The following is a 56,624-nucleotide window of genomic DNA, read 5'->3' as shown; positions in this document are numbered from 1 at the left end:
CGGGTGATGCGGATCGAAGGGTGAGCCTGGACCGGTGCGTCGGCGGGGGCGCGGGTGGCACGCTCCTTGGCGCGGGAGTCACGGTAGATCACGTAGTCGCGGGCCACTTTCTGCTCGCCGGCACGCATCAGGGCCAGTTCGACCTGGTCCTGGATTTCTTCGATGTGGATGGTGCCGCCCGAAGGCATGCGGCGCTTGAAGGTCGCGGTGACCTGTTCGGTCAGGCGGGCCACGGTGTCGTGGATTCGCGACGAAGCGGCTGCGGTGCCGCCTTCAACTGCGAGGAACGCTTTGGTGATGGCGACGGTGATCTTGTCATCGGTGTAAGGAACGACAGTGCCGTTACGCTTGATCACGCGCAGTTGGCCCGGGGCGGTGGCGGACAGATCCGGGGTCGAATCAGCGGCCAGCGGCACGGTGCCCTGCGGGTTCTCGCGAGTTGTGTCGGTGTGCATGGGTGTCTCCACGTTCTCTATGTTTGTTTGGGCACCTTCACGGTGCCCACCGTTCCGTCCTGAAGCACTACAACCGACTGGCGCCGGGTATAACAACTTCGGGACAGTAGGAAGCAGCCGTTCAGGGCCGCTTCCATCCGAAGTTCTCAGGTTGCGAGCGGCGCTCGAAACCGGGTTGCCAGGGTGGCAGCAATCGACTGCAACACCCGTACCGTTTCGGTCGTTTTCGACCTTGAAACAGTTGCCATCCGCAGGGGCGGTCTGGGCTTGGGGGAAATGCGATGTTTCAGCAGGACAGAAGCAAGAAAAGCGCTTGAATTCTCTGTCCGACTTGTGTTTGGTTTTTGGCAAAAAACCCTACATGTAGGGTTTTTTGCGCGACGGGCTACAAGATAATGCGTTTTGGGGGATGAATGCAACGTACTACCTGTGGATAAGCCTGTGCGTAATTTGTGTGCGAAATAGGGAACTGCGCTGTAGGCCGCGACCTTGCTGAATCGCGCCTTTTTTCGACTTTTTCGACGAGTCGAAAACAGCCCGGTGGTTTTTGCGGGCGCGGACATTACCACAGAAATCTCCTCCCGACCGTATGCATTTGTCCGCTTGTTTTCTGTGCGGGCCACGTTTATACAATCGGCGCGTGCAGGGGGTGTTTATCCTCCTTCAACATGACAAAAAGACCGGTGAAGTCATCGAATATCTGAAGTGAACACCTCTGTGGCTGGCCACAGGGTTTTGTGTCGATCCTTCCTTTTATATTCACAGCAAGACGAGGCCCTGAGTGGAACAAGAAGCCTGGCAGGTATTGATCGTCGAAGATGACCAGCGTCTGGCCGAGCTGACCCGTGAATACCTCGAAAGCAACGGCTTGCGTGTTGCCATCGAGGGCAATGGGGCCGTGGCGGCGGCGCGGATCATTGCCGAGCGGCCGGACCTGGTGATCCTCGATTTGATGTTGCCCGGCGAAGATGGCCTGAGCATTTGCCGCAAGGTGCGTGAGCAGTATGAGGGGCCGATCCTGATGCTCACCGCGCGTACTGATGACACCGACCAGATCCAGGGCCTGGACCTGGGGGCCGACGACTACGTCTGCAAGCCAGTGCGTCCGCGCTTGCTGTTGGCGCGCATCAAGGCCCTGTTGCGGCGCAGCGAACCGGAGCCGTTCGTACCGCACAGGCCACGGCGCCTGCAATTCGGTCCGTTGCTGGTCGACGATGCCTTGCGCGAGGCTTGGTTGCAGGGCAACGGCATCGAGTTGACCAGCGCCGAATTCGACCTGCTCTGGCTGCTGGTGTCCAATGCCGGGCGCATCCTGTCCCGGGAAGAGATCTTCACCGCCCTGCGCGGCATCGGTTATGACGGCCAGGACCGCTCCATCGACGTACGCATCTCGCGTATCCGCCCCAAGATCGGTGATGACCCGGAGCACCCACGGCTGATCAAGACCATCCGCAGCAAAGGCTACCTGTTCGTCCCCGAAGCTTGCGTAGACCTGGCGCCGTGAATTCGATCTTCCTGCGTATCTATGGCGGCATGTGCGCGGCGCTGGTGCTGGTGGCGGTCCTCGGCGTACTGGCCCTGCACCAGCTCAACCAGACGCGCAGCGAGCAGTACCGCGAGCGACTGGCCCACGGCACGTTCTCGTTGATGGCCGACAACCTGCGTCCGATGAGCGAGACCGAGCGGCAGCGGGCGCTGTTGCTCTGGGGGCGCCTGCTGGGCATTCCCCTGTCGTTGCAGAGCTTCGCCCAGACCCACCTCGACCTTGGCCAGCGCACCCGGGTGCTGCGCGGCCAGGCGCTGGTCGAGCAGACCGGGCCCCATGCGGCGAAGGTCTATCGGCTGGTCAGCGATGGCGAACAATTGATGTTGGTGGGCGAGGTCCAGCAAATCAGCGAGCAACTGGCCCGGGCGACTATTTACCTGCTGGCCGACGAACTGGTGCGCTACCCGGTCGACGAACAGCCCGAACGGCTGGCGCAACTCAAGCAGGAGAAAGGCTTTGGTTTCGACTTGCGCCTGACGGGCGTCGCGCAGGTGGACATGGACGAAGACCAGCGTCGACGCGTATCCGAGGGCGATACGGTAATGGCATTGGGCAAGGACGGTGACTCGATCCGGGTGTTCGCCGGCATGGTCGGCACGCCGTGGGTGCTGGAGATCGGGCCGCTGTACCAGATGAATCCGTATCCACCCGAATGGCTGGTGCTCATCGCGGCCTTGGGCTTGAGCCTCATCGGGTTGATCGTCTACCTGTTGGTGCGCCAGTTGGAGCGGCGCTTGCGTGGCCTGGAGGCCGCCGCCACCCAGATCGCCCAAGGCAGCCTGGACACCCGCGTGCCGGCCGGCGGCGCCGACTCGGTCGGGCGCCTGGCCGCCGCGTTCAATGGCATGGCCGAGCATTTGCAGCAACTGTTGGCGATCCAGCGTGAATTGGTACGGGCGGTGTCCCACGAATTGCGCACCCCGGTGGCGCGCCTGCGCTTCGGCCTGGAAATGCTCGGCAGCGCCAGCACCGACCAGGCCCGGGAAAAATACCTGGCGGGCATGGACCACGACATCGAGGACCTGGACCGGTTGGTGGACGAAATGCTGACCTACGCACGCTTGGAGCAGGGTTCGCCGGCCCTGAATTTCCAGCGGGTGGACCTGGATGCGCTGGTCAAGCAGGTGATCGAGGAATTGGGACCGTTACGGCCGGGGGTGACGGTCGAGCGCGGACTTTACCTGTCGGCGGCCGACGGTGACGGCACATGGGTCGAGGCCGAGCCGCGGTTTTTGCATCGCGCCCTGCAGAACCTGGTGAGCAATGCCATGCGCCACGCCAGGTCGCAGGTGACGGTCAGTTACCAAGTCGGTCAGTTACGCTGTCGGGTGGATGTGGAGGATGACGGCCCCGGTGTGCCGGAGGCGGCGTGGGAGCGGGTCTTCAAGCCCTTCCTGCGCCTGGATGATAGCCGCGCCCGGGCCTCGGGCGGCCATGGGCTGGGGCTGTCGATCGTACGCCGGATCATCCACTGGCATGACGGCCGGGCGTTGATCGACAAGAGCAAAAGCCTCGGCGGGGCGTGTTTCAGCTTGAGCTGGCCGAGGCATCAGGACAGGTCTTGATCCCCACCAGACTCAACAACTGCCCATCCTTCACCCCGAACTGCGCCTCTAATTCACGGCCATGGCACCATTCGGCCGACAGGTCCGTCAGCAAACGCAGCCGCACGTCCCCGCCATGGGACCATTCCAGCACCTCGGCGTGTTCGAAATAAAAGCGCTGCCCGACAATCGGGTACAACGCCTTGAACAGGCTTTCCTTCACCGAAAAGGTCAGGGTCACCAGCAGCGCCCGGTCATCTGGCGCGGTAGTGGCCATGCGCAGCAGCTCGGGCGGTGTGAGGATTTCACTGGCCAGGCGTTCGGCGCGCTCGGGGGCGAGCAGGGTTTCCACGTCCATGCCCAGCCCTTGCCAGTGCTGTTTTCGGGCGACGATGGCGGCGGCCCGGCCAGTGCCGTGGGTGATCGAGCCACTGACATGGGCCGGCCACACCGGGGCGCGGTCTTCGCCAATGGTCGGCACGCTGGCCCATCCATCAAGCCGCTGCAAAGCGGCCCGGGCACAGATCCGCCCGGCCAGGAACTCGGCCTGACGCTTGGCCACCGAACGCTGGATGCTCGCCGGCGGTTCGATGGCGCTGGTGTGGAAATCATCACTGGCCAGCAGTAACGGATCGAAGCGGGTGCTCAGTAACACCGTGCCGGGCAGGGTCTCGGACAACAGCCAGTGTTCATCCAGGGGCGAGCAGCAGGCGGGTAGGGGGGGGAGTGTATTCATGCCGGGCATTTTGCCGGGTTGGCTGGAGGCTGGGTAGTGGTGTGGCGGTTGTGGGGAGAGGATAAATCTCCTCCCCACAATGGACCCGTTCCATACAGGCTATGCGTCAGCCAAAGATCTTTTTGAAGAACTTCTGCATATCCGCCCACGATTTCTCATCGGCTTGCTTGTTATAGCCAATGTCCGGCCCACCATGCTCACCGTGACTCAGGCGGTCGGCGTCGGGGTTGCTGAAGCCGTGCTTGGCGCCTTCGAGGCTGACGAATTTATAGTCGGCACCGGCCTTGTCCATCTCACCCTTGAAAGCGCTGACGTTGTCCGGGGTGACCATGCTGTCCAGGGCGCCGTGCTCGACCAGCACCTTGGCCTTGACGCTACCCGGTGTGGCTGGGGTGTTGGTCACCAGGGCGCCGTGGAAGCTCACCACGCCGGCCAGGGGCACACCCTGGCGCGCGGCATCGAGCACCACCTTGCCGCCGAAGCAGTAACCGATGGCGGCGAGTTTGTCCGGATCGGTCTGGGGTTGTTTCTTCAAGAGGTCCAGTCCGGCCTGGAAGCGGGCACTGGCGGCCGCGCCGTCCTTGAGCGCTGCCTGCATGAAGGCCATCGCATCGTTAGGGTGCTCGGTGTTCTTGCCGTCGCCGTACATGTCGATGGCCAGGGCGCTGTAGCCCAGGCCCGCGAGGTCACGGGCGCGGCGCTTGGCGTAGTCGTTCAGGCCCCACCATTCATGTACCACCACCACGCCCGGGCGCGGGCCTTTCACCGCGTCGTCATAGGCGTAATAGCCCATCAGCCGGGTGCCGTCCGCGCTGGTGTAGGGGATCTCCTGAGTCTGGATGGCGGCGTGGCTCACACCGCTCAAGGCCAGAAGTACAACAGCAAGCAACCTGCGCATGACCAATCTCCTTATAAAAATGGTCCGCACAGATTAGCCGATTCATTCAGCGCCGGTTCAGAGAACGTTCAAGGGGTGTTCAGGGACCGCTGGTTAAGGTGACTGCGACTTCACGAACCTCCCACGCTTCATAGGAGCTTGACCATGACCCAGATGAAAAAACTGCTGCTGGCCTTCACCGTGCTGGGCGCCAGCGCCCTGGCCCACGCCGATGACAATTTCGCCAGCCTGACCCTCGGCCAGACCAGCGACAAGGTGAAGAAATCCAACGCCTTGGACAGCGCCCTGAATAACCCGAACGCCGATGGCGTCATCGGCAAGGACACCACGTATGGCCTGCGACTGGGCAAGCAAAACGACCAGGGCCGTTACTACGCCACCTACGACAACGTCTCGGGCACCCACAACGGCATCAAGCTGCGCCAGGAAAACCTGCTGGGCAGCTACGATCTGTTCTATCCCGTCACCGGCAGCACCAAGCTGTTCGGTGGTGGCACGGCGGGCCTGACCAAGCTGACCCAGGATTCTCCCGGCTTCAGTCGCGACAGCGACATCGGCTACGCCGTCGGCTTGCAGGGCGGCGTACTGCAACAAATTTCGCAGAACACCTCGGTGGAACTGGGTTACCGTTACCTGCGCAGCAACGCCAGCACCGAGATGAGCCCGCACGGCGGTGCCAAGGTCGGCTCGCTGGACCTGACCAGCAGCGCCCAGACGTACTTGTCCGCCAACTACACGTTCTAAGCGGCCACGGGTGAGCGCGTATCCCGCCGGGTCGGCCCACATCGATCCGGCGCCTTTGCTTGGGATGCGCCGCGCCGGATTATCTGATTTGCCTGGGGAGAGGCCTAATGAAATTACTGGTCGTCGAAGACGAAGCACTGCTGCGGCATCACCTGCAAACCCGTCTTACCGACAGTGGCCATGTGGTGCAGGCAGTGGCCAATGCCGAAGAGGCCTTGTACCAGATCCGCGAGTTCAACCATGACCTGGCGGTGATCGACCTGGGTCTGCCGGGTATCAGCGGGTTGGAGCTGATCCGCCGGCTGCGTTCCCAGGACAAGACTTTCCCGATCCTGATCCTCACCGCCCGCGGGAATTGGCAGGACAAGGTCGAAGGCCTGGCCGCCGGGGCCGATGACTATGTGGTCAAGCCGTTCCAGTTCGAAGAGCTGGAAGCCCGGCTCAATGCCTTGTTGCGTCGCTCCAGTGGTTTCACCCAGTCGACGATCGTGGCCGGGCCCCTGTCGCTGGACCTCAACCGCAAGCAAGCGTCCCTCGACGAGCAACCGTTGGCGTTGACCGCCTACGAATACCGGATCCTGGAATACCTGATGCGTCATCACCAGCAGGTGGTGGCCAAGGACCGCCTGATGGAACAGCTTTACCCTGATGACGGCGAGCGCGATCCGAATGTCATCGAGGTATTGGTCGGGCGCCTGCGCCGCAAGCTGGAAGCCCCGGCCGGCTTCCGGCCGATCGACACGGTGCGGGGCCTGGGCTATCTGTTCAATGAGCGCTGCCAGTGATTCGTTCGCTACGGCTGCGGTTGATGCTGGCCGCCATGACCCTGGCGGCGCTGTTCTTGCTGGCGCTGTTGCCGGCCATGCAAGGCGCGTTCAGCCTGGCATTGCAGGAGTCCATCGAGCAACGCCTGGCCTCGGACGTCACCACGCTGATTTCTGCCGCCCGGGTGGAAAACAACCGCTTGAAGATGCCGGCGCAGTTGCCCGATGAACGCTTCAACCTCGCCGACGCGCGTTTGCTGGGCTACATCTATGACCGTGAGGGGCGGTTGGTCTGGCGATCGAAGGCCACCCAGGAAGAAAGCATCAACTACATGCCCCGCTATGATGGCCAGGGCAATCAGTTCGCGCGCATCCGTGAGAACGACGGCCAGGAGTTCTTCGTCTATGACGTCGAGGTGAAGCTGCTGGGCGGCCAGAGCGCCGCGTTCAGCATCGTCACCTTGCAGCCGGTGCGCGACTACGAGTCGACTCTGCAGGGGTTGCGGGAAAAACTCTACCTGGGCTTTGGTGCTGCGCTGGTGGTGTTGCTGGCCCTGCTGTGGATCGGCTTGACCTGGGGCCTGCGGGCTTTGCGACGCCTGAGCCAGGAGCTGGACGAAATCGAAAGCGGCGCCCGGGAAAGTCTCAGTGGCGAGCATCCCCGGGAACTGTTGCGCCTGACCGGCTCGCTCAACCGTTTGCTATACAGCGAACGGGAGCAGCGCAGCCGCTATCGCGACTCCCTCGACGACCTGGCCCACAGCCTGAAGACCCCATTGGCGGTGTTGCAGGGCGTGAGCGAGGACTTGGCCCGACGGCCCCAGGAGCGTGGGCAGGCGTGGGTCCTGCAAGCCCAGATCGAGCGCATGAGCCAGCAGATCGGCTACCAGTTGCAACGCGCCAGCCTGCGCAAGAGCGGACTGGTGCGCCATCAGGTGCGCTTGCGCCCGGTGCTGCAAAGCCTGTGCGACACCCTCGACAAGGTCTATCGCGACAAACGGGTCAACGTTCATTTCGATTTACCGGAGCATTGCCAGGTACCGATCGAGCAAGGCGCCTTGCTGGAGATGCTCGGTAACCTGTTGGAAAACGCCTATCGGCTGTGCCTGGGGGAGGTGCGCATCAGCGTCCACCAGACCCTGGCCGGAATGGAGTTGTGCGTCGAAGACGATGGGCCAGGCGTGCCGCCAGACCAACGCGCGCGGATTCTGCAGCGTGGCGAGCGGCTGGACCGCCAGCACCCGGGCCAGGGCATCGGCCTGGCGGTGGTCAAGGACATCATCGACAGCTACGACGCCAGGTTGACCCTGGGGGATTCGGAGCTGGGCGGGGCGGCGTTCCGGATACTTTTTCCGGTGGTTTGACGGAATATTTCGGCAGGCACACCTTGGATGGACCCTCTCAGTTCCCCTGCTCCCGATAAGCCCCCGGTGTCAGCCCCGTCCACTTCTTGAACGCCCGGTGAAACGCCGAAGGTTCCGAAAAACCCAACTGTTCGGCGATCTGCTGCAACGACAGGTCCGCGCGGCTCAGATGATAAATGGCGATATCCCGCCGCAACTGATCCTTGAGTTCCTGGAAGTGGGTGCCTTCCTCGCGCAAGTGCCGGCGCAACGTCTGTGGGCTGACGTGCAAATGGGCCGCGACGCTTTCCAGGTCGGACCAGCGGGCCGTCTCGCGGCTGAGCAGGTGGCGCAACTGGCTGCTCAGGCTGTGGCCATCGTCGGGGCGCGACAGCAGGTCGGCGGGCGAGCGTTCGAGGAAGTGCTTGAGGGTCCGTTCATCTTGCAGCAGCGGCATGTCCAGGTAGCGGCTGTGGAACGACAGGCTGCTGCGAGGTGCCTCGAACACCTGTGGGCAGGGGAACAGCAAGTCGTACTCGGCCCCATGGGCGGGCCTGGGGTAGCCGAAGGTCGCCTGTTCCAGGGCGATGCGCCGGCCGATCAGCCAACTGGCGAGGCGATGCCAGGTCACCAGCAGGCTTTCGCTCAGGAAATGCTCGGGGTCCCGCAGCGTGGATTCGTCCAGCACCAGCCGCACGGTCTCGTCTTCGGTCTCCAGTGTCAGGCGCGGGGCTCCGGGAAACAGGCCGTAAAACAGCAAGCCGCGTTGAAGGGCCTTGTCCAGGGTCTGACAGTGAATCAACGTGTGGCACATCATGGCAAACGTCCCGGGTTTACTCACGGCCCGGCCGAATCCCAGGTATTCGTCCCCCAATGCCTGCCACAGCGCCTGCAACAGGCGGGCGAATTGCTCTGGCGCGATCCGTGCGCGCGGCTCATCCAGGAGCTCGGGGCTGATGCCCAGCTGTTGCAGCAAGGGGAAATAGTCGAAGCCCTGCCGACGCGCTCCACCCAGGGCTGCGCGGGCGAAGTGGCTGGCGATCGTGCGTTGGCGCATGACAAGAAATCCGTCCGTTAAGCGGAGGATGGTAGCAGGGGAGGGACGTCGGACAAGGCGGATATCCGCCAAATTCCGGGACGCAGAACGGCCTATGGGCGGAAATCCGCCACCGTATAAGGGCGTTTAACACGCTGTGGAATTCATTAACCCGTCTGCTATACCGAATGTAGGGCGTTTCGTAAAAATGGCATGCGCGTTGCAATACGTTATGTAGGTCTGCAGCGTGCAGCCGACAAAAACAAATCCCTCCAGTCAGGAGGGTTCGCAAAAATTGAGGTGCCGCGGACGACAGGTGGAAGTCGTCAAGCGGGACTCTTGAGGAAGGTTTGCCATGACGACTCGTCAGCCCCTGTACAAATCCTTGTATTTCCAGGTGATCGTAGCCATTGCCATCGGCATTTTGCTCGGCCACTTCTATCCGCAGACCGGTGTGGCCCTCAAGCCGTTCGGTGACGGCTTCATCAAACTGATCAAAATGGTCATCGCCCCGATCATCTTCTGTACGGTGGTCAGCGGTATCGGTGGCATGCAGAACATGAAGTCGGTCGGCAAGACCGGTGGTTACGCGCTGCTGTATTTTGAAATCGTTTCCACCATCGCCCTGTTGATTGGCCTGGTCGTGGTCAACGTCGTGCAACCGGGTAACGGCATGCACATCGACGTGGCGACCCTGGACGCCAGCAAGATCGCCGGTTTCGTCTCGGCCGGTAAAGACCAGAGCGTCATCGCCTTCATCCTCAACGTGATTCCCGCCACCATCGTCGGCGCGTTCGCCAACGGCGACATCCTGCAAGTGCTGATGTTCTCGGTACTCTTCGGTTTCGCCCTGCATCGCCTGGGTGCCTACGGCAAGCCGGTGCTGGACTTCATCGATCGTTTCGCCCACGTGATGTTCATCATCATCAACATGATCATGAAGCTGGCCCCCCTCGGTGCGTTCGGTGCCATGGCGTTCACCATCGGCGCCTACGGTGTCGGTTCGCTGGTGCAACTGGGCCAGCTGATGATCTGCTTCTACATCACTTGCGTCGTGTTCGTGCTGGTGGTGCTGGGCGCCATTTGCCGCGCCCACGGTTTCAGCGTGCTCAAGCTGGTGCGCTACATCCGTGAAGAACTGTTGATCGTGCTGGGTACTTCCTCGTCCGAATCGGCCCTGCCACGCATGCTGGTCAAGATGGAGCGCCTGGGTGCCAAGAAGTCGGTCGTCGGCCTGGTTATCCCGACTGGCTACTCGTTCAACCTCGACGGTACCTCGATCTACCTGACCATGGCTGCGGTGTTCATCGCCCAGGCCACCGACACCCCAATGGACCTGACTCACCAGATCACCCTGTTGCTGGTGCTGCTGCTGTCGTCCAAAGGTGCTGCTGGTGTGACCGGTAGCGGCTTCATCGTACTGGCAGCGACCCTGTCGGCGGTGGGCACCCTGCCAGTGGCAGGCCTGGCCCTGATCCTGGGCATCGACCGCTTCATGTCCGAAGCTCGCGCCCTGACCAACCTGGTGGGTAACGCGGTTGCCACCATCGTGGTTGCCAAGTGGGTCAAGGAACTGAACGAAGACCAACTGCACACCGAACTGGCTTCCGGTGGTCGCGGCATCTCCGATGTCCGTGAAGATGACGAACAGATCGCGGCGGCGCAGATTGCAGCGGCTGAGTCTGCTGCGCCAGGCACCATGAAGTAATCTTCAGGTTGCAATGAAAAAACCCGCTTCGGCGGGTTTTTTCATGGATTTTGTCAAAGGGCTGTCACTGCTGCTGTGGCGAGGGCGCTGCAGTGGGAGCAAGGCTTGCCCGCGATGAAGGCGATGCGGTGTCCGAGGCTGGCACAGGCACCGCAAGCGCTCATTCCACCCGCGTCTCCCCGCTGAACACCAGGGTCTGCCGACAACTGCGGCACAAATACCGTCGGCCTTGGCGCACCAGGCGGTGGCGCTGGGCGGAGAAGGGGAAGTCGCTGCCGTCGCACGGGCATTTATAGATGTAGCGGGTCACGCTGCGGCGTTTGATTTCGTAGGTGTGGCAGCGGTTGGGCGGCAGTTCGTACACCCCGCGCATGATCAATTGCCACTCTTCGCCATGGGGCTGGATGCGCTCGCCAAACAGTTGATGGGCGATCAGGTGCGCGACTTCGTGGGCGACGGTCTGTTTGAGGAAGTCTTCGGCATTTTCCCGGTACAACTGGGGATTGAAGCGCAGCAGGTTTTCATGCAGGTGCGCGACACCGGCCTTCTGGCCGCGCAATTTCAGGCTGACCACAGGGCGTTTGAAAGGACGTTTGAAAAAGGATTCGGCTTGTTGATAGCACTCTTCGACGCGGGTATTGAGGGGTTCGAGCATGCTTTACGGGTCTCCAGAAACGCGAGTATGCCGCAAGCGTGGGCCGTTGCGAACGTCCGGGCGCCCAGTGGCAGACAAGAAGGCCGCCTTGCGGCGGCCTGTGCGGTAGAGCCTGTTGCCCTGGTGCAAGTCAGCGAGTGCGTCTCAACGGGTCAATTGGTATAGACCGGACCCACGCCCAACCCCCAGACAATCACCGTGAACGCCATGATGGCCACCAGCACCACCAGGCCGACGGCGAGTACCGAACTGGAAAACAGGAAGCCTTCGTCCTGGGGAATGTTCATGAAGGTTGGCAAGCCTACATACAGCAGGTAGACCGTGTAGCAGATCGCCGCGGTACCGACGATCATGCCCAGCCACATGTGCGGGTAGAGTGCTGCCAGGCCTCCAACGAACAACGGTGTCGCGGTGTAGGTGGCGAACGCCACGCAACGGGCCAGGCTCGGGTTGGCATCGTAGGTGCGGGCCATCCAGTGAATGAAGGCACCCATCACCGCCACCCCGCCCAGCATGGCGAGGTACGACATGATGGTCATCCAGAGCGCGCTTTCCAGGGTGAGCATCACCGGTGGACGATTGCCGATGACCCATCCCACCTGCGTGGTGCCGATGAACGCCGAGACTGCGGGAATCGCCGCCAGGATCAGCGTATGGGTGAGGTACATGTGGCTGATGCTTTCCTCCTGATCGCCACGGATTTCTTTCCATTCTTGATCAGGGTGGGTAAAGAGCCCCACGACATGATGGATCATAGTCAGTCACTCCTATGTTAGTGCCATCGCCCCCCAACGGAGCGCCTACGGGCCAAGCGGCCAAGTAAGTGAAGGTCTGTAAATGTGTGCGACCTTATGTCGCAGTATAGGAAGGAGTTACCCCGAGGGGGATGGGGGGCTTAGAGCAAATCGCGCTGTAGGGGGTAGTGCTAATCGCCGATGGGTCTGTGCACAACCCTTGGTGAAGAATCTCACCCTGTGACTGGGCCATTTGGTAAAGAATTCATCCTGTAGCGGGGCCATTGTGGGAGCAAGGCTTGCCCGCGATGGAAGCGATGCGATCTTTCAGGGACCGAGGTGTCTGTTTCGCGAGCAAGCTTTGCTCCCACAATCTTCTGGCCACAGGGGCGGTGCCACATCCGGGATTTTTTGCGTAAAATGCCGCCCCTTCGTCACACCTCACGGATTTCGCGTCATGGGCACTCTTACGGTCAACCAGAACAAACTGCAAAAGCGCCTGCGCCGCCAGGCCGGTGAGGCGGTCGCCGATTTCAACATGATCGAGGACGGCGACAAGGTCATGGTCTGCCTGTCCGGCGGCAAGGACAGCTACACCTTGCTCGATGTGCTGATGCATCTGCAGAAGGTTGCGCCGATCAAGTTCGACATCGTCGCGGTGAACATGGACCAGAAGCAGCCGGGGTTCCCCGAGGATGTGCTGCCGGCCTACCTCGAGTCGTTGGGTGTGGAATATCACATCGTCGAGAAGGACACCTATTCGGTGGTCAAGGAACTGATTCCCGAAGGCAAGACCACCTGTTCGCTGTGCTCGCGCCTGCGCCGTGGCACGCTCTACACCTTTGCCGACCAGATCGGTGCGACCAAGATGGCCCTCGGGCATCATCGCGACGACATCGTCGAGACCTTCTTCCTGAACATGTTCTACAACGGCACGCTCAAGGCCATGCCACCCAAGCTGCGGGCCGATGACGGGCGCAACGTGGTGATCCGCCCGCTGGCCTACTGCAGCGAAAAAGACATCCAGGCCTATTCGGACTTCAAGCAATTCCCGATCATTCCCTGCAACCTGTGCGGCTCCCAGGAAAACCTGCAACGCCAGGTGGTCAAGGAAATGCTCCAGGAATGGGAACGCAAGACCCCGGGCCGTACCGAGAGCATCTTCCGTGGTCTGCAGAACGTCGTCCCGTCACAACTGGCCGACCGCAACCTGTTCGACTTCACCAACCTTCGCATCGATGAAAGCGCCACGCCGCGCTTCGTCAACGTGGTGAACCTCTGAGTTTGGTAACGTCTCGTATTCACGGCGCTCGCGGGCGCCGTTTTCATTTCCCATCCCAGGAGAAGGCATGCGCGATTACAAGTGGTTGCACGAGTATTGTCTGAACCGCTTCGGTTCGGCGGCTGAACTGGAAGCCCATCTGCCTGTTCCCAAGACCCCGGCGCAATTGCGCCAGATCGGCGATGACCGCTACCTCTCGACCCTGGCGCTGCGGGTATTTCGCGCCGGTCTCAAGCACAGCCTGGTGGACGCCAAATGGCCGGCCTTCGAAGAGGTGTTCTTCAACTTCGATCCGGAAAAGGTCGTGCTGATGAGCGCCGAGCATCTGGAGCGGCTGATGCAGGACACGCGCATCATCCGTCACCTGGGCAAGCTCAAGAGCGTGCCGCGCAACGCGCAACTGGTACTGGACGTGGCCCATGAAAAAGGCAGCTTCGGTGCACTGCTCGCCGACTGGCCGGTGACCGACATCGTGGGCCTGTGGACCTACCTGAAAAAGCACGGCCATCAACTGGGTGGCCACTCGGCGCCGCGCTTCCTGCGGATGGTGGGCAAGGACACCTTCACGGCCAGCTATGACGTGGTGGCCGCGCTCAATGCCCAAGGCATCATCGACAAAGTGCCGACCAGCCAACGGGACCTGGCGACGATGCAAGCGGCCTTCAACCAGTGGCATCAGGAGAGTGGTGGAAGGCCGATGTCGCAGATTTCGATGATGCTGGCGTATACCGTCAATCATTGAGACCGCGATAGCGGCGTATCAGGCCACGGCGGGTTCGCCTTCCCCCGCCAGCCGCCGGTTCAACTGAAACCGCCACCGCACATACAGCAACGCCGAGCAGAACACCGCCAGGCTCGCCGCCATCTCCAGGAAGCCGAACAACTGCCGGTTCGGATCGTAGGCGGCCAGCGCCCCCTTGATGAAATACAGATTCACCACGAAACACATCCAGGAATGCCCCCGGGGGCTGCCGCTGATCATCCCGGGTGCCAGGATCAGCAGCGGTATCAGTTCGATCAGCAGAATGACCCATGGGCGTGCGCCATGCAGGTCGGCGATCAGCAGGTAGTACGCACTCAGCAACCCCGCCAGGCCGAAAAAGCACAGCAGGCTGAGGGCGCGGGCGATGCGCACACGGGGTTCCAGCCACTGGATCGGCGGCAGGATTTTCGGCTTCTTAGCCACGGCCGTTCTCCAGCAATTGCGCGGTTTTCGCCAGGCGTGCGCCCAAGGCGCGGCACAGGGCGATTTCATGTTCGTTCAGGCCGCTTTTACCATCGGCCCCGGCGTGATGGCTCGGGCCGTAGGGTGTGCCGCCGCCCTGGGTGTCGATCAGTGCCGATTCGCTGTAGGGCAGGCCGGTGATCAACATGCCGTGGTGCAACAACGGCAGCATCATCGACAGCAGGGTGGTTTCCTGGCCGCCGTGCAGGCTGGCGGTGGAGGTGAATACCCCCGCCGGTTTGCCCACCAAAGCACCGGTCAGCCACAGGTTGCTGGTGCCGTCGAGAAAGTACTTGAGTGGCGCGGCCATGTTGCCGAACCGCGTCGGGCTGCCCAGGGCCAGGCCGGCGCAGTTCTTCAGGTCATCGAGGGTGGCGTACAGCGGGCCTTGGGCGGGAATCTCCGGCGACACCGCCTCGCATTCGGCGGAAATCGCCGGCACCGTGCGCAACCTGGCTTCCAGCCCGGCCTGTTCGATACCGCGGGCAATCTGTCGGGCCATTTCGTTGGTCGAGCCACTGCGGCTGTAATACAACACCAGGATGTACGGTGTGCTCACGGCAAGATCTCCAGGATCTTCTCCGTCGGGCGACCGATCACGGCTTTTTCCGCTGTTTCAAGAATGGGCCGTTCCATGAGCTTGGGATGGGCGGCGATGGCGGCGATCAATTGGGCCTGGCTCAGGCTTTCATCGGCCAGGTTCAGATCCTTGTATTCGTCTTCACCGGTGCGCAGCAACTGCCGGGCGGTGATGCCGAGCTTGCCCAGCAGGCGCTCGAGCTGTGGAGCGTCGAGGGGGGTTTCCAGGTAGCGGACCACGGTGGGCGTCAGGCCACGGGCCTCCAACAGTTCCAGAGCGCCGCGGGATTTCGAGCAGCGCGGGTTGTGATAAAGCGTTAGATCGGTCATGAGCAGGTCGCATCTTGCGTAAGGTGGCGGCTATTCTACTGTGCCGCGAGGCGCCCGGCATCTTGAGAGAGGCAATGGGTCGCGGCAGCGTTCACATTCAGACAAGGATAGGCACATGGCAAGGCGATTGATGGTGGTACTGACACTCATGGGCATGGTGTTGCTCGCCGGTTGCGGGAATGACTACGGGGTGGACCAGAACGGCCAGGCCATCGCTTCGCAGCGGCTGGACAAACAATGGCTGGTGCTCAACTACTGGGCCGAATGGTGCACACCGTGTCGCACCGAGATCCCCCAGCTCAATGCCCTGGCCGAACAGCTCAAAGGGCGCAATGTCGGCGTGTTCGGGGTCAATTTCGACCAGGTCCAGGGCGAAGAGCTCAAGAGTGCCAGTGACAAGATGGGGATTGCTTTCACGGTACTGGCCCGTGATCCGGCCGAGATCTTCGACCTGCCTCGCAGCGAAGGGCTGCCGGTGACCTACATCATCGACAACCAAGGCAAGGTGCGTGAACAGTTGCTGGGGGAGCAGACAGCGGCGGGGGTGATGGCGAAGCTTGAGGCGTTGAAAGCACTTGAATAGCGAGGGAGACATGTGGGTGCAAGGCTTGCCCGCGATGCAGTCGATGCGGTTTCTCGACTATCGAGGTGCCTGTTCGCGAGCAAGCCTTGCTCCCACATAGTCCCTGTCACAGCTCATGCCAGGCTCAGCCTTCTTCCAACCACCAACGCAGTGGCTTGCCCTGGGCTGGCCAGAAACGCATTTGCTCGATGGGCGAGACGTCCCAGCGCTCGACCTTTTCCAGGGCCTGCAAAAAGCGCCTTTCCTGCTCCATCACCGCCGGCCCGCAGAGTTTGCGGGTGCTGCCGATCTTGCCGAAGCTCAGCCGGTGGTCTTCCAGGGTGTAGGGGGCGAACCAGTGGTTGCAGCCGGCATTGCCATAGGCCCGGCCGTCATTGCCCAGGGTGATGGTCAGGTGGCTGTAGTCCATCAAGGGACGTTCACCGATCCATTCCAGGATGTAGCTGCGCTCGTGCTGCAATTGCACCGGCTCGGCGGCGCACCCCACCAGGCCGGCGCCGATCAGCGTGCACAGGGCCAGGCGCGTCATCAAGCGGCAGCCTGGCAATTTGGGCACAGGTGTTTTTCACCTTCGGTGGCCCAGCCCAACTCGGCGATGCGCGCGCTGGCGGCCGGTTTCTGGGCCTTGACGCCAAGCTTGGCATCCACGGCGAACTCGAAGCTCAGCGTTTTGGCACAGCGGTCGCAGTTGACCTCCCAGGTATGGATCGCCAATTCGCCGAACACCGGGCCGCTGGTCATCGCAGTCCACTGGCCCATGGGCTTGAGCAGGTGGCGGACGGTGTCCACGGTCAGGCGCATGGACAGGTCCTTGCTGCCCTTGAGGGTGACGAGCAGCACATCGTTGGCCTGGATCGAACCGCCGTTGCCGGTCACCTGGTAACGACCCGGCGCCAGGGCGCGGACTTCGGTCAGGGTGTGCTGAGGGTTCATCAGGGTGTAGCGAAAATCGTGTTCGGCCATGGGTCCTCCAAATAGGCGCGATATGCTAGCACGGGGCGTGGCTTGGCATGGTCTCGATGGCGGGCAGGCGACGAAATCCACTGTGGGGCGAGCAGGCTCACCCCCAGCAGGTGTGCTGGCTCAGGTTCAGCTTTCTACCAGGTTTTGAGGCGCGCCAGCGGCCCAGGCGGCAATGTTGTCCAGGGTGGTCATGGCAATCGCCGCCAACGCTTCATGGGTCAGGAACGCCTGGTGGGCGGTGACGATCACGTTGGGGAAGGTCAACAGCCGCGCGAGTACGTCGTCCTGCAACGGCTGGTCGGAGCGGTCCTTGAAAAACAACTGGGCCTCTTCCTCATAAACGTCCAGTCCCAGGTAGCCCAACTGACCGCTTTTCAGGGCCTCGATCAGGGCCGGTGTGTCCACCAGCCCGCCGCGTCCGGTATTGATCAGCATGGCGCCGCGCTGCATGGTCGCCAGCGAGTCGGCGTCGATCAAGTGCCGGGTCTGCTCCGTGAGCGGGCAATGCAGGCTGATGATCTGCGCTTGGGCCAGCAGGTCGGCCAGGGGCAGATAGCGGGCGCCCAAGGCTTCGACCTGTGGGTTGGGATACGGGTCGTAGGCCAGCAACTGGCAACCGAAGCCGGTCATGATCCGCGCGAACGTGGCGCCGATCTGCCCGGTGCCGATCACGCCGACAGTCTTGCCCACCAGGTCGAAACCGGTCAGGCCATGCAGGCTGAAATTGCCGTCGCGGGTGCGGTTGTAGGCGCGGTGCAGGCAGCGGTTGAGGGCCATGATCAACGCCACGGCGTGTTCGGCGACCGCATGGGGCGAGTAGGCCGGGACCCGCACGATGCTCAGCCCCAGGCGCTTGGCGGAGAGCAGGTCGACATGGTTATAACCGGCCGAGCGCAGGGCGATCAGCCGCGTGCCGCCTTCGGCCAGCCGCTCCAGCACCGGGGCGCTCAGGTCGTCGTTGATGAACGCGCAGACCACTTCGTGGCGTTCGGCCAGGGCTACGGTGTCCAGGTTCAGGCGGGCGGGTTGGAACTGCAATTCCAGGCCGGCGGGTATCGGGGCATTGCTGAAACTGTCGCGGTCGTAGGTCTGGCTGCTGAATAGAATGACGCGCATGGCGGCCTCTTGAGACGGGAGTGGAGCTAGGCTTTGTACGAAAAGTCGCCGAGCGGCGATCAGGCAAGGCGAAAACAGGCGAGCAAGCGCAGTTGACTGGCTGTCAATGAGCATTGCGAGCCTGTTTTCAACGCAGCATGATCGTCGCGCAGGCACTTTTCGTACAAAGCCCAGCTTAGCCGCTATGGGGGCCTTGCCTATTGCCGTGGATCAGGCACTGATGCGCGCTTCACTGGCCAGACGGTCGATGGCGCGCTCGAGGTCTTCCAGGGCCGAGGCGGCCTTGGGGTCCTGTTGCTTGAGCAGGGTCTCGCTGCGCTGGCAGGCGGCACGCAACTGAGGCACGCCGCAGTAGCGTGTGGCGCCGTGGAGGCGGTGGACCCGCTCGATCAGGGCATTCTGATCACCGGCCTCGCTGGCCTGGCGGATCGCTTCGCGGTCGGCCTCAAGCGACGCCAGCAGCATGGCCAGCATGTCCGCCGCCAGATCGGCCTTGCCGGCGGCCAGGCGAAGGCCTTCTTCATGATCGAGCACCAACAACTCGCTGGCGCCCTGGGCTTCGGCGTTGCGCTCGGGGGACTGATTGCGCAGCGCCAGGCCGGTCCATTTGAGCACCACCTGGGCCAGTTGCCGTTCGCTGATGGGCTTGGTCAGGTAGTCATCCATGCCGCTTTGCAGCAGGGCACGTTTTTCGTTGGCCATGGCATGGGCGGTGAGGGCGACGATCGGCAGCGGCGTGCAGTGCCGTTCACTTTCCCACTGCCGAATCGCTTCGGTGCTCTGGCGACCATCCATGCCTGGCATCTGCACGTCCATCAGGACCAGGTCGAAGGTTTCCTTTTGCACCGCCTTGACGGCGGCGTAGCCGCTTTCCACCGCCAGTACCTTGGCACCCATGTCTTCGAGCAAGGTTTGCACCAGCAGCAGGTTGGCCGGGTTGTCGTCCACGCACAGCACCTTGGGCGCACGGCTGATTACCGGTTCGTTGGGTTCGCTGCGCGGTGGACGCGGGTTGACCAGGTCGGACAGCGAGCGGCGCAGCTTGCGCGTGCACGCCGGTTTGGCCTGCAATTGACTGTGGGGGTTCGGCACCGAGAGGTGGTACAGGGTCTGTTCGGTAGTGGGGCACAGCACCAGGACCCTGCAGCCCAGGTGCTCGAGGTCCCAGATGTGCTGGTTGAGGCGCTCGGGCAGCATGTCGTTGCTGGTGATGCCCAGCACCGCCAGGTCGATTGCCTGATCGGTCTGGTGGGCGATGGTGACGCCGTTGGTCAGGTTTTCCAGGGTGTTGAACGGTGTCACTTGCAGGCCGCAATCTTCGAGCTGGTGCTGCAAGGCCTGGCGGGCCAGTTCGTGGCTTTCCAGTACGGCCACCCGGCGTCCCAGCAACGGCGGGCCAGGCAGGTCCTCGGCGTCGTCGCGGGTCTTGGGCAGGCGCAGGCTGATCCAGAACTCCGAACCTTCGCCCGGAGTACTGTCGACGCCGATCTCACCGCCCATCTGTTCCACCAGGCGCTTGGAAATCACCAGGCCCAGGCCGGTGCCGCCCGGTTGCCGGGACAGCGAGTTGTCGGCCTGGCTGAATGCCTGGAACAACGCCCGCACGTCCTGGCTGGACAGGCCGATGCCGGTGTCCTGGATGCTGATGCGCAACTGCACGCTGTCTTCGTGCTCGTCTTCGAGCATGGCCCGGGCAACGATGGTGCCTTCGCGGGTGAACTTGATCGCGTTGCTCACCAGGTTGGTGAGGATCTGCTTGAGGCGCAGCGGATCGCCCACCAGCGACAGCGGCGTGTCACGGTAGACCAGGCTCACCAGCTCCAATTGCTTGGCATGGGCGGCGGGGGCGAGGATGGTCAGGGTGTCCTGCAACAGGTCGCGCAGGTTGAACGGAATGCTGTCGAGCACCAGCTTGCCGGCCTCGATCTTCGAAAAATCGAGGATCTCGTTGATGATCCCCAGCAGGCTGTCGGCCGATTTTTCAATGGTGCCCAGGTAGTCGAGCTGGCGCGGGGTCAGCTCGCTTTTCTGCAACAAGTGGGTAAAGCCGAGGATGCCATTGAGCGGCGTGCGGATCTCGTGGCTCATGTTCGCCAGGAACTCGGACTTGATTCGGCTCGCTTCCAGGGCTTCCTTGCGTGCCAGGTCCAGTTCGATGTTCTGGATCTCGATGGTCTCCAGGTTCTGGCGCACGTCTTCGGTGGCCTGGTCGATGCTGTGCTGCAACTCTTCCTGGGCATTCTGCAAGGTGCCGGCCATGCGATTGATGCCTGATGCCAGTTCATCGAGTTCCTGGCTGCCCAGCGGCGGCAGGCGGGTTTCCAGGTGGCCCTCCTTGAGTTGCGCCACGGCTTGCTTGATCTGGCTCAGTGGCCGATTGATCGTACGGCCCATGCGCAGGGCCAGCAGCGCGGTAAAGCCCAGGCCCGCGGCAATCAGCAGCAGGCTGGCGAACAGGCTGCGGTAACCGCGCAGCAACATGTTGCTGTGGGACAACTCCAGTTCGACCCAACCCAGCAGGCGGTCGGCTTCTTCAGGAATCAGCTCGCCGGCCAGGTTGCGGTGCCGGCCGAAGACTGGCAACAGATAGCGCGTGGCGTCGTTGCCGGTGCGTTGCAACAACTGCACGCTGTTGCCCTCGGGCACGCGGTTGAGCATGGTCGGGCCGGCGTGGGCCAGCGGCGAGCGGTCGGGAGCAAGGAAGGTGACGGCGCGTACATCCGCCTGCTCAAGGGACTGGGTGGCGATGCGTTCCAGCAGTTCGGTGTCCTGGCGGCTCAAGGCCGGGGCGACCAGCGGGGCAAGCTGCTCGGCGATCATCTCGCCACGTTGCAACAGCTGGGCATGCAGGTCCGATTGCTGCATCCAGGTGAAATAGCCGCCCAGGACCAGCGCCATCAGGCTGGTCGGCAACAGGGTCAGCAACAGCACGCGGCCTTTGATTCCCAGTTTCTTGAGCACACTTGTCTCCTGCATCCAGCGGTCTGATTGACGTTGCGCGCATCCGGCACGCAATACCTGCGCAGTGTAGCGATTTGCAGGCGGGCAATCTTCGTAAAATTCGTGTCGCCACAATGAGCGTGTTCGGCCGGTGGCTTTCGCCTTGCTTATTCCCATAAGCCATAACCACCATACTTTGCGTGATATGGCCCGGCAGGGTTTGCCGGTATGATAGGCACCCCCGCAGTCCGGATTGCGAATACGCCATGACTCTGCAGTACCCAACCATCGCCGATTGCGTCGGCAACACCCCGCTGGTTCGTTTGCAACGCCTGCCTGGCGACACCAGCAATACGCTTTTGCTCAAGCTCGAAGGGAATAACCCGGCGGGTTCGGTCAAGGACCGGCCGGCGCTGTCGATGATCACCCGTGGCGAGTTGCGCGGGCAGATCCAGCCCGGCGATACGCTGATCGAAGCGACCTCCGGCAATACCGGTATCGCCCTGGCGATGGCGGCCGCGATCAAGGGCTACAAGATGATCCTGATCATGCCCGACAATTCCAGCGCCGAGCGCAAGGCGGCCATGACGGCCTACGGTGCCGAGCTGATCTTGGTGACCCAGGAAGAAGGCATGGAAGGCGCCCGTGACCTGGCCGAGCGGATGCAGGCCGAGGGGCGTGGCAAGGTGCTGGACCAGTTCGCCAACGGCGACAATCCCGAGGCCCACTACACCACCACCGGCCCGGAGATCTGGCGCCAGACCCACGGCACCATCACCCATTTCGTCAGCTCGATGGGCACCACCGGCACCATCATGGGCACTTCGCGCTATTTGAAAGAACAGAACCCGAACGTGCAGATCATCGGCTTGCAACCGATGGAAGGCGCGGCTATCCCGGGCATCCGCCGCTGGCCCGAGGAGTACCTGCCGAAGATCTACCAGGCCGAGCGCGTGGACCGCATCATCGATATGGCCCAGGCCGAAGCCGAGGACGTGACCCGTCGCCTGGCGCGTGAGGAAGGCATCTTCTGCGGCGTGTCCTCGGGCGGTGCCGTGGCGGGCATGCTGCGCCTGTCCAAGGAAGTCGAGAATGCGGTGATCGTCGCGATCATCTGCGACCGCGGCGACCGCTACCTGTCGACCGGCATTTTTGACGCACCCAACTGATGGCCAAGCATGAACGAGGCCTGCGCTTCCAGCCCAGCGGCGGAAGCCGGGCGCCACAAGTGCCCACAGGCAAGAAACAGCGCTTGACCATCGAACGCCTGGCCAATGACGGTCGCGGCATTGCCTTTGTCGAGGGCCGAACCTGGTTTGTCATCGGCGCCCTGGCCGGCGAAGAGGTCGAGGCCCGGGTGCTTGGCGCCCACGGCAAAGTGGTCGAGGCGCGTACCGAGCGGGTGTTGGTGCCCAGTGAATTGCGTCGCCCGGCACCGTGCGTCCACGCCGGTCGTTGCGGCGGTTGCAGCGTCCAGCATGTGCCCCATGATGAACAGCTTGCCCTGAAGCAGCGCATGCTCGCCGAGCAGTTGTCGCGGGTGGCCGGTGTGGAGCCGGAGCAATGGGCTGCGCCATTGAGCGGGCCGGAGTTCGGCTACCGGCGTCGCGCCCGCGTGGCGGTGCGTTGGGACCAGAAAGCGAAAAAGCTCGAGGTGGGTTTCCGCGCAGTCGGCAGCCAGGACATTATCGCCATCGGCGATTGCCCGGTGCTGGTACAGCCCTTGCAACCGATCATGACCCAACTGCCGGATATGCTCCGGCGCTTGAGCAAACCCCAGGCGCTGGGGCATGTGGAACTGTTCGCCGGCTCGTCCCTGGCCGTGTTGTTGCGGCACATGGCGCCGCTGTCGGACGCGGACCTGACGATCCTCAAGGATTTCTGCGCCGCTCATCAAGCGCAGTTGTGGTTGCACGGCGAAGGTGAGCCGCAACCGGTCGATCGCGGACAGACCCTGGGTTATCGCTTGCCAACCTGGGACCTGGACCTGGCTTACCGGCCGGGGGATTTCATCCAGGTGAACGCCGGGGTCAACGAAGCAATGATCGCCCAGGCCTTGCAATGGCTGGCGCCCCAACCCGAGGAGCGGGTGCTGGATCTGTTCTGTGGGCTGGGCAACTTCGCCTTGCCGCTGGCACAGCGCGTGCGTGAGGTCGTGGCGGTGGAAGGCGTGCAGACCATGGTGGATCGCGCAGCGGCCAATGCCGTCAGTAACAATTTGCATAACACTGCTTTTTTTCAGGCCGATTTATCCCAGCCGCTTGAAGGGGCGCAATGGATCGGCGAAGGCTTTTCTGCGGTACTCTTGGACCCACCCCGTGACGGTGCTTACGAGGTGGTACGCAAGCTGGCGTCCCTGGGCGCCAGGCGTTTGGTATACGTATCGTGCAACCCGGCAACTTTGGCGCGGGACACGGTCGAATTGATCAAGCAGGGCTACCGGTTAAAACGTGCCGGGATTCTCGATATGTTTCCTCAGACGGCGCATGTCGAGGCCATGGCGTTATTTGAAGCGAGCCAGGATGGCTTGTCCGACTGACCCGTTCGTGTCCACCGCCACAGCCCTGGGCGCAAACACGGGCAACGAAGGTCAGCGATGCTGACGCATTGAATCTGCGTCGTAGGGAAGGTAAGTAAAGATGGTACAGGTGAGAGCACACCAGCCGATCAACACCGACGGCAGTATCAATCTCGAGGCTTGGCTCGATCACACGGTCAGTATCGACATGGCACTGGATCGTGAAGCCTTGAAAGAAGCCTGCGAGTTCGCTCGCGAGGCCGAACAGCAGCACAACGCGGCGAAGAACCTGTGGTCCGAAGGCGCCTCGAGTTTCCGGATGGGCCTTGAGATCGCCGAAATTCTCGCCGACCTCAAGCTCGACCAGGATTCGCTGGTGGCCGCCGTCCTGTATCGCGGTGTCCGCGAAGGGCAGATCCCGTTGCCGGTGGTCAGCCAACGCTTTGGTGCGGTGGTCGCCAAGTTGATCGACGGCGTACTACGCATGGCGGCCATCAGCGCCAGCCTCAGTCCGCGGCACTCCATGGTCCTGGGCACGCAGGGCCAGGTGGAAAACCTGCGCAAGATGCTGGTGGCGATGGTCGACGACGTGCGCGTCGCGCTGATCAAGCTGGCCGAACGGACCTGCGCGATCCGCGCCGTGAAATCCGCTGATGACGAAAAACGCCATCGCGTGGCCCGCGAAGTGTTCGACATCTACGCGCCCCTGGCCCACCGCCTCGGTATCGGCCACATCAAGTGGGAGCTGGAGGACCTGTCCTTCCGCTACCTGGAGCCCGACCAGTACAAGCAGATCGCCAAGCTGTTGCATGAGCGGCGGCTGGACCGCGAGCGCTTCATCACCGACGTGATGACCCAGCTGCGCGAAGAACTGCAAGCCACGGGGGTGGAGGCCGACATCAGCGGCCGGGCCAAGCACATTTATTCCATCTGGCGCAAAATGCAGCGCAAGGGTCTGGAATTCAGCCAGATCTACGACGTTCGCGCCGTTCGGGTCCTGGTGCCGGAAATGCGCGACTGCTACACCGCGCTGGGGATTGTCCACACCTTGTGGCGGCACATTCCCAAGGAGTTCGACGACTACATCGCCAACCCGAAGGAAAACGGCTATCGCTCGCTGCACACCGCGGTGATCGGTCCGGAAGGCAAGGTGCTGGAAGTGCAGATCCGCACCCACGCCATGCACGAGGAGGCCGAGCTGGGCGTCTGCGCCCACTGGAAATACAAGGGCACCGACGTCAAGTCCGGCTCCAACCATTACGAAGAAAAAATCTCCTGGCTGCGCCAGGTGCTCGAGTGGCATGAGGAGCTGGGTGACATCGGTGGCCTGGCCGAGCAACTGCGGGTCGACATCGAGCCGGACCGGGTCTACATCTTCACCCCCGACGGCCACGCCATCGACCTGCCCAAGGGCGCGACGCCGCTGGACTTCGCGTACCGGGTCCACACCGAGATCGGCCACAACTGCCGTGGCGCCAAGATCAACGGGCGGATCGTGCCGCTCAACTACAGCCTGCAGACCGGTGAGCAGGTCGAGATCATCACCAGCAAGCACGGCACGCCGAGCCGCGACTGGCTGAACCCGAACCTGGGCTACATCACCACCTCGCGGGCGCGGGCGAAGATCGTCCACTGGTTCAAGTTGCAGGCTCGCGACCAGAACGTCGCTGCCGGCAAGACCCTGCTCGAGCGCGAGCTCAATCGCCTGGGCCTGCCACAGGTGGATTTCGACAAGCTGGCCGAGAAGGCCAACATGAAGACCGCCGAGGACCTGTTCGCCGCCCTGGGGGCCGGCGATTTGCGCCTGGCGCAACTGGTCAACCTGGCCCAGCAACTGGTGGAGCCGGAGCGTGGCAACGAGCAACTGGAACTGATTCCCCGCAAGGCCGCCGGCTACAAGCCGGGCAAGCGTGGCGACATCCAGATCCAGGGCGTGGGTAACCTGCTGACCCAGATGGCGGGTTGCTGCCAGCCGTTGCCGGGGGATGCGATCGTCGGCTACATCACCCAGGGCCGTGGCGTGAGCATTCACCGCCAGGACTGCGCCTCGGCGCTGCAACTGGCTGCTCGTGAGCCGGAGCGGATCATCCAGGTCAGCTGGGGCCCGGTGCCGGTGCTCACCTATCCGGTGGACATCGTCATCCGCGCCTACGACCGTTCCGGCCTGCTGCGTGACGTGTCCCAGGTGCTGCTGAACGAGCGGATCAACGTGCTGGCGGTCAATACCCGGTCGAACAAGGAGGACAACACCGCGCTGATGTCCCTGACTATCGAGATCCCGGGGCTGGATGCCCTGGGGCGGTTGCTGGGACGGATTTCCCAGTTGCCGAACATCATCGAGACCCGGCGTAACCGCACGCCGGGTTAAAGGTCCGACGCGGTCAAAAATGTGGGAGCGAGCTTGCTCGCGATGAGGGTCTGGCAGTCAAAGATGCAGTGACTGAAAAGGCGCCATCGCGAGCAAGCTCGCTCCTACAGGGATTTATTGGATGGGATGGATTGATGTACAGCCTCGAAGACCTGCTCCACCTGATGAGCCGCCTGCGTGACCTGCAGTACGGCTGCCCGTGGGATATCAAGCAAACCTACGCCACCATCGTCCCCCATACCCTGGAAGAAGCCTACGAAGTGGCCGACGCTATCGAGCGCGGTGATTTCGATCACTTGCAGGGCGAGTTGGGCGACCTGTTGTTCCAGGTGGTGTATTACAGCCAGCTGGCCCGGGAAGAAAACCGCTTCGAATTCGCCGGCGTGGTCGACAGCATTACCCGCAAGCTGATCCGTCGCCATCCCCATGTGTTTCCTACCGGTGACCTTTATGCACCTGTGGACACCCCGCGCCTGAGCGAAGAGCAAGTCAAGCATCGCTGGGAGGAGATCAAGGCAGAGGAGCGGGCCGAAAAAGCCTCGGCTCCGGAACAGTTGTCGTTGCTCGACGATGTGCCGGCGGCGCTGCCGGCGTTATCCCGCTCGGCGAAGCTGCAAAAGCGTGCCGGCCAGGTCGGTTTCGACTGGCCAGGCCCGTTGCCGGTGCTGGACAAGGTTCGCGAGGAGTTGGACGAAGTACTCGAAGCCATGGCCGACAACGATCCGGCGGCCATCAGCGACGAGATCGGCGATCTGCTGTTCAGCGTGGTGAATCTGGCCCGGCATCTGAAAGTCGATCCGGAAACCGCCCTGCGGGGCGCCAATGGAAAGTTCGAGCGACGTTTCCGATTTATCGAACAGGCATTGCGCGACACCCATCGTCCCATGGAAGATTGCACCCTCGAAGAATTGGACGCCTTGTGGGGCGAAGCCAAACGTCAGGAAAAGAATTTGCCCAGCTGTGGCTGAGGCCGTTGCCTAAGTGAGTAAGCACCATGAGCCTTTCCCTTCGCGACCAATTGCTCAAAGCCGGGCTGGTCAACCAAAAGCAGGCCAAGCAGGTCAGCAAAGAGAAACAGAAGCAGCAGCGCCTGGCCCACAAAGGCCAGATCGAGCTGGACGATTCCCAGCAGCGTGCGGCCCAGGAAGCCATGGCCGAGAAGGTCAAGCGCGATCAGGAGCTCAACCGCCAGCAGCAAGAGAAGGCCGAGCAGAAAGCACGGGCTGCGCAGATCAAGCAATTGATCGAAGTCTCGCGCCTGCCGAAGCTGACCACCGAAGATTATTACAACTTCGTCGACGACAAGAAGGTCAAGCGTATCTCGGTCAACACCCTGATGCGCAACAAGCTGAGTAGCGGTTCGCTGGCGATCGTCCACCATGCCGGCGGCTACGAAGTGATCCCGCGCGAAGCCGCGCTGAAGATCCAGGAGCGCGATCCCAAGCGGATCGTCCAGCTCAACACCCAGACCGAAGAAGTGGATGCCGATGATCCGTACGCGGCGTATCAGATTCCGGATGATTTGATGTGGTAGCGCTGGCAACCTGAAAAAACAAACCGTGGCGAGGGAGCTTGCTCCCGCTTGACCGGGCTGGCGCACCAGTGCGAAGCGCTCACAAAAAAGGGCTGCTACGCCCGAACGCGGACCGGCCCAGCGGGAGCAAGCTCCCTCGCCACAGGTTTCTCGTTCCTCCCATAGGGGGGCGTTCAGGACTCCGCCATCTCACGCGAGCGCAACCTCTCTTCGCGCTCCAGTTCAGCCTTGTAGCTATGGGCGTCCGTCTCCGAATGGAACATCCCCACCAGCAGATCTTGCTGATGCACATCCCAGATCCGGATACCGGCGGCAATACCTTCATGGGACATATGAGCGTCGTCGCGTTCAGTTACTTTCACAGTCATCTCGCAAACTCCCATCTCTATTATCTGCAGCAAGGCGTGTGCAGGACTTTGTTATAGGTTTGGATAGCGTGCTAAGTAAATGCTTCGGCGGGTTAAGAAGTTTTCATGACGATCACGAGTCGCCCGTGGGCCAGGCGGTGCGCGGCGTTAGGTCGCAGGTGGGGTTTGTGAAGAAGGTTTCATGTAGGTGACGGCCCCCGCAAAGGCGCTCGATGTGTGGCATTTTGGCAAGAAAAAGCCCCACATTTGCGGGGCTTCGTGAGATCGGTGCTGATCAGCTGCCTTTCACGGCCTTGCCATTGACCGTACCGTCCAGGAGCATGATGTTGTACTCCTTGCCGTCGGTCTCGACCTGTTGCAGGCGCACCAGCAGGTAGTCCCAGTCCTTGGCGAACCAGAGCACGGTGATGCGTTTGCTTTGTGTCGGGTCACGTACGCGTTCGACCTTGATCGCGTCGATCTGGCCAGCCTTGGTGTCGACCTTTTCCGAACCCAGCACGCGGAAGTCGTAGGTATCGACTTCGCCATCATCGACCACCTGATAGCTCATGCTTTTCTTGCCGCTGGCCACGTCGTGTTGCAGGGCCAACTGATAGGTGGACTTGTCGACCATGCCACGGTTGAGCGGCAACTTGACCGCATCGCCGCGATCGACTCCGGTGACCATCTTGGCGTTCCAGTCGAAGTCCAGGTCGGCCTTCTTGGCTTTGCCCAGGCCACCGCGTTCGAAGTGGTAGGACTGCGGCAGCAGGGTGTCCTTGTCCAGCGTCAGGGTGCTTTCTTCGGTCAGGCTGGCGATCATCATCGACGCCTTGAAACTCAGCTTCCAGGTGCCGTTGGCTTCCTTGGTCAGGCTGCGTTCGGCGGTGCCGCTCATGGGCAACTGTTTCCAGTCGGCGGTGTAGCTGGCGGAGAACGGTTGAAGGTCCGCTGCCTGTGCCAGGGGCAAGGCAAACAGAGCACAGGCGAAGAGCAGGGCGCGACGCATAAAATCTCCTAGTCTCGAATCAAATGGCCGCTGGCGGCGAGCAACTGGCCGTCCAGTGAAGCACCGCGATCATCCAGGGTCAGCCGTCCTTCGGCAAACCAACGCACGGCCATCGGGTAGATCTGGTGCTCCCGGGCGTGAACCCGTTGCGCCAGGCTTTGCGGCGTGTCGTGCAACTCTACCGGTATTACTGCCTGTACGACCAGAGGCCCGCCATCGAGTTCCTCGGTGACGAAGTGCACCGAGCAGCCGTGCTCAGTGTCTCCGGCCTCCAAGGCCCGCTGATGAGTGTGTAACCCTTTGTATTTGGGTAGCAGCGAGGGATGGATATTGAACAGGCGCCCCTGGTAGTGGCGTACGAAACCGGCACTGAGGATGCGCATGAAACCGGCCAGGACCACCAGTTGCGGATTGAAAGCGTCGATCTGTTCGATCAGGGCGGCGTCGAAGGCCTCACGGCTCTCGAACGTCTTGTGATCCAGGACGCGGGTGTCGATTCCCGCGTCCTTGGCACGTTGCAGGCCGTAGGCATCGGCGCGGTTGGAAATCACCGCGCGGATACGGACCGGGCTGTCGCCGGTCCGTGAGCTGTCGATCAGGGCCTGCAGGTTACTTCCGGTGCCGGACAACAGCACCACGACATCACAGGTCGCAGACATCTGCATCAGTGAGCCTTAAGGTTTTTCAACTCGACCTGGGCAGCGCCTTCAGCGGCAGCGGCGATCTGGCCGATGACCCATGGCTGCTCGCCGGCTTCACGCAGTACGTTCAGGGCTTTCTCGACGTGCTCCTGGGCCACGCAGATCACCATGCCCACGCCGCAGTTCAGTACGCGGTGCATTTCGGTTTCGTCGACGTTGCCTTTTTCCTGCAACCAGTCGAACACCGCCGGGCGGGTCCAGCTCGCCACGTCCACCACCGCCTGGGCGCCTTTTGGCAGTACGCGGGGGATGTTGTCCAGCAGGCCGCCGCCGGTGATGTGGGCCATGGCCTTGACCGCGCCGGTGTCCTTGATCAGCTTGAGCAGCGGCTTGACGTAGATGCGGGTCGGCGCCATCAGCAGGTCGGTCAGCGGCTTGCCGTCGAGCTGGGTGTTTTCGATGTCGGCGCCGGACACTTCGATGATCTTGCGGATCAGCGAGTAGCCGTTGGAATGTGGGCCGGAGGATGGCAAGGCGAGCAGGGCGTCACCGGTAGCGACTTTCGAGCCGTCGATGATCTCGGACTTCTCCACGACGCCGACGCAGAAACCGGCCAGGTCGTAGTCTTCGCCTTCGTACATGCCGGGCATTTCAGCGGTTTCGCCGCCGACCAGGGAGCAGCCGGACAGCTCGCAGCCGGCGCCGATGCCGGTCACGACCTGGGCGGCGGTGTCGACGTTCAGCTTGCCGGTGGCGTAGTAGTCGAGGAAGAACAGTGGCTCGGCGCCGCAGACCACCAGGTCATTCACGCACATGGCCACCAGGTCGATGCCGATGCTGTCGTGTTTGTTCAGGTTCAGGGCCAGGCGCAGCTTGGTGCCAACGCCGTCGGTGCCCGAGACCAGCACCGGTTGCTTGTAGCCGGCCGGGATCTCGCAGAGGGCGCCGAAACCGCCCAGGCCGCCCATGACTTCCGGGCGCGCAGTGCGCTTGGCGACGCTCTTGATGCGTTCGACCAATGCTTCACCGGCGTCGATGTCTACACCGGCGTCCTTGTAGCTCAGGGAGGGTTGCTTGCTCATGATCCAGGCCTTTAGGGGGAATTTCTGGGTAACGACCGACTGTCAGGGGCGGTGAATAACCGTTGTGCGAATTATTCCGGGTGCCCTGCCGTTGCCGGTCTGCGAAGGCGCGCGATTTTATCAGGCTTGTGGGGCAGCGGCCATCCTCGCGCCGACGGGCAGGGACATATCCGCCGAAAAAAAACCGATATTTCTTGTATTGGTACTGTGGGGTGCGTCTGTATAAGGTGTAGCGATAACCGGCTATGGTGATGACCGTTGCGAAACTTCCATCGGGCGTGTGAATGTTTTGCCGGGTGCCGTGGTCACAGCCATGCTCAATTTTCTTCATTCGGCCTGTTCCAGCCGCTATGTCCGGGAATCTTCCATGCGTTTGTATAAATTCTTGTCCGTGAGCTGCTTGTCGCTGATCAGCCTGGCGAGCCATGCCGAAACCCTCAATGGCCTTTATCAAGTGCTCGAACCGGTCGCCAGCCAGGCGCCGCAAGAGCGTGACCAGGCGACGCTGCGCGCCCTGGACGCGCTGGTGCTGCGCCTGACCGGTGACGCGAAAGCCGTCCAGAGCCCTGGCCTGGCGGCGATCCGCCAGGATCCGCAGCAGATCATTCTTCAGTACGGCTACGACGCCGGGCCTCCCGAAAGCCTGAAGGTGGACTTCGACCCCGTCAGCACTGATCGGGCATTGCGCTCGGCCGGGCTGTCGCTGTGGGGCGCGAACCGGCCTTCGATCCTCGGTTGGTGGCTGAATGATTCGGCCGAAGGTTCCAGTCTGGTGGGCGATGGCCAGGCCAGCGCCACGCCGCTGCGTCGCGCCGCCCAGCACCGCGGTTTGCCTCTGCACCTGCCGCTGGCGGACCTGAGCGAGCAAATCGTCGCTACGGCGCCGAACCTGGAGGGCGGCGACCCGGCCCCGTTGCGCCAGGCCTCGGAGCGCTATGGCGCCGACGCCTTGCTGGCGGTGCATGCCAAGGAAGAGGGCGGTCAATGGCGCGGCACCTGGCGACTGTGGCTGGGGGATCAGCGCGAGCAGGGCAACGCCGAGGGCGCCGACCCTGCCGCCCTGGCCGACACGATCATGCTGGCGGTGAGCCAACGCCTGGCGCCGCGTTTCGTCGCCAAGCCGGGCGTGGCCACCGAGCAAGTGCTGGAAGTGCAAGGCATGAACCTGGAGCGTTACGCGATGCTTGGGCGGTTGCTCGAACCGTTCGGCGGGCAATTGCAGCGGGTCGAGGATGATCGGGTGGTTTATCGGGTCAGCGGCAGCACCGAGCAGTTGAAAGCGCAACTGGCCCTGGCGAAATTGCAGGAGATTCCAGCTGGCGAGGCTGTTGCGCCCGCGGCTCAACCCGCGGCCGATGGCTCGGTTCCCGTGGCGGCACCAGCACCAGCACCTGCGCTGACGCCCAGCCTGCGGTTTCGCTGGTAGGTTTTCTTTCTTTATATAGGAGTTGTTCATGGGCGACACGCGACGTTGGTTCTGGTTGGGCGGGGTGGCCCTGCTGTTCGCGTTTATCTATCTGCTGCACCCGATTCTCACGCCGTTCCTGGTTGCCTTGTTGCTGGCGTATCTCTTCGATCCGGTGGTGGATCGCCTGGAAAAAATCGGCCTGTCGCGCACGTGGGGCGTGGTGGCGGTGTTTGCCCTGTTCACCTTGATAGTGAGCGCTTTGCTGCTGGTGCTGATCCCCATGCTCGCCAAGCAACTGGTGCGCTTGTACGAGCTGGCGCCGCAGATGCTCGACTGGTTGCAGCACATCGCAGTGCCGTGGGTACAGTCGAAACTGGGGCTGTCGGACGGCTTCTGGAAGTTCGACAAGGTCAAGGCGGCCATCAGTGAGCACATGGGCCAGACCACCGACATCGTCGGCGTGGTATTGAGCCAGGCCACGGCCTCGAGCCTGGCGTTGATCGGCTGGTTGGCGAACCTGGTGCTGATCCCGGTGGTGGCCTTCTATCTGCTGCGGGACTGGGACGTGATGATGGCCAGGATCCGCAACCTGCTGCCGCGTCACCGGGAGGCGCGCATCATGACGCTCACCGGTGAATGCCATGAAGTACTCGGGGCGTTCGTGCGTGGGCAGTTGCTGGTCATGGTCGCCCTGGGCTTCATCTATGCCGCTGGCTTGATGCTGGTGGGGCTGGAGCTGGGGCTGTTGATCGGCATGATCGCCGGGCTGGCGGCCATCGTGCCTTACATGGGGTTTGTGATTGGTATCGGCGCGGCGTTGATCGCCGGGTTGTTCCAGTTTGGCGGCGATCTGTACCCGATGGTCGGCATCGTGGCGGTGTTCATGGTCGGCCAGATGCTGGAAGGCATGGTGCTCACGCCGTTGCTGGTGGGCGATCGCATTGGTTTGCATCCTGTGGCGGTGATCTTCGCGATCCTGGCGGGTGGCGAGTTGTTCGGCTTCACAGGAATCCTGCTGGCGCTGCCGGTGGCGGCGGTGATCATGGTGCTGCTGCGTCATGTACACGAGGTGTACAAGGAGTCGGACATCTACAGCGGCGTCGAAGACCCTGATTTGTAGGGCGAGTGGCACATGCGGCGCAGGGAAACCGGCGCCGCCTGTTCCAGTGGTTGCAAACCTTTGATTTTGCTCGTGGTCCGGCGCATTGTGCGGTCCGCCTCACGGGTATAGACTTTGCACACCTTACACAGAGGCCACTAGCGGTTCCTTGGGAACTGTTCAGTCCGCATGAAACCGATTCAACTGCCCCTAGGTGTGCGTCTGCGTGATGACGCCACCTTTATCAATTACTACCCAGGCGCCAATGCCGCTGCACTCGGCTATGTCGAGCGGCTTTGCGAAGCCGACGCTGGCTGGACCGAGAGCCTGATCTACCTGTGGGGCAAGGACGGGGTAGGGCGCACGCACCTGTTGCAGGCCGCTTGCTTGCGCTTCGAGCAAATGGGCGAGCCGGCCGTATACCTGCCGTTGACCGAGCTGATGGATCGCGGCGTTGAAATCCTCGATCACCTTGAACAATACGAACTGGTGTGCCTGGATGACCTCCAGGCAGTGGCTGGCAAAGCCGATTGGGAAGAGGCGCTGTTTCATCTGTTCAATCGGTTGCGTGACAGCGGACGGCGGCTGTTGATTGCCGCTTCCACATCGCCGCGGGAACTGCCGGTAAAACTGGCGGATCTCAAATCCCGTCTCACCCTGGCGCTGATTTTCCAGATGCGCCCGCTCTCCGATGAAGACAAGCTGCGCGCCTTGCAGTTGCGTGCCTCCCGGCGTGGTCTGCACCTGACCGATGAGGTCGGGCATTTCATTCTCACCCGTGGCACCCGCAGCATGAGCGCACTGTTCGAATTGCTCGAACGCCTCGACCAGGCCTCGCTCCAGGCTCAGCGCAAGCTGACCATTCCTTTCTTGAAAGAAACCTTGGGCTGGTAGAACCAGCGAAAATAGTGGCTCATGGCCTGTTCTGGGCGCAGTGAAACCCGCGGCGCTGCTGGGTTGCAGGCTGCGTGACGTTTGCAATGGGCTTAAGCGCTTAGATGTAAATGCAAAAACGGAAAGTCACATTTTTATCGATTGAATTTGCAAATGAGGTTGATAGAGGGCATAGTCTCGCCATCTTTACTACTTCAGCCACGGTCGTGCCCATGCTAAAGCGCTTCGCACCCCTCGTGCCTCTCGCACTCGTTACCCTGCTGTTCGGTTGCGCTGCTCACTCTCCAGTGTCCCAGCAAGCGCCACAAGCACAGGTCAAGAATTCCGTTACCGCCCAGTCTTCCTCTTCCTCGGTTTCGTTCCAGGAAGAAATGGCCAACGACAAAGAGCTGGCAGCCTTCGCCGGCAGCAAGCCTTATCAGCTCCCTGTGCTGGCTGACAGCATCCTGGAGCGCGGCATGTCGTTGATCGGCACCCGCTACCGTTTTGGCGGTACCTCTGAAGCCGGCTTCGATTGCAGTGGTTTCATCGGCTATCTGTTCCGCGAAGAAGCCGGCATGAACCTGCCACGCTCCACCCGCGAAATGATCAACGTGAACGCTCCATTGGTCGCGCGCAACCAACTGGAACCGGGTGACCTGCTGTTCTTCAGCACCAGCGGTCGTCGCGGTCGCGTCAGTCACGCCGGTATCTACCTGGGTGACAACCAGTTCATCCATTCCAGCAGCCGCCGCAGCGGTGGCGTGCGAATCGACAGCCTGGGCGACAGCTACTGGAACAAGACCTTCATCGAAGCCAAGCGCGCCCTCGCCATGGCCCCGACTGTGATGACTGCCCGCAAGTAAGCGCACAGTTCATAGGGCAAACTTAAAGTGTTACTTGAAGTTTGCCCTATAGCCGCTAGAATCCATGATCATTGATTGATGGCAATCCGCCTGCGTTTACGCAGGCGGATTTGTTTTCATGTCCACGGCAGAAAAAAGCCGCATCCCGATCAGGATTGTTCTGCATATGACGACGCCGGCCCGCTTCGCTCTCCTATTGATTGCCGCGCTGCTCAGCGCTTGCGCCAGCCGCACGCCACCCCCCGCGCCCGTGCGGGCTCCGGTGGTCTTCGCCCCTTCGCAGCCTGCTTCCCCGGCCGCCGAAGACGTGCTCTTCCGGGCGCTGGGACTGGTGGGCACGCCGTATCGCTGGGGCGGCAATACCCCTGATTCTGGTTTCGATTGCAGCGGCCTGATTGGCTACGTCTACCGCGACGCCGCCGGTATTTCCCTGCCACGTTCCACACGTGAAATGATCAGCATGCGGGCGCCAGAAGTGGGCAAGGACGCGCTGCAGACCGGCGACCTGGTGTTCTTCGCCACCAACGGCGGGTCCCAAGTCAGCCATGCCGGGATCTATGTCGGCGAAGGGCGCTTCGTCCACGCGCCAGCCACTGGCGGTACGGTCAAACTCGACAGCCTGTCCAAGGCTTACTGGCAGAAAGCCTATCTGAGCGCCAAGCGGGTGTTGCAGCCGGAGAGTCTGGCGCGTATTCCCTGAGGATTAAAAAGATCTCTTTGGCCGGTGTTCGGCTCAGCTTCTTCAGCAGATTATTTACCTGACACCCGCCAGATCTTGTTCCCCACATCGTCGGCCACCAACAGACCTCCCTGCTTGTCGATCACCACGCCCACCGGCCGGCCCTGGGCCTTTTCATCGGCGTTCAAGAAGCCAGTCAACACGTCCAGCGGTTGCCCCACCGGTTTGCCATCCTTGAACGGTACGAAAATCACTTTGTAGCCACTGTGGGGCTTGCGGTTCCAGGAGCCGTGCTGCCCGATAAATGCCCCTTCGGTAAACGGGGCGGGCAGGGTGCTGCCTTCGGCGAAGCTCAAGCCCAGTGAGGCCGTGTGGGGGCCTACGGCGTAGTCGGGGGCGATGGCCTTGGCCACCAGGTCCGGGTTCTGCGGTTCGACCCGGACATCGACGTGCTGCCCATAATAGCTATAGGGCCAGCCATAGAACGCGCCGTCCTTGACCGAGGTGATGTAGTCCGGGACCAGGTCGCTGCCGATTTCGTCCCGCTCGTTCACCGCGGTCCATAGCGCGCCGCTGCGCGGTTCCCAGGCCAGGCCGTTGGGGTTGCGCAAGCCTGAGGCGAAGATGCGGTGGCTGCCACTGGCGCGGTCCACTTCCCAGATCGCCGCGCGACCTTCCTCGGCCGCCATGCCGTTTTCCGCGACGTTGCTGTTCGAGCCGGTGGTGACATACAGCTTGCTGCCGTCGCGACTGGCGATCACGTTCTTGGTCCAGTGATGATTGAGGGGGCCACCCGGCAAGTCGACGACCTTGGTCGCAGGCGCCTTGATCTGGGTGTCGCCTTCTTTATAGGGGAAGCGAATCAGTCGGTCGGTGTCAGCCACGTACAGGTCATTGCCCACCAGGGTCATGCCGAACGGCGAGTTGAGGTTTTCCAGGAACACCGAGCGGGTTTCGGCGACGCCATCGTGATTGGCGTCGCGCAGGAGTGTGATGCGATTGGGGCTGGGCACTCCGGCGCCAGCGCGGCCCATGACTTTTTTCATCACCCAGCCACGGATGCCCTTGCCGTCGTCCGGCTTGGGCGGGGCGTTGGTTTCGGCCACCAGCACGTCGCCATTGGGCAGCACGTAGAGCCAGCGCGGGTGGTCAAGGCTGTCGGCGAACGCAGCCACTTGCAGGCCTGGGGCCGGGGTGGGTTTGACGCCGTCCGGCCAGCCGACCGCTTCGGCGATGTTGACGGTGGGGATGAAGGTTTTGTTCGGCTCGGGCAGTTTCGGCGAAGGGCCGCTGCCATCGGACACCTGCAGCGTGGATGACTCGCCACAAGCGACCAGCCCGGCGGCCAGGGTGACGATCAAAAGATGGGATGGCTTGAGCATGCTGGCTTCCCTATGAATGCATGTGGTTATTCATAGAGAAGCGTAGACGAGCGATGGTTCAACCCGTCAACCATGCGCCTGCTTGAACAACACAGCGATGCCCGGATGATAGTTGCCGGCCTCGTTGCGCAACTTGCGGTAGGCGTAGGGGAAGTACCAGGCTACGGCGCAGGTGGTTTCCTTTTGCAGTTCGTCGACCATGTCCTGCAATTCTTCGGGGGTGGTGCTTTGCTGGGCTTTTTGCGGGGCGACGAACAGGCAGCCTAGTCGCAAGTCGCTGGCGTAGCTGATGCGCTTGGCATCGCACGTGGCCTCGAGCAGCGGTTGGGTCAGGTTGAGGCTCTTGACCCGCGGCCAGCGCTGAGTGGCCTGGATGAAGGCGCGCTCCTCGCTGCTGGCGATGAACAGGTGGGCGCGAGCGTTGCGTTCGCCTTCTTCATTTTGCTTGCGGGTGGGGGCGTCCTGCAGCGTGACCATCTCGGCCATCCAGGCTGCCGCCGACAGCAATCCCAGGTTGGCCTTTTCATCGAACCAATAAGGGCTGTCGTTATCGCCGCGTACGGCGTTGTAGCGGTCGATGCAATCGAACCAGCGCTCCAGCAGCGGGCGCAGGAATTCCAGCTTGGGATTGCTGATGATCATGCCTTGCATACAGTTGCCCTCTTGTTATTGTGATATCGGGAAGTGATGCCTATTTGATATCACTTGCCGTAGCGTGGCACAAGATTGACGTCATTTTATTGATCGGGGCCAATGTTCGATGCGGCGCCCGCGGCGGCTTTCATTGACGCTCCCCCCCCAACCCTCTAACCTTCGCGGCTTGTTTCAGGTGCTTTGTGGCGATGGCCGACAAAGTGAAACAGGGAAGCCGGTGAGCCTGTGCAAACCCGGCGCTGCCCCCGCAACGGTAAATGAGTCAAGGCTCCCTATAAGCCACTGTGTCCAAGGACATGGGAAGGCGGGTGGTCCGGCATAACGCCGCTCATGAGCCCGGAGACCGGCCTGATTCATCCAACGGCATCACGGTGGGCGATGCCAGGCTCGTTGCCGTCTTTTTCCATGCCTGCCCGCCGTTATCCTGCCCCAACGGAGAGCTCCCCCATGACCGACTCACCTGATCGTGACGAACGCCACCTGGCGCGCATGCTGCGCAAGAAAGCCGTGATCGACGAGCGCATCGCCAATGCGCCGAACGAATGTGGCCTGCTGCTGGTACTGACCGGCAATGGCAAGGGCAAGAGCAGCTCGGCCTTCGGCATGCTTGCACGGGCCTTGGGGCACGGTATGCAATGCGGCGTGGTGCAGTTCATCAAGGGACGCAACAGCACCGGTGAAGAGCTGTTTTTCCGCCGCTTCCCCGAGCAGGTGCGTTTTCATGTCATGGGCGAAGGCTTCACCTGGGAAACCCAGGATCGCCAGCGCGACATCGCCGCCGCCGAAGCCGCGTGGGCGGTGTCACGCCAATTGCTCAGCGACCCGGCCATTGGCCTGGTGGTGCTCGATGAGCTGAACATCGCCCTCAAGCACGGTTACCTGGATCTGGACCAGGTGTTGAGCGACTTGCAGGCCCGTCCGCCGATGCAGCATGTGGTGGTAACCGGCCGCGCCGCCAAGCCGGAAATGATCGAGTTGGCCGACACCGTCACTGAAATGGGCATGATCAAGCACGCCTTCCAGGCCGGCATCAAGGCACAGAAAGGCGTGGAACTGTGAGCGATGCCGGCCAGACCTGCCGTCGCTGCCCGGCGGTGTTGATCGCCGCCCCGGCTTCGGGCCAAGGCAAGACCACCGTCACCGCCGCGTTGGCCCGCTTGCATCGCAACCAGGGGCGCAAGGTGCGCGTCTTCAAGTGTGGCCCGGACTTCCTTGACCCGATGATCCTGGAGCGGGCCAGCGGTGCGCCGGTCTATCAACTGGACATGTGGATGGTCGGTGAGCAGGAGAGCCGCCGGTTGTTGTGGGAAGCTGCCGCCGACGCGGACCTGATCCTGATCGAAGGGGTGATGGGGCTGTTCGACGGCACGCCCTCGAGCGCCGACCTGGCGCGGCATTTCGGCGTGCCGGTGCTCGCGGTGATCGACGGCACGGCCATGGCCCAGACGTTCGGTGCCCTGGCCTTGGGGCTGGCGCGTTATCAACCGGACCTGCCGTTCGCCGGGGTGTTGGCCAACCGGGTCGGCACCTTGCGTCATGCGCAACTGCTCGAAGGCAGCCTGACCGAAGGCCTGCGCTGGTACGGCGCGCTATCCCGGGAAACCGGGATCGAACTGCCCAGTCGCTACCTCGGCTTGGTCCAGGCCAGTGAGTTGAATGACCTGGACCTGCGCCTGGACGCCGCCGCCAATGCCCTGGCCGGCAGTTGCGAAGTAACCTTGCCGCCGGCAGTCGAATTCGACGCGCCCGAGGTGATCGCCCCGCAGCCCTGGCTCGACGGCGTGCGCATCGCCGTGGCCCGGGACGAAGCGTTTGCCTTCACCTACGGCGCGAGCCTCGACCTGCTGCGGGCCATGGGCGCGCAACTGCGCTTCTTTTCACCCATCCACGATACCGAACTGCCCGAGGCGGACAGCCTTTACCTGCCCGGCGGTTATCCGGAACTGCACCATGTCGCCCTGGCCCGGAACACGCCGATGCTGGCGGCGATTCGCGCTCACCATGCCGCCGGCAAGCCCTTGCTGGCCGAGTGCGGTGGCATGCTGTACCTGCTTGATTCATTGACCGACGTCGAGGGTACCCGCGCCGAACTGCTGGGCTTGCTCGCCGGCGAGGCGCAGATGCAAAAGCGCCTGGCCGCCCTGGCGCTGCAAGCGGTGGACCTGCCGGAAGGCACCTTGCGCGGACATACCTACCATCACTCCCTGACCAGCACCGAGCTTGAACCGATCGCCCGTGGGCATAGCCCCAACGGCGGACGTGGCGCGGAGGCGGTTTTCCGGCAGGGGCGGATGACGGCTTCCTATGTGCACTTTTATTTCCCGTCCAACCCACGGGCGATCGCTGCGCTGTTTGCGCCTGGTCCTGAGACCGCGATCGCGAGCAGGCCATGACAGACAGCGCTTTCTCCCAAGCCGAACGCGAAGCGATCTACCGCGCCATCGCCGAACGCCGCGACATGCGTCACTTCAGTGGCGGTACCGTCGAGCCGGCCTTGTTGCGTCGTCTGCTGGAAGCCGCGCACCAGGCCCCCAGTGTCGGCCTGATGCAACCGTGGCGGTTCATTCGCATCAGCGACCGCGCTTTGCGTGGGCAAATCCGCGCGCTGGTGGAGCAGGAGCGCATTCGCACCGCCGAGGCCCTGGGCGAGCGCAGCGATGAATTCATGCAGCTCAAGGTCGAAGGCATCAACGATTGCGCCGAAGTGCTGGTGGCGGCGTTGATGGACGACCGCGAGCGGCACATCTTCGGTCGCCGGACGTTGCCGGAAATGGACCTGGCCTCGCTGTCCTGTGCCATCCAGAACCTGTGGCTGGCCTCCCGCGCCGAAGGGCTGGGGATGGGCTGGGTGTCGCTGTTCGAGCCCCAGGCCCTGGCCGACTTGCTGGGCCTGCCCACAGGCGCCAAGCCGCTGGCGATCCTTTGCCTCGGCCCGGTCGAGGGTTTCTACCCGGCGCCGATGCTGGCCCTGGAAGGCTGGGCGCAACCGCGTCCGCTAAATGAACTGCTGTATGAAAACCATTGGGGAGTGAGTCCATGAGTGTGGCGTTGCTCAGTGCCGCCGCCGTGGCGCTGGATGCGCTGCTGGGTGAGCCCCGGCGCGGGCATCCGTTGGTGGCATTTGGCGGCTTCGCCGATCGCCTCGAACAACGTTTCAATGCTGGCGGAAGGGGTTGGCGTAGCCACGGGGTGACGGCGTGGATCGTCGCCGTGGTGCCGTTGACCTTGCTGGCGACGGCGCTGTCGTGGGTGCCGATGATTGGCTGGCTGGTGGAGATCCTCGCGTTGTACTGCGCCCTGGGTTTGCGCAGCCTTGGCGAGCATGTCGAACCGGTGGCGCGGGCGCTGCGCAGCGGTGATCTGGAGGCAGCGCGCCAGCGTGTCGGTTACCTGGTCAGCCGTGAAACCGCTGAACTGGATGAGACCGCCGTGGCCCGTGCGGCGACCGAGTCGGTGCTGGAAAACGGCAGCGACGCGGTGTTCGCCGCCTTGTTCTGGTTCGCCGTGGCGGGCGTGCCCGGGGTGGTGTTGTACCGCCTGAGCAACACCCTCGACGCCATGTGGGGTTATCGCAACGAACGCTTCGAACGCTTCGGCTGGGCCGCGGCGAAAATCGACGACGTGCTCAATTACATTCCGGCGCGCTTGGTGGCGTTGACCTACGCGCTGCTCGGCAAGACCCGCCTGGCGTTCAAGTGCTGGCGCAGCCAGGGGCCGACCTGGGACAGCCCCAACGCCGGCCCCGTCATGGCGGCCGGTGCCGGTGCGTTGGGCGTCGAGCTGGGTGGGGCGGCGGTTTATCACGGTGAATTGCACCAGCGTCCATCGCTGGGCGAGGGCGTACCGGCGAGTGCCGATTCCATTGATCGCGGCTGGCAATTGGTCCAGCGCGGGGTATGGTTGTGGTTGCTGATCCTTTGCCTGGGAGCTGAGTTCTATGCTTGAGCACGGTGGACGCCTGCGCCAGGCGGCCCGGCAATACGGCATTGCCGAAGCCGACTGGCTGGACCTTTCCAGCGGACTGGCGCCCTGGCCGTTCGACGTCCCGGCGATTCCCCTGCGCGCCTGGGCGCGTCTACCGGAAACCGATGACGGTTTGGAACAGGCTGCCTGTGAGTACTACGACGCCCCCCATGTGTTGCCGGTGGCCGGTTCGCAAATGGCTATCCAACTGCTGCCGCGCCTGCGCCGGGTCGGCAAGGTCGGCGTGTTGTCGCCGTGTTACGCCGAGCACGCCGAAGCCTGGCGGCGCAGCGGTTATATCGTGCGCGAGGTGCTGGAGTCGGAAGTGGATTTCTTCCTCGACAGCCTCGACGTGCTGGTGGTGGTCAACCCGAACAACCCGACGGGCCTGAGCCTGCCCCCCGAGCGCCTGCTGGACTGGCACGCCCGGCTGGCCCAGCGCGGAGGTTGGCTGGTGGTGGACGAAGCGTTCATGGACATCACCCCGCACTTGAGTCTGGCGGCGCACACTCATCTGGTCGGGTTGATCGTGCTGCGTTCGTTCGGCAAGTTCTTTGGTCTGGCCGGGGTGCGCCTGGGGTTTGTCCTGGCCGAGCGGCGCTTGCTCAAGTTGCTCGCCGAACAGGTCGGGCCGTGGGCCGTCAGCGGGCCGACCCGGGTGCTGGGCCAGGCGTGCCTGCTGGACACCGCCGCCCATGCCCGCCAGCGCCTACGCTGCGAGGAGGCCAGCCAGCGCCTGGCATCGCTGCTGACGCGCCACGGCTTCAAGCCCCATGGCGGCTGCGCCTTGTTCCAATGGCTGGTCACCGAACAGGCCCAGGCCCTTCACGATTTCATGGCCCAGCGCGGCATCCTCCTGCGCTTGTTTACCAACACCGGCAGCCTGCGCTTCGGACTGCCGGCCGACGACAGAGAGTTCCTGCGCCTGGAACAGGCTTTCGAGGCTTACGCCAAGGACCACCCATGACCACTGTGATGGTGCAGGGCACCACCTCCGATGCCGGCAAAAGTACCCTGGTCACGGCACTGTGCCGCTGGATCCGGCGCCAGGGCATCGATGTGGTGCCATTCAAGCCGCAGAACATGGCGCTCAACAGTGCGGTGACCGCCGACGGCGGCGAAATCGGTCGGGCCCAAGCGGTGCAGGCCCAGGCTGCCGGGCTAGAACCTCATACCGATATGAACCCGGTGCTGCTCAAGCCCAACAGCGACACCGGCGCCCAGGTGATCATCCATGGCCGCGCCGTCACCACCATGAACGCCGTGGCCTATCACGATTACAAAGCCATCGCCATGCAGGCGGTGCTGGCATCCCACGTCCGCCTGAGCGCCGCGTATCCGGTGGTGATGGTGGAGGGTGCCGGCTCGCCGGCCGAGATCAACCTGCGCGCCGGTGATATCGCCAACATGGGCTTTGCCGAAGCGGTGGACTGCCCGGTGCTGCTGATCGCCGACATCAATCGCGGCGGGGTGTTCGCCCATCTGGTGGGTACGCTGGAGTTGCTGTCGCCCAGCGAACAGGCGCGGGTCAAGGGCTTCATCATCAACCGTTTTCGCGGTGACATCGCCTTGTTGCAACCGGGCCTGGACTGGCTGGAAGCGCGTACCGGCAAACCGGTGATCGGCGTGTTGCCGTACGTGATGGACCTGCACCTGGAGGCCGAGGACGGCCTCGACCAACGCCAAACCGACAAGGCCGAACAGGTGCTCAAGGTGGTGGTGCCGGTGTTGCCGCGCATCAGCAATCACACCGATTTCGATCCGTTGCGGTTGCATCCGCAGGTCGACCTGCAATTCATCGGCCCCGGCCAGGCCGTTCCGCCCGCCGACCTGATCATCCTGCCCGGTTCGAAAAGCGTGCGCAGCGACCTGGCCTACCTGCGCGCCAACGGCTGGGAAACCGCGATCAATCGGCACCTGCGCTACGGCGGCAAGCTGCTGGGTATCTGCGGCGGTTTGCAAATGCTCGGCCAGCAGGTCCACGACCCGTTGGGGCTGGAAGGCGCGGCGGGTTCCAGTGCCGGGCTGGGCTTGCTGGACTTCGAAACGACCTTGGAACAAGAGAAGCAACTGCGCAATGTGCGCGGGCGACTGGCCCTGGAAGAGGCCCAGATCAATGGGTATGAGATTCATGCCGGTGTGACTTCAGGCCCGGCGTTGGAAAACCCGGCGGTGCGGCTGGACGATGGTCGTTGTGACGGCGCCCGCAGCCTCGACGGGCAGATTGTCGGCACCTATTTGCATGGCCTGTTCGAATCGTCGGCGGCCAGTGGCGCGTTGTTGCGTTGGGCCGGGTTGGAAAATGTGCAGGCGGTGGATTACCACGGCTTGCGCGAGCGGGACATCGAGCGGTTGGCGGATCTGGTGGAGCGGCATCTGGACACTGAGTTGTTGCGTGAGCTGTGTGGGATCTAGGCCGCCCGCCACACCGCCATTTGAAAGGTAGAACACCATGTTGCAACTGATCCTCGGCGGCGCCCGCTCCGGCAAGAGTCGCCTGGCGGAAAAACTCGCCACGGACACCCGAATGCCCGTGACCTACATCGCCACCAGCCAACCCCTCGACGGCGAGATGAACGCCCGCATCGCCCAACACCGCGCCCGTCGCCCGGCCCAGTGGGCGCTGGTGGAGGAGCCTGTGGCCTTGGCCCGCGTGCTGCGGGAAAACGCCGCCCCCGGGCACTGCCTGTTGGTCGATTGCCTGACCCTGTGGCTGACCAACCTGCTGATGCTCGACGATCCCGAGCAACTGAGCAGCGAACGCGAAGCTCTGCTGGACTGCCTCGCCACGCTGCCCGGGGAGATCATTTTCGTCAGCAACGAAACCGGCATGGGTGTCGTGCCGCTGGGCGAATTGACTCGCCGTTACGTCGATGAAGCCGGTTGGCTGCATCAAGCCTTGGCCGAACGTTGCCAGCGCGTCGTGCTGACCGTTGCCGGCCTGCCCCTGACTCTCAAAGGTACTGCGTTATGAATCATTGCTGGTGGCTGGACCCGTGCAAGCCCCTCGATACCCAGGCCCTGGAACAGGCCACGGCCCGTCAGCAACAATTGACCAAACCGGCCGGTTCCCTTGGCCAGTTGGAAAAAGTGGCGGTGCAACTGGCAGGCCTGCAAGGGCAGCTCAAGCCGAACCTGGATCAGGTGTGGATCGCGATTTTCGCCGGTGATCACGGTGTGGTGGCCGAGGGCGTTTCGGCCTATCCCCAGGAAGTGACCGGGCAAATGCTGCTCAACTTCGTCAGCGGCGGCGCGGCCATCAGCGTCCTGGCCCGGCAACTGGGCGCTTCGCTGGAAGTGGTCGACCTCGGCACCGTGACGCCGTCGCTGGACCTGCCCGGCGTGCGGCACCTGAACCTTGGGCCGGGCACGGCGAATTTCCTCCAGGGCCCGGCGATGTCCCAGGCCCAAGGCGAGCAAGCCTTGCAGGCTGGGCGCGACAGCGTGCTGCGCGCCATCGCAGCGGGGACGCACTTGTTCATCGGCGGCGAGATGGGCATCGGCAACACCACCGCTGCCAGCGCCCTGGCCTGTGCCTTGCTCGATTGCCCAGTGGCGCACTTGGTCGGGCCGGGCACCGGGTTGGACGCGGCGGGCGTCAGCCGCAAGGCCCAGGTGATCGAACGTGCCCTGGCGCTGCATGGCGGCCAAGGCAACGACCCGTTGCAAACCCTGTTCAACCTCGGCGGGTTCGAGATCGCCGCGTTGGTCGGCGCCTACCTGGCCTGTGCCCAGCAGGGTGTCGCGGTGCTGGTGGACGGTTTCATTTGCAGCGTCGCGGCCCTGGTGGCGGTGCGCCTCAATCCGGCGTGCCGACCATGGCTGCTGTTCGGCCATCGCGGCGCCGAACCGGGCCATCGCCATGTGCTGGAAAGCCTCGCCGCCGAGCCGCTGCTCGAGCTCGGCCTGCGCCTGGGCGAGGGCAGTGGCGCGGCGCTGGCGGTGCCACTGTTGCGCCTGGCCTGCGACCTGCACGGGCAGATGGCGACGTTCGCCGAAGCGGCCGTGGCGGATCGCCCGGCATGACCCTGCGCCTGGACCTGCTGCGTCACGGCGAGACCGAACTGGGCGGCGGCTTGCGCGGCAGCCTCGACGACGCCTTGACCGCCAGGGGCTGGGAACAGATGCACGCGGCGGTCGTGACGGGCGGGCCCTGGGATTGTCTGGTGAGTTCGCCGTTACAGCGTTGCGCCCGTTTCGCCGAGCAACTCGGCGCCCGGCTTGGCGTGCCGGTGCATCAGGACAAAGACCTGCAAGAGCTGCATTTCGGCGCCTGGGAAGGCCGCAGCGCGGCGGCGCTGATGGACAGCGACGCCGAGGCGTTGGGCCGCTTCTGGGCCGATCCCTACAGCTTCACGCCACCTGACGGCGAGCCGGTGCTGGCGTTCTCCAACCGCGTGCTAGCGGCGGTCGAACGTTTGCACGTCGCCTATGCCGGGCAGCGGGTCTTGCTGGTCAGCCACGGCGGCGTGATGCGTCTGCTGCTGGCCCGAGCCCGAGGTTTGCCACGCGAACAATTGCTCAACGTCGAAGTCGGCCATGGCGCGTTGTTTTCCCTGCGCGTGTCATCCGGTCCCGTGCTCGAAGAGGCCGTGTGAACATGTTGCCGTTCTGGATCGCCCTGCAATTTCTCAGCAGCCTGCCGGTGCGCTTGCCGGGCATGCCCGAGCCTGAGCAATTGGGGCGTTCGTTGCTGTTCTACCCGTTGGTGGGGTTGTTGTTCGGCGGCTTGCTGTGGCTGCTCAATGCATTGCTGACGGGCGCGCCGCCGCTGCTGCACGCCGCGCTGTTGCTGACGGCGTGGGTGCTGCTCAGCGGCGGCCTGCACCTCGATGGCCTGGCCGACAGCGCCGATGCCTGGCTCGGTGGTTTCGGCGATCGCGAACGCACATTGCGGATCATGAAGGACCCGCGTAGCGGGCCGATCGCGGTGATTACCCTGGTGCTGGTGCTGCTGCTCAAGTTCACCGCGTTGCTGGCGTTGATCGAGCAGGGGCAGGGCTTGATGTTGATTCTCGTGCCGGTGCTGGGGCGTGCCGCGTTGCTCGGCCTGTTCCTGACCACGCCTTATGTGCGTGCCGGCGGGTTGGGCCAGGCGCTTGCCGATCATCTGCCTCGGCGGGCGGGTTGGCGGGTGTTGCTGGTGTGTGCGCTGGCTGGCGTGCTGCTGACAGGCTGGACTGGCCTCTTTGCGCTGCTGGTTGCCTCGGCGGTGTTCGTTGGCTTGCGCCAGATGATGCTGCGCCGGCTCGGGGGCTGCACTGGGGATACCGCCGGAGCGTTGCTGGAATTGCTGGAGATGGCGGTTCTGGTGGGGGTGGTGTTGGTCTGATCAGCCCCCCAATCACTGTGCAAATCATCACCTGTCAACTCTGACAGTTTCGCCGGATTTGAAATAAGCGCTTACTTCGCTCACGTGCAGAACGACGGGAGGCGTCTGGCAGTGCCCGGAAGAAATCGGTCTGCTTTTCGAACTGAAGCGCCATGGGCGTCCATGGTGGCAAGGTGTGAATACGGAGAGCGAAAACATGGCTGGTTCAGATAAGAAAGCGCAGCTTACGTCCGATGAAAGCGTATCCGGCGGGCCAGCGCCGTTTGTGGTTCAGGACCCGGTGGTGGTGCCTGCTCCGCTACCGGGATTGCCAGTGGGGCTTATTCGCAGGTCAGACCTTGATACCGGTTTGACAACGACCATCACGACCTGGGCTAACCCGATACCGGACGGAATGACGGAATACTTTCGCTTGCAATATGCGCGGGCAGACAGCAACGAATGGACAACCTTTCAAGAGCACTCTGCCGTGGGGGGGGCTGCCTGGGTGCCGTTGCGATTCAATATTCCCAGCGTGTTCTTGCTGGACCCTGAGAATGAAGGCCCTTTCGACCTTCGCTATGAACATGAGAACTTTGTGGGGACCATGGATCATTCCGGGCGTGTTCTCATCCACATCGACAAGGTCCCCCCCAATGGTGCGATCCCTCCGGGGAAAATGATATTCGCCATAACGCCGCCGATCACCGATGCAACATTCGGTGCGAATGATTACTTGGAAGCGACCATTCCTCCTTGGACCGGCGACCAAAACGATGTGATGGTCGCGTTTGGCTGGATAAAGGGAGAACTGCCCGACGACCCCGCGGATATTGACTTGATCGGGCCGCAGCCCATTCCTTCTGCTGGCGGTACGGTCAGGATTACCAAAGACAAGTTTGTCGCTGCCGGCGATGGCCGTTGCTGCGGCGGTTATGTGCTGATCGACAAGGCCGGCAACGTCAGCCAGTTGTCTTTGTATGAACTCATGTCGGTCGCGCTCGACCCCTTGCCCATTCCTCCACTCGATGCGCCTACTGCTGCGGATGCCACGGGCGGTGAGCTTGTTCGTTCAGACCTCGTCGATGGCAACGTGCTCGTCAATGTGCCTCATGTCACCCGCGGCAAGTCGACCGATACCGTTGTCGTCAAATGGGGCACCAAAGAGATAACGCCGGGCACCCCATTGGGCAGCAACCCACCGGGCGGAATCAACATTCCCGTCCCTTGGGCTACGCTCTGGACGGAATACGGCAGCGCTACGACGGGGGTGGTGGCCACACCGCTCTCCTATACCGTACTGCGTGGCGTAGAGCCTTTTGGCTCGAACGTCGCGACTGTCCCTTGCAATTTTTCCAGCCCGGGGCCGATAAACCCGGATCCGGAGCCTGGCAACGGCCTGCTGGAAGTGGTCACGGTCGTAGGGGCGTCGGATGTTGACAATGAACTGGTCGCTACTGACGAAGACCAGCCCATCTGGGGCAAGATCGAACTGGTTGCCCCCCTGGTTGACGGCGACTCTTATCAAGTCATGTGGAATGGCACCCCCAACGGGGCACCCTATGTGATCGATACTACCAACGACACAGCGGGGGATATCATCGAAATACCGCTCGATTGGGACGTCATCCGCGACGAGGGCCCCCACTCGGCGATGCCGGTGTGGTACGTGTTGACCAGCCCGGCCCACGTCAACCCACAGGAGCCCAAGGTCCGTACCTCAGTCAAGATCGACTTCCTGGTTCAGCAACTGCCAGAGGCCATTGCCCGGCACACCAATGTCAATGGCATCGTGACCTGTAATTCCTTGCGTTGGGATGCGGGGAATACGACCTACGGCATTGAGTACTTGATCCCGCCGAGTCGGTACTTGCAGGCCGGTGATGATGTCGAGGTGCAGTGGAAGGCCTACACGAACCATGCAAGCCCGGTGGAGGTGCCCGCTGCGGGTAAAACACACACCTTTACCAACATCAGCCAAGAGCAGGCCACGAACGGGATCGTCTGGCTCATCGAACCCTATGCCACTCATGTCTTGCCCACTTGGCTGAGCACGTCCCAGATAGGCAAAGGTGAAGTGAGCTACAAGATCACGGGCAAACCGTTTCGGGAAACGCCGACCAATACGCGAGTGGCGATGTCGCAAGGCGAAGGGACCTGCAACGTGCCGCCACCCCCTAATCCTTGACCTGTACTTATCCAGGCCATGCCGTACGGAAAAACGGGGGAAGCCACCTCCTTTTCCTGCGGTTGGCTTGGTCGGTTATGCAGGCAAATTCGGAAAAGTCCTACATACCGCTCTGACAACCCTCTGTAGCCTGCGCGGCCTTCTGTATCCAATCGTCACAGGGTGGCTGTATGTCTTCGGTTAAATCTTTCACGCTGCATCCGTTGTTCCGTGCTTTGAAGCTACTGTCCATCCCACCCTTGTTGCTGATTGCCGAGGTGGGGTACGCCAGGGTCTTGAACCCCGGTGAGGTTTTGTCCATCGACAGCGGCACCACTCCCGATAACTATGTGTTGAACGGTGCCTCGACATTGAATGCCGACGGTGCCACCACCCGTGATATCACCGTCAATAATTCAACCTTGAACCTCAACGCTACCCAGGTACAGGCAACGGGCGCCAACGGCGTTCACTTGAATGCCGGCCAGGCGAATATCGCCGGCAACAGCCTTATTGTCAGCGACCGGGTGGGGCTAGTGGTCAGCCGCGATGCGGCGGCGACTACAGGTTCCAGCGCGACGGTGAGTGACAGCACCATCATGGGGGGAACGACCGGAGTTTCAGTCAATGGCTTGAGCGAGCTGACACTGCTGCGCTCGACCGTCGTGGGCACCGGTGCTACCGCTGCCGGCATGCGCCTGTTCGGTGGCACTGTAACGGCCGTTGGCAGCCAAATCATCGGCAACGGAAATGGGCTGGAAATAGGTGGCGATACGCAGGGCGCCCCCGCCACACTGACCCTGGACAGCACGCACGTCGAGGGCCGCAACGGCTCGGCGATCGTGGTCGATACATTGGGCTTGGGGCCGACCACCGTCAATATCTCGGTGGTCAACGGCTCCACGTTGTCGGCCAGCAACGGCATCCTGATGGACGTTCGCCGTGGCGCCGAAGGCAATCTGCAGGTCAGTGGTAGCCACCTGGTCGGCGATATCGTCGCCGACGGCACCAGCACCGCCAATGTACTGCTGGAAAACGCAGCCACCCTGACAGGACGCCTGGAGAATGTCCGGGACCTGGGCATCAACAGCGATGCGCGTTGGGTCATGGTCGGTGACGGCGAGGTCGAGAACCTGACCATGAATGGCGGTGCCGTCCAGTTCGGCAACCCAGGCGAATTCTTCAAATTGAACGTCGGCACGTTGTCCGGTACTGGCGGCACGTTTTACATGCACACCGATTTCAAGACCGGCCAGGTCGACACCTTGACCGTGACCGGCACGGCCACCGGCGATCACACCATCGCCATCGATTCCAGTGGCTCGGAGCCGGTGGGGGCGGGGGCCATTCCGGTGGTTCATATCGGTGGCGGCGACGCGACGTTCAGCTTGGCCGGTGGTGAAGTGGACCTGGGGGCGTATTCGTATGACTTGATCAAACAGGGCAGTAACGACTGGTACCTCAATACCGCCACTCGCACGGTCAGCCCCGGAACTCGCTCGGTCATTGCCCTGTTCAATGCCGCGCCGACCGTCTGGTATGGCGAACTCAGTACCCTGCGCAGTCGCATGGGGGAAGTGCGCATGGACCCTGGCAAGGCCGGTGGCTGGATTCGCGCCTACGGTAACAAATTCAATGTCAGTGCCAATTCGGGCGTCGATTACAAGCAGGTCCAGCAGGGCTTGTCGTTCGGTGCGGATGCACCGCTGCCGATGGGTGATGGTCAATGGTTGGTGGGCGTGCTGGGTGGCTACAGCAAATCCGACCTGGACATGAGCCGGGGCACCAGCGCCACGATCGACAGCTACTACCTGGGTGCCTACACCACCTGGCTGGATGAGCAGAGTGGCTATTACTTCGACGGCGTGCTCAAGCTCAACCGTTTCCAGAACGAGTCCGACGTGCAACTGAGCGATGGCCGCAAAACCAAGGGTGAATACGACAGCCATGCCGTTGGTACCTCCCTGGAGTTCGGCCGTCATATCAAACTGGCGGACGATTACTTCGTCGAGCCGTTCACCCAGTTGTCCGGTGTGATTATCCAGGGCAAGGATTACGACCTGGACAACGGCCTCTCCGCCGAAGGCAGCCGCACGCACTCGCTGCTGGCCAAGGCGGGCGCGACCGCCGGGCGCAATTTCAACTGGGACGACAAGGTCGTGCAGCCCTACATTCGTGCCGCTTATGTGCATGAGTTCGCCAACAATAACGATGTGAAGGTCAACGACAACCGGTTTAACAACGACCTGTCGGGTTCTCGCGGGGAGTTGGGTGCCGGCATCGCCATGAGCGTGACCGACAAGGTCTCGATCCATGCCGATTTCGATTACAGCAATGGCAGCAAGATCGAACAACCGTGGGGTGCCAACGTGGGCGTGCGCTACCTCTGGTAGGGCCGGCCGAGCGGGCAAACATGCCGGATTCGATTCCGGCATGTTCCCTTTGCGGCATTCGAGTGTTCATCAGGATTTTGCCCACCGGCCATGGCCGAGGGTTGATATTCATCGATGGAGAACATGAAAAATGTCATCGACCCAATCCAATCTGCTCGACCCGACCATGACCGCCCCCTGGACACTGCCTGAACCACTGCCCGATGTTCCCGGCGGCGAACCCAACCTGCTGCACCGTACAGCCTGGAGCGATCCGGCCAACCCCTTGAGAGTCGAGTTCAAGCCCTGGCATGACAGCCCGCCAGTCGGGAGCTGGACCGAACGAGTCGATGTGTTCCTGGACGATGACGAGAACAATGTCATCGGGTTCCGGGAGTGGCCCTTGCCCATGGACCCGGACGATTACTTCGTCGAGATCGCTGCCGACAAGTTGCCCTCCGGCGAGCATGAGCTCAGCTTCATCATGACCAACTTCGCGGGCGTAGCGGCGCGGTCATTTCCGTTTACCGTCACCGTCGACAAAACGCCGCCGGTGCTCGCGACCGACAGCAAGTTGATTTTTCCTGCCGAAGTCCTCCCACCCAACAAACTCACTGCCCGCTACCTCGAACTGAACGGCGACGAGCTCAGGGCGGCGCTCCCGGCATACGTAGCCCCCCGACCATGGGACCGAATCACCTGGTATTGGGGGGCCACTCCCGGTACCCAGGACCAGGGAGGTGTGATCGAACTGGATGACCGCAACTATGCCGATCCGGTGGTTGTCACGATCCCGGGGGATTTGATCCGGAGCCGGGGCGATGGTTGGCGGTATGTGTGGTATCAGGCGCAGGATCGCGCGGGTAACCAGAGTCTGCGTTCCGAGCCGGTTGAGCTGGAGGTGGCGGCTACGCCGATTCCCCGTGATTTGCCTTGGCCCTCTGTGGAGGGCGCGCTTGGGACGGGAGAGCAGCAGACGTTGGATCCGTTGATACCCGTTAATGGTGTTGTTTTTGTGCAAGTGCCGGAAAGCGCCGTCATCTACCCGGATGAAAAGGTATGGGTGCAGTGGGGAGAGCCTGGCACCTTGGGTGCTACGCGAATTGAGCAGCCGGTCAGTTCAGGTTCACGTCGTTATCAGGTGGAGATGAGGTACCTGGCGGCTCACATTGGCAGGGTACTGCCGGTGTCTTATGGTGTGATTGACGCCAAGGGGCAAGAACATCCTTCTGTACAACGCAGACTGCAGGTGCAAACCCTGCCGAGCCAGCGACTGGAAACCGTCCAATGTGAAGGGCTTTCCGGCGGCAATTTGAGTTACAACGCAGTGCCTACAGAGGGCGCCCGGTTGACGCTGAAGAAATGGCCACTCATGACGACGGATCATTGGGTCTTGATCACGATGACCGGCGTCAACTCCTCAGGCCAGGACTCATCAATCGAAGCATTGAGAAGGCGTGCGGTGACTGAACAGGAAACTTATGCAGGCATTGGTTTTGGCACCGAGGTCAGGGTACTCAAGGCGTTTTTGAATACGCTGCGACGTAATGCGCCATTAACGGGTAAAGTCTATGTGAGTTTTGATGGTGGAAAAACGTGGCCGCCGTTGGCTGCGCCAAATTTTCCGTTGTTGCAATTGACCTTTATTGAGTGAGAGCGATATCAAGACCCGTTTTATCGATAAGGGGGAGGTAAATAATCACCGAGGATGCAATCCGATAAAATGCATTCTCGGTGGTTTGACGGTATGTTGTTTAAATGTGTCCGTAATTGTTCACTAAGTCCGAGCTCCAATGGTCAATTGAACAGCCCTTTGCTTGTTCTGTTTCTTCAACCGACTTAGAGTTCCCGCCTGTAAATTGGATGCCCGTAATGCTGCAGTGGGGGATGGAGGAACCCAACTGGCTGATGAGGCGGTTGAGGTTCTTCTAGCATCATTAGCTCCGTCAACCCCAGCAATATTCCCCCTGATATTGGATTCGACATGGGACACCGCACCATTATTCGTATTACCCTCCACTTCGCTCCAATAATCGATAATAGGTTCGCTGCGAGCGCTATGATTTGATTGAGTTGAAGAGCGCCTGCTAGGACTAGGAGCAGTGCCCGCAGAAGGTTCAGCTATAAAACTAGGGCTTCTGCTTCTCGAACTATTGCTACTGCTACTCGAAATACTCCCACTACGTGAACTGGAAGGAGGAACATTTGGTGTACGTTTGAAATAAGCTGCGCCACTTATTAGACCGCCGACTGCAATGAGCATACCGCCAACGGCCATCAGTGGAATACTGTCTGTTGCAGCGCCCACTGAGGTCAGTATCGCGCCTGCTGCTACTATCGCTAAACCGACAAGCGCTGATGTGGATCCCCCTGTTACAACAGCTACGGCTATCGCGCCAATCACCGCAACCGCTGCACCCACCCATGCGCCGATTTTCTCCCAGATAGACAACTTACTTTTGGGTTGTTCAATGGGGTCGATGTATCCCGGATTCTCTGGACGATTGCTATAGGCACCGTAGGCGGCCCTATGCCCGGTAGGATCGCAGAACGTAATCGGGTTCCCCAGGCAATACATATAGGGGTTGACCCCGCCCGAGCCGAACGGACTGAACGAATCCGGACTGTGGAAACGCATCAGGTTGGGGTTATACACGCGGTAACCGCGACCCAGCAGATACCAGTTATCGTCGTTTTCACACACCTCACTGTTGAACGCCAGCAGGCTGTGCAAAACGTCATCGCTGCTGCGAATACCGTAGGCGCTGTACGCGGTTGTGTGTACGTCCGATTGCACGCACTCGCCAATGACATTCGGGCTGGCGTCGGTCATCAGCAAGATGGCCTGGTCATGGTCATTGACTTGTTGTTGGCCCAGTGGTCGCTCGCCATGGAACAGGTATTGGGTGACGGCTCCATCATGCAATGTATGGCTGAGGTTGTAGTCCTGATAAAACCGTAGCGTTTCATGTCCATCGCCCTGGCGGACACCAACCAGATGGTCATGCCCATCATAGCGATAGCTCACCAGGTTTTGCCCTTGCGAATCCTTTACAGCCACCAGGCGGCCATGATTGTCGTAGACCAGGCGTCGATTGTGTTCGTCATTGAGCATGCACCCATCGGCGTCGTATTCGAACTCGAGGAGGCCGGGGTAGCCGCCGGCGGTATAGGTATGGGTGATCCGGTTCAGTTGAAAAGGATCATCGGGGTCATAGGTAAATACTGCGATGTCGCTGAGACCGCCATCGAACTGGGTCGTCACACGCAGAATATTATCCAGCTCATCGAACCTGAATAACTGGCTGACGATGCTGTTGCCATAAGCGTCCTTGGGCAGGAGGCTGCCCGTACACGTGTGATGGACGAGTCGGTTGCGTGAGTCGTATATGAATGCTTCATCGAGCAAACAGTTGCCGTCCAGAAGCACTTGCCGGCTCTTGAGTTGATTGTCGCCTTGCCAGGCTTGGGTAATGACTCGAGGGGGCTGATTATTGACAGTCAACGTCCGCTCGACCTCCCGGCCTTGCAGGTCATATTTGATATCGGCGGTTAATGTCGAGGTCGGACTACGAGTTGTCATGCGACACAACTGGCCCAATGTGTCGTAATTGAAATTGGCATTGAGTGCGCCTTGAACAACGGTTTTGACACGTCCGAAATCGTCATAGGTATGAAAGGTTTCGAGGCCGTCAGTGTGACCTCGTCGAATCTGCCTCCCCCGGAGGGAAGCCAGGTAAGTGGTCTCCATCCGTGTGCCGTCGATGTCGGTCCAACTCTCGTATTCCAGCTCACCGGTATCGGTATAGCGATATTCCCGCTGGCCTTGATCGTTTTGCGCGCGGATGATCGCTCCGGTTTTGAGGTCATAGACATAAGTCGCCGATTCATCCCTGGAACTGGTAATCGCTAAAGGTTTCAGGGTCAGTTCGGGTTTGTATTCATAGTCGAAGACTTCATTGGCCGGGGTAATTCGTTGGCTGGGCTGCATCTGGCCCCCGGTGTATTTGAATGCTTCGATTCGCGGATTGAGCATCGAACCCACACGACGCTCGGTCATGCGCTGGAGACTGTCGAATGTCTGTTGGCCGACCGTGACGAGTGGCTTGGCGCTGGGTTTCACACTCATGCTGGTGGTCTGTTCGCCGAAGCTGTGCTCGGCGAACGTCCGGCTAACGACGGTGTTATCGGGCATGGTAGTGGCTTCCATGCGACCCCATGCATCGTAGGCGAAGAGCGTCTTGCGCTCTTGCTCGTCATACAATTCAATCTGGCGTACACAGTTGCTCTTGCCGTCATAGGTGTATTCGACCGCACCGACGATAGGCAGTCCCGTCGTTCCAAGCAGATGGTGCAAATGTTCCTCTACCGGACGTTCAGGCTGTTGACGACACAAATCGATCAAGGGCTGCGCGTCCAATCGCTCGAAGCGGTCAAGCTTGTCGAAATCGTTGTACTGGCTGGCAGTCAGGCCGCTGATGATCGTTGTCGTTTCGGTTTCCGGCGTTTCCAACCATCGGTGCTCGATGGGGCCATTGCGCCCGAAAGGCGACCATAGGTAACGACTCACAACGCCATCGGCCATGGTCACGCGGTGGGCGACACCCCAGGCATCGTATTCGAAGCCCTGGTGCAAGGGCATGGGCTTATCCTCCAGCCAGTCATAGCGGACTTCTTCGATCAGGTTGTCCAACTTGTCGTAGCTGGCGGCGTAGATCTGGCGTGGCGCTTTGGCGTTCTCGATCCGTTCCTGATAAATCAATCGTCCCAGGCCATCGAAGCGTGTATGGGTGGTGACACCACTGACGTCAGTCATGCTTTGTGACGCCTTTTGCCCATCTACGCTGGTCAATGTATAGGTAAAGATGCGTTCTGCTTTAACGTCGGGCGATGATGGCGAGACGATTTCCTTGATCACCCGACCCAGGGCATCGAACTGGCGAAGCAACTGCACACCATCGACATCGCTGGATAGCACCATTTCACCGGTGATCAACGAGTTTTGTTGGGACATCGTTTTTTCAATGCTGTCAAAACCCGTAAACAGCTCGCGGGTTTCCAACACGGTTTCCCCAGCCAGCACGCTCGGCAGCTTGTCGTACTCGTACAGGATCGTACTGGTGGTGCCATTGAGGGTGGTTTGCTGGCTCGCCAGCCGGCCGTGCAAAAA

Annotated in this window: 52 protein-coding genes and 1 riboswitch (1 of these 53 running past the window's edge); of the genes, 32 read left to right on the top strand and 20 right to left on the bottom strand. The window is 61.9% G+C overall.

Annotated elements, in window-relative coordinates:
• Positions 1-455: the 5' portion of a ribonucleoside-diphosphate reductase subunit alpha gene (locus tag N4Q37_RS19635; RefSeq protein WP_260961213.1), read on the bottom strand. 2,437 nt of this gene lie to the left of the window's left edge; 455 of the gene's 2,892 nt are visible here — the first part of the coding sequence; it begins with the start codon at positions 453-455; its stop codon lies off the left edge, out of view.
• A gap of 781 nt (positions 456-1,236) precedes the next feature.
• Between N4Q37_RS19635 and N4Q37_RS19630 the strand changes: the two genes are divergently transcribed.
• Positions 1,237-1,959 (top strand): response regulator, encoded by a 723-nt coding sequence (locus N4Q37_RS19630; protein ID WP_260961212.1) that lies wholly within the window; start codon positions 1,237-1,239, stop codon positions 1,957-1,959.
• Positions 1,956-3,566 carry an ATP-binding protein gene (locus N4Q37_RS19625; protein ID WP_260961211.1) on the top strand — a complete coding sequence of 537 codons (1,611 nt, stop codon included), beginning with the start codon at positions 1,956-1,958 and terminating at the stop codon, positions 3,564-3,566. The genes N4Q37_RS19630 and N4Q37_RS19625 overlap by 4 nt, the downstream gene beginning before the upstream one ends.
• Here N4Q37_RS19625 and N4Q37_RS19620 read toward each other — a convergent pair.
• The gene (locus N4Q37_RS19620) at positions 3,529-4,281 is read right to left on the bottom strand and encodes a 4'-phosphopantetheinyl transferase family protein (RefSeq protein WP_260961210.1); all 753 of its coding nucleotides are present in this window, start codon (positions 4,279-4,281) and stop codon (positions 3,529-3,531) included. The genes N4Q37_RS19625 and N4Q37_RS19620 overlap by 38 nt on opposite strands.
• Before the next feature lie 106 nt (positions 4,282-4,387).
• Positions 4,388-5,179, bottom strand: a complete 792-nt coding sequence (locus tag N4Q37_RS19615; protein WP_260961209.1) for a dienelactone hydrolase family protein — start codon at positions 5,177-5,179, stop codon at positions 4,388-4,390.
• 144 nt (positions 5,180-5,323) lie between these two features.
• Between N4Q37_RS19615 and N4Q37_RS19610 the strand changes: the two genes are divergently transcribed.
• From N4Q37_RS19610 to N4Q37_RS19600, 3 genes are all read left to right on the top strand, one after another.
• Complete coding sequence (locus tag N4Q37_RS19610) at positions 5,324-5,923, top strand: porin family protein (RefSeq protein WP_260961208.1); 600 nt, start codon at positions 5,324-5,326, stop codon at positions 5,921-5,923.
• A 107-nt stretch (positions 5,924-6,030) separates the two neighbouring features.
• Positions 6,031-6,708, top strand: a complete 678-nt coding sequence (locus N4Q37_RS19605; protein WP_260961207.1) for a response regulator — start codon at positions 6,031-6,033, stop codon at positions 6,706-6,708.
• Positions 6,705-8,051: an ATP-binding protein gene (locus N4Q37_RS19600; protein WP_260961205.1), complete on the top strand. Its 1,347-nt coding sequence runs from the start codon at positions 6,705-6,707 to the stop codon at positions 8,049-8,051. Before N4Q37_RS19605 ends, N4Q37_RS19600 begins: the two co-directional genes overlap by 4 nt.
• Before the next feature lie 37 nt (positions 8,052-8,088).
• On the opposite strand, the gene N4Q37_RS19595 is transcribed toward N4Q37_RS19600, so the two are convergent.
• Positions 8,089-9,087, bottom strand: coding sequence for an AraC family transcriptional regulator (locus tag N4Q37_RS19595; RefSeq protein WP_260961204.1), 999 nt, complete (start codon positions 9,085-9,087; stop codon positions 8,089-8,091).
• 334 nt (positions 9,088-9,421) lie between these two features.
• Between N4Q37_RS19595 and N4Q37_RS19590 the strand changes: the two genes are divergently transcribed.
• A complete protein-coding gene (locus tag N4Q37_RS19590) occupies positions 9,422-10,774 on the top strand; it encodes a dicarboxylate/amino acid:cation symporter (protein ID WP_260961203.1) in 1,353 nt (450 codons plus the stop codon).
• Positions 10,775-10,934: 160 nt separating this feature from the next.
• Here N4Q37_RS19590 and N4Q37_RS19585 read toward each other — a convergent pair whose 3' ends face one another.
• Together N4Q37_RS19585 and N4Q37_RS19580 are read right to left on the bottom strand one after the other, a co-directional pair.
• Entirely contained in the window at positions 10,935-11,429 is a 495-nt protein-coding gene (locus N4Q37_RS19585) for a SprT family zinc-dependent metalloprotease (RefSeq protein WP_260961202.1), read from the bottom strand.
• Positions 11,430-11,581: 152 nt separating this feature from the next.
• Positions 11,582-12,184 (bottom strand): Yip1 family protein, encoded by a 603-nt coding sequence (locus tag N4Q37_RS19580; protein WP_260961201.1) that lies wholly within the window; start codon positions 12,182-12,184, stop codon positions 11,582-11,584.
• A gap of 436 nt (positions 12,185-12,620) precedes the next feature.
• On the opposite strand from N4Q37_RS19580, the gene ttcA reads away from it, so the two are divergent.
• Both ttcA and N4Q37_RS19570 read left to right on the top strand, forming a co-directional pair.
• The gene (gene ttcA, locus N4Q37_RS19575; protein ID WP_260961200.1) at positions 12,621-13,445 is read left to right on the top strand and encodes a tRNA 2-thiocytidine(32) synthetase TtcA; all 825 of its coding nucleotides are present in this window, start codon (positions 12,621-12,623) and stop codon (positions 13,443-13,445) included.
• A 67-nt stretch (positions 13,446-13,512) separates the two neighbouring features.
• Entirely contained in the window at positions 13,513-14,187 is a 675-nt protein-coding gene (locus N4Q37_RS19570) for a DNA-3-methyladenine glycosylase I (RefSeq protein ID WP_260961199.1), read from the top strand.
• Positions 14,188-14,205: 18 nt separating this feature from the next.
• Here N4Q37_RS19570 and N4Q37_RS19565 read toward each other — a convergent pair whose 3' ends face one another.
• Genes N4Q37_RS19565 through arsC form a run of 3 tightly spaced genes read right to left on the bottom strand, consistent with a single transcriptional unit; the run spans position 14,206 to position 15,579 of the window.
• Positions 14,206-14,631 (bottom strand): DUF2069 domain-containing protein, encoded by a 426-nt coding sequence (locus N4Q37_RS19565; protein WP_260961198.1) that lies wholly within the window; start codon positions 14,629-14,631, stop codon positions 14,206-14,208.
• On the bottom strand, positions 14,624-15,229 hold the full coding sequence (gene wrbA, locus N4Q37_RS19560) for an NAD(P)H:quinone oxidoreductase (protein ID WP_260961197.1): 606 nt from the start codon (positions 15,227-15,229) through the stop codon (positions 14,624-14,626). Before wrbA ends, N4Q37_RS19565 begins: the two co-directional genes overlap by 8 nt.
• Positions 15,226-15,579: an arsenate reductase (glutaredoxin) gene (arsC, locus tag N4Q37_RS19555; protein WP_260961196.1), complete on the bottom strand. Its 354-nt coding sequence runs from the start codon at positions 15,577-15,579 to the stop codon at positions 15,226-15,228. The genes wrbA and arsC overlap by 4 nt, the downstream gene beginning before the upstream one ends.
• Before the next feature lie 115 nt (positions 15,580-15,694).
• On the opposite strand from arsC, the gene N4Q37_RS19550 reads away from it, so the two are divergent.
• Positions 15,695-16,162 carry a TlpA family protein disulfide reductase gene (locus N4Q37_RS19550; protein WP_260961195.1) on the top strand — a complete coding sequence of 156 codons (468 nt, stop codon included), beginning with the start codon at positions 15,695-15,697 and terminating at the stop codon, positions 16,160-16,162.
• A 124-nt stretch (positions 16,163-16,286) separates the two neighbouring features.
• On the opposite strand, the gene N4Q37_RS19545 is transcribed toward N4Q37_RS19550, so the two are convergent.
• The 4 genes from N4Q37_RS19545 to N4Q37_RS19530 all read right to left on the bottom strand — a co-directional run bounded on the left by N4Q37_RS19545 (position 16,287) and on the right by N4Q37_RS19530 (position 21,202).
• The gene (locus tag N4Q37_RS19545; RefSeq protein WP_260961193.1) at positions 16,287-16,691 is read right to left on the bottom strand and encodes an META domain-containing protein; all 405 of its coding nucleotides are present in this window, start codon (positions 16,689-16,691) and stop codon (positions 16,287-16,289) included.
• Complete coding sequence (locus N4Q37_RS19540) at positions 16,691-17,125, bottom strand: hypothetical protein (protein WP_260961191.1); 435 nt, start codon at positions 17,123-17,125, stop codon at positions 16,691-16,693. The genes N4Q37_RS19545 and N4Q37_RS19540 overlap by 1 nt, the downstream gene beginning before the upstream one ends.
• 126 nt (positions 17,126-17,251) lie before the next feature.
• Entirely contained in the window at positions 17,252-18,241 is a 990-nt protein-coding gene (locus tag N4Q37_RS19535; RefSeq protein ID WP_260961190.1) for a 2-hydroxyacid dehydrogenase, read from the bottom strand.
• Positions 18,242-18,451: 210 nt separating this feature from the next.
• Complete coding sequence (locus tag N4Q37_RS19530) at positions 18,452-21,202, bottom strand: response regulator (protein WP_260961189.1); 2,751 nt, start codon at positions 21,200-21,202, stop codon at positions 18,452-18,454.
• 245 nt (positions 21,203-21,447) lie between these two features.
• Between N4Q37_RS19530 and cysM the strand changes: the two genes are divergently transcribed.
• The 5 genes from cysM (at position 21,448) to N4Q37_RS19505 (ending at position 27,601) form a co-directional block, all read left to right on the top strand.
• The gene (gene cysM, locus N4Q37_RS19525; protein WP_260961188.1) at positions 21,448-22,350 is read left to right on the top strand and encodes a cysteine synthase CysM; all 903 of its coding nucleotides are present in this window, start codon (positions 21,448-21,450) and stop codon (positions 22,348-22,350) included.
• On the top strand, positions 22,350-23,720 hold the full coding sequence (gene rlmD, locus N4Q37_RS19520; protein ID WP_260961187.1) for a 23S rRNA (uracil(1939)-C(5))-methyltransferase RlmD: 1,371 nt from the start codon (positions 22,350-22,352) through the stop codon (positions 23,718-23,720). The genes cysM and rlmD overlap by 1 nt, the downstream gene beginning before the upstream one ends.
• A gap of 100 nt (positions 23,721-23,820) precedes the next feature.
• Positions 23,821-26,067 carry a GTP diphosphokinase gene (gene relA / locus N4Q37_RS19515; protein ID WP_260961186.1) on the top strand — a complete coding sequence of 749 codons (2,247 nt, stop codon included), beginning with the start codon at positions 23,821-23,823 and terminating at the stop codon, positions 26,065-26,067.
• Between the two features lie 134 nt (positions 26,068-26,201).
• The gene (gene mazG, locus N4Q37_RS19510) at positions 26,202-27,035 is read left to right on the top strand and encodes a nucleoside triphosphate pyrophosphohydrolase (protein ID WP_260961185.1); all 834 of its coding nucleotides are present in this window, start codon (positions 26,202-26,204) and stop codon (positions 27,033-27,035) included.
• A 26-nt stretch (positions 27,036-27,061) separates the two neighbouring features.
• A complete protein-coding gene (locus N4Q37_RS19505; RefSeq protein ID WP_134925420.1) occupies positions 27,062-27,601 on the top strand; it encodes a DUF2058 domain-containing protein in 540 nt (179 codons plus the stop codon).
• A 173-nt stretch (positions 27,602-27,774) separates the two neighbouring features.
• Here the strand turns inward: N4Q37_RS19505 and N4Q37_RS19500 are convergent, their stop codons facing one another.
• The 4 genes from N4Q37_RS19500 to purM all read right to left on the bottom strand — a co-directional run bounded on the left by N4Q37_RS19500 (position 27,775) and on the right by purM (position 30,680).
• Positions 27,775-27,969 (bottom strand): hypothetical protein, encoded by a 195-nt coding sequence (locus N4Q37_RS19500; RefSeq protein WP_025215049.1) that lies wholly within the window; start codon positions 27,967-27,969, stop codon positions 27,775-27,777.
• A 274-nt stretch (positions 27,970-28,243) separates the two neighbouring features.
• Complete coding sequence (locus tag N4Q37_RS19495; RefSeq protein WP_260961183.1) at positions 28,244-28,957, bottom strand: DUF3108 domain-containing protein; 714 nt, start codon at positions 28,955-28,957, stop codon at positions 28,244-28,246.
• An 8-nt stretch (positions 28,958-28,965) separates the two neighbouring features.
• Positions 28,966-29,616, bottom strand: coding sequence for a phosphoribosylglycinamide formyltransferase (gene purN, locus N4Q37_RS19490; protein ID WP_260961262.1), 651 nt, complete (start codon positions 29,614-29,616; stop codon positions 28,966-28,968).
• Between the two features lie 5 nt (positions 29,617-29,621).
• Positions 29,622-30,680, bottom strand: coding sequence for a phosphoribosylformylglycinamidine cyclo-ligase (gene purM, locus N4Q37_RS19485; RefSeq protein WP_260961182.1), 1,059 nt, complete (start codon positions 30,678-30,680; stop codon positions 29,622-29,624).
• 367 nt (positions 30,681-31,047) lie between these two features.
• Here purM and N4Q37_RS19480 point away from each other — a divergent pair, with 367 nt between their 5' ends.
• The 5 genes from N4Q37_RS19480 (at position 31,048) to N4Q37_RS19460 (ending at position 35,626) form a co-directional block, all read left to right on the top strand.
• Entirely contained in the window at positions 31,048-32,106 is a 1,059-nt protein-coding gene (locus N4Q37_RS19480) for a DUF2066 domain-containing protein (protein WP_260961181.1), read from the top strand.
• 28 nt (positions 32,107-32,134) lie between these two features.
• A complete protein-coding gene (locus N4Q37_RS19475; protein ID WP_260961180.1) occupies positions 32,135-33,208 on the top strand; it encodes an AI-2E family transporter in 1,074 nt (357 codons plus the stop codon).
• Between the two features lie 168 nt (positions 33,209-33,376).
• Positions 33,377-34,081 (top strand): DnaA regulatory inactivator Hda, encoded by a 705-nt coding sequence (gene hda, locus N4Q37_RS19470; protein WP_260961179.1) that lies wholly within the window; start codon positions 33,377-33,379, stop codon positions 34,079-34,081.
• A gap of 212 nt (positions 34,082-34,293) precedes the next feature.
• On the top strand, positions 34,294-34,926 hold the full coding sequence (locus N4Q37_RS19465; protein ID WP_260961178.1) for a C40 family peptidase: 633 nt from the start codon (positions 34,294-34,296) through the stop codon (positions 34,924-34,926).
• 166 nt (positions 34,927-35,092) lie between these two features.
• On the top strand, positions 35,093-35,626 hold the full coding sequence (locus N4Q37_RS19460; protein ID WP_260961177.1) for a C40 family peptidase: 534 nt from the start codon (positions 35,093-35,095) through the stop codon (positions 35,624-35,626).
• Between the two features lie 50 nt (positions 35,627-35,676).
• Here N4Q37_RS19460 and N4Q37_RS19455 read toward each other — a convergent pair whose 3' ends face one another.
• Positions 35,677-36,987, bottom strand: coding sequence for a PQQ-dependent sugar dehydrogenase (locus N4Q37_RS19455; protein ID WP_260961176.1), 1,311 nt, complete (start codon positions 36,985-36,987; stop codon positions 35,677-35,679).
• Between the two features lie 66 nt (positions 36,988-37,053).
• On the bottom strand, positions 37,054-37,638 hold the full coding sequence (locus N4Q37_RS19450) for a hypothetical protein (RefSeq protein WP_260961175.1): 585 nt from the start codon (positions 37,636-37,638) through the stop codon (positions 37,054-37,056).
• A 159-nt stretch (positions 37,639-37,797) separates the two neighbouring features.
• Positions 37,798-38,007, top strand: a riboswitch (cobalamin riboswitch).
• Positions 38,008-38,088: 81 nt separating this feature from the next.
• Here N4Q37_RS19450 and cobO point away from each other — a divergent pair.
• The 13 genes from cobO (at position 38,089) to N4Q37_RS19385 (ending at position 53,108) form a co-directional block, all read left to right on the top strand.
• A complete protein-coding gene (gene cobO / locus N4Q37_RS19445; RefSeq protein ID WP_260961174.1) occupies positions 38,089-38,700 on the top strand; it encodes a cob(I)yrinic acid a,c-diamide adenosyltransferase in 612 nt (203 codons plus the stop codon).
• Positions 38,697-40,034, top strand: coding sequence for a cobyrinate a,c-diamide synthase (locus N4Q37_RS19440; protein ID WP_260961172.1), 1,338 nt, complete (start codon positions 38,697-38,699; stop codon positions 40,032-40,034). Before cobO ends, N4Q37_RS19440 begins: the two co-directional genes overlap by 4 nt.
• A complete protein-coding gene (bluB, locus tag N4Q37_RS19435) occupies positions 40,031-40,681 on the top strand; it encodes a 5,6-dimethylbenzimidazole synthase (RefSeq protein WP_260961171.1) in 651 nt (216 codons plus the stop codon). The genes N4Q37_RS19440 and bluB overlap by 4 nt, the downstream gene beginning before the upstream one ends.
• A complete protein-coding gene (gene cbiB, locus N4Q37_RS19430; protein WP_260961170.1) occupies positions 40,678-41,586 on the top strand; it encodes an adenosylcobinamide-phosphate synthase CbiB in 909 nt (302 codons plus the stop codon). Before bluB ends, cbiB begins: the two co-directional genes overlap by 4 nt.
• Complete coding sequence (gene cobD / locus N4Q37_RS19425; RefSeq protein WP_260961169.1) at positions 41,579-42,571, top strand: threonine-phosphate decarboxylase CobD; 993 nt, start codon at positions 41,579-41,581, stop codon at positions 42,569-42,571. Before cbiB ends, cobD begins: the two co-directional genes overlap by 8 nt.
• Positions 42,568-44,019, top strand: coding sequence for a cobyric acid synthase (locus N4Q37_RS19420; protein ID WP_260961168.1), 1,452 nt, complete (start codon positions 42,568-42,570; stop codon positions 44,017-44,019). The genes cobD and N4Q37_RS19420 overlap by 4 nt, the downstream gene beginning before the upstream one ends.
• A gap of 37 nt (positions 44,020-44,056) precedes the next feature.
• Positions 44,057-44,578, top strand: a complete 522-nt coding sequence (gene cobU, locus N4Q37_RS19415) for a bifunctional adenosylcobinamide kinase/adenosylcobinamide-phosphate guanylyltransferase (protein ID WP_260961167.1) — start codon at positions 44,057-44,059, stop codon at positions 44,576-44,578.
• Positions 44,575-45,630 carry a nicotinate-nucleotide--dimethylbenzimidazole phosphoribosyltransferase gene (gene cobT, locus N4Q37_RS19410; RefSeq protein ID WP_260961166.1) on the top strand — a complete coding sequence of 352 codons (1,056 nt, stop codon included), beginning with the start codon at positions 44,575-44,577 and terminating at the stop codon, positions 45,628-45,630. The genes cobU and cobT overlap by 4 nt, the downstream gene beginning before the upstream one ends.
• Positions 45,627-46,202, top strand: a complete 576-nt coding sequence (gene cobC, locus N4Q37_RS19405; RefSeq protein WP_260961165.1) for an alpha-ribazole phosphatase family protein — start codon at positions 45,627-45,629, stop codon at positions 46,200-46,202. Before cobT ends, cobC begins: the two co-directional genes overlap by 4 nt.
• Before the next feature lie 2 nt (positions 46,203-46,204).
• The gene (locus N4Q37_RS19400) at positions 46,205-46,936 is read left to right on the top strand and encodes an adenosylcobinamide-GDP ribazoletransferase (RefSeq protein WP_260961260.1); all 732 of its coding nucleotides are present in this window, start codon (positions 46,205-46,207) and stop codon (positions 46,934-46,936) included.
• A 196-nt stretch (positions 46,937-47,132) separates the two neighbouring features.
• Positions 47,133-49,103 carry a hypothetical protein gene (locus N4Q37_RS19395; protein ID WP_260961164.1) on the top strand — a complete coding sequence of 657 codons (1,971 nt, stop codon included), beginning with the start codon at positions 47,133-47,135 and terminating at the stop codon, positions 49,101-49,103.
• A gap of 170 nt (positions 49,104-49,273) precedes the next feature.
• Positions 49,274-51,475, top strand: coding sequence for an autotransporter outer membrane beta-barrel domain-containing protein (locus tag N4Q37_RS19390; RefSeq protein ID WP_260961163.1), 2,202 nt, complete (start codon positions 49,274-49,276; stop codon positions 51,473-51,475).
• 130 nt (positions 51,476-51,605) lie between these two features.
• On the top strand, positions 51,606-53,108 hold the full coding sequence (locus N4Q37_RS19385; RefSeq protein ID WP_260961161.1) for a hypothetical protein: 1,503 nt from the start codon (positions 51,606-51,608) through the stop codon (positions 53,106-53,108).
• A 123-nt stretch (positions 53,109-53,231) separates the two neighbouring features.
• On the opposite strand, the gene N4Q37_RS19380 is transcribed toward N4Q37_RS19385, so the two are convergent.
• Positions 53,232-56,624, bottom strand: a 3,393-nt coding sequence (locus N4Q37_RS19380) for an RHS repeat domain-containing protein (RefSeq protein WP_313958329.1), incomplete at its 5' end; no start/stop codon positions are given.

The sequence above is a fragment of the Pseudomonas citri genome (assembly GCF_025336485.1).
Lineage (GTDB): Bacteria > Pseudomonadota > Gammaproteobacteria > Pseudomonadales > Pseudomonadaceae > Aquipseudomonas > Aquipseudomonas citri.
This window is presented reverse-complemented; position numbering and strand designations above follow the sequence as displayed.

What these genes read in the sequence shown, in the direction of transcription:
- N4Q37_RS19475 (WP_260961180.1), top strand. Translation starts at nt 32,135, where the DNA reads ATGGGCGACACGCGACGTTGGTTCTGGTTGGGCGGGGTGGCCCTGCTG.
- N4Q37_RS19585 (WP_260961202.1), bottom strand. Translation starts at nt 11,429, where the DNA reads ATGCTCGAACCCCTCAATACCCGCGTCGAAGAGTGCTATCAACAAGCC.
- purN (WP_260961262.1), bottom strand. Translation starts at nt 29,616, where the DNA reads ATGTCTGCGACCTGTGATGTCGTGGTGCTGTTGTCCGGCACCGGAAGT.
- N4Q37_RS19465 (WP_260961178.1), top strand. Translation starts at nt 34,294, where the DNA reads ATGCTAAAGCGCTTCGCACCCCTCGTGCCTCTCGCACTCGTTACCCTG.
- N4Q37_RS19500 (WP_025215049.1), bottom strand. Translation starts at nt 27,969, where the DNA reads ATGACTGTGAAAGTAACTGAACGCGACGACGCTCATATGTCCCATGAA.
- mazG (WP_260961185.1), top strand. Translation starts at nt 26,202, where the DNA reads ATGTACAGCCTCGAAGACCTGCTCCACCTGATGAGCCGCCTGCGTGAC.
- N4Q37_RS19395 (WP_260961164.1), top strand. Translation starts at nt 47,133, where the DNA reads ATGGCTGGTTCAGATAAGAAAGCGCAGCTTACGTCCGATGAAAGCGTA.
- cysM (WP_260961188.1), top strand. Translation starts at nt 21,448, where the DNA reads ATGACTCTGCAGTACCCAACCATCGCCGATTGCGTCGGCAACACCCCG.
- N4Q37_RS19615 (WP_260961209.1), bottom strand. Translation starts at nt 5,179, where the DNA reads ATGCGCAGGTTGCTTGCTGTTGTACTTCTGGCCTTGAGCGGTGTGAGC.
- N4Q37_RS19505 (WP_134925420.1), top strand. Translation starts at nt 27,062, where the DNA reads ATGAGCCTTTCCCTTCGCGACCAATTGCTCAAAGCCGGGCTGGTCAAC.
- N4Q37_RS19390 (WP_260961163.1), top strand. Translation starts at nt 49,274, where the DNA reads ATGTCTTCGGTTAAATCTTTCACGCTGCATCCGTTGTTCCGTGCTTTG.
- N4Q37_RS19400 (WP_260961260.1), top strand. Translation starts at nt 46,205, where the DNA reads ATGTTGCCGTTCTGGATCGCCCTGCAATTTCTCAGCAGCCTGCCGGTG.
- cobT (WP_260961166.1), top strand. Translation starts at nt 44,575, where the DNA reads ATGAATCATTGCTGGTGGCTGGACCCGTGCAAGCCCCTCGATACCCAG.
- N4Q37_RS19420 (WP_260961168.1), top strand. Translation starts at nt 42,568, where the DNA reads ATGACCACTGTGATGGTGCAGGGCACCACCTCCGATGCCGGCAAAAGT.
- N4Q37_RS19580 (WP_260961201.1), bottom strand. Translation starts at nt 12,184, where the DNA reads ATGATCCATCATGTCGTGGGGCTCTTTACCCACCCTGATCAAGAATGG.
- rlmD (WP_260961187.1), top strand. Translation starts at nt 22,350, where the DNA reads ATGGCCAAGCATGAACGAGGCCTGCGCTTCCAGCCCAGCGGCGGAAGC.
- N4Q37_RS19385 (WP_260961161.1), top strand. Translation starts at nt 51,606, where the DNA reads ATGTCATCGACCCAATCCAATCTGCTCGACCCGACCATGACCGCCCCC.
- bluB (WP_260961171.1), top strand. Translation starts at nt 40,031, where the DNA reads ATGACAGACAGCGCTTTCTCCCAAGCCGAACGCGAAGCGATCTACCGC.
- cobD (WP_260961169.1), top strand. Translation starts at nt 41,579, where the DNA reads ATGCTTGAGCACGGTGGACGCCTGCGCCAGGCGGCCCGGCAATACGGC.
- N4Q37_RS19460 (WP_260961177.1), top strand. Translation starts at nt 35,093, where the DNA reads ATGACGACGCCGGCCCGCTTCGCTCTCCTATTGATTGCCGCGCTGCTC.
- N4Q37_RS19620 (WP_260961210.1), bottom strand. Translation starts at nt 4,281, where the DNA reads ATGAATACACTCCCCCCCCTACCCGCCTGCTGCTCGCCCCTGGATGAA.
- N4Q37_RS19545 (WP_260961193.1), bottom strand. Translation starts at nt 16,691, where the DNA reads ATGACGCGCCTGGCCCTGTGCACGCTGATCGGCGCCGGCCTGGTGGGG.
- hda (WP_260961179.1), top strand. Translation starts at nt 33,377, where the DNA reads ATGAAACCGATTCAACTGCCCCTAGGTGTGCGTCTGCGTGATGACGCC.
- N4Q37_RS19540 (WP_260961191.1), bottom strand. Translation starts at nt 17,125, where the DNA reads ATGGCCGAACACGATTTTCGCTACACCCTGATGAACCCTCAGCACACC.
- N4Q37_RS19610 (WP_260961208.1), top strand. Translation starts at nt 5,324, where the DNA reads ATGACCCAGATGAAAAAACTGCTGCTGGCCTTCACCGTGCTGGGCGCC.
- N4Q37_RS19455 (WP_260961176.1), bottom strand. Translation starts at nt 36,987, where the DNA reads ATGCTCAAGCCATCCCATCTTTTGATCGTCACCCTGGCCGCCGGGCTG.
- N4Q37_RS19570 (WP_260961199.1), top strand. Translation starts at nt 13,513, where the DNA reads ATGCGCGATTACAAGTGGTTGCACGAGTATTGTCTGAACCGCTTCGGT.
- purM (WP_260961182.1), bottom strand. Translation starts at nt 30,680, where the DNA reads ATGAGCAAGCAACCCTCCCTGAGCTACAAGGACGCCGGTGTAGACATC.
- N4Q37_RS19450 (WP_260961175.1), bottom strand. Translation starts at nt 37,638, where the DNA reads ATGCAAGGCATGATCATCAGCAATCCCAAGCTGGAATTCCTGCGCCCG.
- ttcA (WP_260961200.1), top strand. Translation starts at nt 12,621, where the DNA reads ATGGGCACTCTTACGGTCAACCAGAACAAACTGCAAAAGCGCCTGCGC.
- N4Q37_RS19595 (WP_260961204.1), bottom strand. Translation starts at nt 9,087, where the DNA reads ATGCGCCAACGCACGATCGCCAGCCACTTCGCCCGCGCAGCCCTGGGT.
- N4Q37_RS19550 (WP_260961195.1), top strand. Translation starts at nt 15,695, where the DNA reads ATGGCAAGGCGATTGATGGTGGTACTGACACTCATGGGCATGGTGTTG.
- N4Q37_RS19480 (WP_260961181.1), top strand. Translation starts at nt 31,048, where the DNA reads ATGCGTTTGTATAAATTCTTGTCCGTGAGCTGCTTGTCGCTGATCAGC.
- N4Q37_RS19495 (WP_260961183.1), bottom strand. Translation starts at nt 28,957, where the DNA reads ATGCGTCGCGCCCTGCTCTTCGCCTGTGCTCTGTTTGCCTTGCCCCTG.
- relA (WP_260961186.1), top strand. Translation starts at nt 23,821, where the DNA reads ATGGTACAGGTGAGAGCACACCAGCCGATCAACACCGACGGCAGTATC.
- cobO (WP_260961174.1), top strand. Translation starts at nt 38,089, where the DNA reads ATGACCGACTCACCTGATCGTGACGAACGCCACCTGGCGCGCATGCTG.
- cobU (WP_260961167.1), top strand. Translation starts at nt 44,057, where the DNA reads ATGTTGCAACTGATCCTCGGCGGCGCCCGCTCCGGCAAGAGTCGCCTG.
- arsC (WP_260961196.1), bottom strand. Translation starts at nt 15,579, where the DNA reads ATGACCGATCTAACGCTTTATCACAACCCGCGCTGCTCGAAATCCCGC.
- N4Q37_RS19605 (WP_260961207.1), top strand. Translation starts at nt 6,031, where the DNA reads ATGAAATTACTGGTCGTCGAAGACGAAGCACTGCTGCGGCATCACCTG.
- cbiB (WP_260961170.1), top strand. Translation starts at nt 40,678, where the DNA reads ATGAGTGTGGCGTTGCTCAGTGCCGCCGCCGTGGCGCTGGATGCGCTG.
- N4Q37_RS19535 (WP_260961190.1), bottom strand. Translation starts at nt 18,241, where the DNA reads ATGCGCGTCATTCTATTCAGCAGCCAGACCTACGACCGCGACAGTTTC.
- N4Q37_RS19590 (WP_260961203.1), top strand. Translation starts at nt 9,422, where the DNA reads ATGACGACTCGTCAGCCCCTGTACAAATCCTTGTATTTCCAGGTGATC.
- cobC (WP_260961165.1), top strand. Translation starts at nt 45,627, where the DNA reads ATGACCCTGCGCCTGGACCTGCTGCGTCACGGCGAGACCGAACTGGGC.